This window comes from Agrobacterium sp. LEGMi-208b (assembly GCF_059511785.1).
In genome coordinates this window covers 111,454-166,963 of the sequence record NZ_CM183445.1, presented here as the reverse complement: position 1 = coordinate 166,963, position 55,510 = coordinate 111,454, and the positions used below count along the sequence as shown (strand labels likewise).

Sequence of the window (55,510 nt, the reverse complement as noted above, 5' to 3'; positions counted from 1 at the left end):
ATTTCCAGCGTGTCACCACCTATGGACTTTTCGCCAATCTGGCCGCCATGCCGCTGATGTCGCTCATCGTCATGCCCTTCGGCCTTGTCGCCATGCTGTTGATGCCCTTCGGGCTCGACGCGCCATTCCTGAAGGTCATGGGTTACGGCATGGCCCTCGTCATCGAGGTTGCGCAGGAGGTGGCGTCCTGGGGAGGAAGTGCGGCAACGGGACGACCCCATGACTGGTTTCTGGGTCTCGCTTCGGCTGGTTTTCTGCTGCTGACATTGCTGCGCAGCCGGCTTGCGCTTCTCGGCATGCCGTTTCTGTTCCTCGCCTTTGGCCTGTCGGCCGCCGCGGCCTATCGCAACCCGCCTGATCTGCTCGTTCATGAGGATGGCGAGCTGGTGGCGCTGCTGGCGGACGGCAAAGTCTACACGACAAAAGCTCAGCCGCAGGGTTTCGTTTATGGTCAGTGGCAAAGGGCGCTGCTTTTGCCGGAACAGCCTGTGCCGCCGGTCTTTCTCAAGAGCGAGACCACGACAACCAAAGTGGCTTTGACCACGAAGGCGAAGCTCGATCCGAAAGAGATGAGCGCTGTCGCCCGGCGGATGACGGTGGCCCTTAGAGACGCCGAAGCCGGTGTTTTTACCTGCAGCAAAGGCATATGGTGCGCAGCGCGCGCGGGAAGCGGCGAATGGATCATCGTTCTGGAAGACGGCCGCTTTGCTGGAAAGGCCTGCGATATCGCCGATATCGTTATAGTCTCTCGCAGAACCTCCTTCTCCCAATGCCGCTCGGGCGCGCTCCTGTTGAACCGCGATATTTTGCGGCGGCTCGGTTCGCTGGAGCTGGACTTCGCAGACAGCGATCAGGCAGGGGTGGTCGGCAGGTTGGGCGCCGCAATCGCCCGAATGGACAGGCCCTGGAGCGAACATCGCTATTACGACTGGAAAAGCGGCCGCTTTGAACACGACCTGCCTGATGCCGTGACCCGGTTGCTGGCGGCATCGCAATAAAGTGCCGCCAGCATGGATCGTCAGGCCTTGATGCGCAAATCCGCGGTCATATCGCCGATCCCGCCGATTTCCTCTTCATGCGCCGCGTCGCGCCATGTCTCCTTCAGTCCGGCCTCGTACCATTCGCGCATGGCGGGAAGGGCAAGCAGCCGGTCGCAATAGGCTTTTGCCGCGGGCGAAAGTTCCGCCCCATAGGTCTGGAAACGAAAGGCCACCGGGCAGAAGAAGGCATCGACCGCCGTGAATTTCTGGCCCGCAAGATAAGGCCCGCCAAATTTCGCGAGACCTTCGCTCCACAGCGCATCGATGCGCTTTATATCGGCCGCAAGCCCGGCATCGCCACCCTTCGGTTTTACGCGAATGCCGACCGACATGGGGTAGAGATTGCGCAGCGAGGAAAAACCCGCATGCATTTCGCTCGCCGCCGAACGAGACCAGGCCCTTGCCTGCTTGTCGCTCGCCCAGACGCCCTGGTGTCTTTCCGCCAGATATTCGGCGATCGACAACGATTCCCAAACCGTCACGCCCTCATCGACAAGGCAGGGCACCTTGCCGGTCGGGGAAAAGGTAGAGAAGGAAACGCCTTCGCCGAAGGGAACGAGTTTTTCATCGAAGGCGATGCCGAGCGTGCGCATCAATATCCAGGGCCGCAGCGACCATGAGGAATAGTTCTTGTTGGCGATATAAAGATCGTACATGGCGTGCTCCCCGATATGACGCGCATTTCTATAACGGCGGATGGGCCTTGGAATATCGCAAATAATCCATGGCTCCCATAAGCCGCATTGATAAATGGGAAGGTGAGGGCAGGGAGAAGGACCGACATCCACGTCACCGCCCGGAGACCGACAGCGGAACACTCCGCGAAGAGACTGATAACCTGCATACCTGCTTAACGAAACGAAGGATGCCCATTGTCCATGGTCTCAACCAGCTCCCATTTTGCCGCAGCCTGCACCACAACGAAAACATCTGGCATGAAGCCGGAACCACCCTTCACGACAAAAGACGCGCCGATCCTCTGGATGATCTCTCTTTACCTCTGCAAAGCCGCATCGTTCCAGCGGGCAAACCGCGATGTTTCAAAGGGAGCGTCATCTTTCCGATGACGCTCACAGCGAAAAAAGGCCGCCAATTAATGATAACGGCGGATCAGCCCAACCAGCTTACCCTGGATCTTCACCCGGTCTGGTCCGAAAATACGGGTCTCATAGGCGGGATTGGCCGCTTCCAGAGCGATGGAGGCTCCCTTGCGGCGGAAACGCTTCAGGGTCGCTTCTTCATCATCCACCAGCGCCACGACGATATCGCCCGGATTGGCCGTATTGCCGTTGCGGATGATGACGGTATCGCCATCAAAAATGCCGGCCTCGATCATCGAGTCGCCCTTGACCTCAAGTGCGTAATGCTCGCCTGAACCCAGCATGTCGACCGGCACGGCCACATCATGTGTGTTGTTCTGGATGGCGGAAATCGGCACACCGGCGGCGATGCGGCCCATGACCGGCACGGTGACGGCGCCGCCGAGATCATTGGCTGGCGCCTTGGGGGCGGGGGCCGGTTCCGGCGTCTTCGGCTTGCCGAGGCTGCCCTCGATGACGCTCGGCGAAAAGCCGCGCTGCGGCCTCGCACCCGGCGTGTAGGCCTCCGGCAATTTGATCACTTCCAGCGCCCGCGCCCTGTTAGGTAGCCGGCGAATAAAGCCGCGCTCCTCGAGTGCGGTGATCAGCCGGTGGATGCCGGATTTGGAGGCAAGATCGAGTGCGTCCTTCATTTCATCGAAGGAGGGCGGCACGCCGGACTCTTTCATTCTTTCATGAATGAAGAGAAGCAATTCCTGCTGTTTGCGCGTGAGCATGAGGAAAACACCCTTGAGAATCGTCGTTGAAGTCGCGAAACAAATACAGAACGAACACTATATGTTCCATATGTGTTCCGCAATCCCCTAAAATTTCGTGAAGCCGCTATCTGTTGTTTTGATGATTTGCCTGAAAGCGCACAATTGTGCTTTTCTGCGGTCCGGACTGTTCGGCATGGTCCTGCCGGACTTGACAAGCAGGAAGCACGACAATGACGAAGCCCCACCGTGTCGACCACCTCGTTCTGCCCGTGAAGGTCCTTACGCTTGCCGCAGATCGCCTTGCGAGCCTTGGATTCACGGTCGCGCCCACCGCTCTCCACCCCTTCGGCACCCAGAATGCCTGCGTTTTTTTCTCAGACGGCACCTATCTGGAGCCCCTAGCAATTGCTGAGCCGGATAAGTATATCGCCTCAATCGGCAGGGGAGATGTGTTCACCGCAAGGGACCATGCCTTCCGCAATCATGCCGGAGAGGAGGGGTTTTCCGCTCTTGTCGCCGCGACGGAGGACGCTTTGGCCGATCATGGCAGATTCGTTGCCTCCGGTTTTTCGGCGGGCGAAGTCTTCGAATTTTCACGTCCGGTCAAGATGCCGGACGGTTCGCAAAGCGAGGCGGCCTTTCGGCTCGCCTTTGCGGCAAGTGGGCCGGCGGCGGATTTCTTCCTGTTTAGTTGTGAGCGGCTGCAGGCCCTGCCGGGTGACCGCGTGGCGCTGGAGCGGCATGCCAACGGCACTACCGGGCTATGCGAGATCGTGCTGTCTTACGGCGGTGATGTGGATTCGCCCCGGCTGATCGAAACGGTTTTTGGCTGTGCCGGCACGCTGTCTGCGGATGGTGATGTGGTTTTCGCAACCGGCAATGCACGCATAAGACTAACCGGAAAACCGGCCTTCGGCGATGAACCCGTAAATGCCCCCGTGAACGCCAATAAGTGGAGCGGCGGCGGATTGCACGGCGCGGGCATCGTCTTTTCCGTTGACGATCTTGCCGTGACAGAAGCGGTGCTTACTGCTAATGGCGTCTCCAGCGCAGAAGCGGACGGCCGTCTGGTGGTGTCCGCAGCACCCGGTCAGGGCGTTGCCTTCGCCTTCGAGGAAAAATGATGAGCGTTACGAACAATCTCAAAGTCACCGCCGGCGACGGCGCCAATTCGGTTTCCTTTTCCAATACAGAGCGATTTTCCCTGATCGCCGGCCCCTGCCAGATGGAAAGCCGGGAACATGCCTTCATGATCGCTGGCGTTCTGAAGGAGCTTTGCGACAAGCTGGGGATCGGGCTCGTTTATAAGTCGTCCTTCGACAAGGCGAACCGTACTTCGCTTTCCGGCAAGCGCGGCATCGGCCTTGAGAGCGCCATGCAGGTTTTCGCCGATCTCAAGAAGGAATTCGGCTTTCCTGTTCTGACCGACATTCACACCGAAGAACAGTGCGCCATCGTTTCCGAAGTGGTGGATGTGCTGCAGATCCCGGCCTTTCTCAGCCGCCAGACCGATCTTCTCGTCGCCGCCGCGAAAACCGGCCGCGTCATCAATGTCAAGAAGGGCCAGTTCCTCGCCCCCTGGGACATGAAAAACGTGCTGGCCAAGCTGAATGAGAGCGGCAATCCGAATGTGCTTCTGTGCGAGCGCGGCGCCTCCTTCGGTTACAACACGCTTGTTTCCGACATGCGCTCCTTGCCGATCATGGCTTCGCTCGGTGCGCCTGTTGTCTTTGACGCCACGCATTCGGTTCAGCAGCCGGGCGGGCAGGGCGGCTCAACGGGCGGCCAGCGCGAATTCGTCGAGACTCTGGCGCGGGCGGCGGTTGCTGTCGGCGTCGCAGGCCTCTTCATCGAAACCCATGAGGACCCGGACAATGCACCGTCCGATGGCCCCAACATGGTGCATCTGAAGGACATGCCGAAGCTGCTGGAAAAGCTGCTTGCTTTCGACGCCATCACCAAAGCCTGAGGGGCGGGGGCGCTACGGCGGGCACGGTCCGTGCCAATCGATTTTAATGGCGGGCGGGCCGTTTCTGCCGCCCGCCGTCATTGTAATTTCTTCGCCATCGTCTAAGACAGGCGACGGAAAATATCTGTTCCATTCCCAAGGGAGAGACCATGACTGCCATTACCGATATCATCGCGCGCGAAATCCTCGACAGCCGCGGCAACCCGACCGTTGAAGTCGATGTCTATCTCGAAGACGGCTCCATGGGCCGTGCGGCCGTTCCGTCCGGCGCCTCCACCGGCGCGCATGAAGCGGTTGAGCTGCGCGATGGCGGCAAGCGTTATCTCGGCAAGGGCGTGGAAAAGGCGGTAGAAGCCGTCAATACGGAAATCTTCGACGCCATCGGCGGTTTCGATGCCGAAAACCAGATCCAGATCGACCAGACGATGATCGCGCTTGACGGCACGCCGAACAAGTCGCGCATCGGCGCCAACGCCATCCTTGGCGTCTCGCTTGCCGTCGCCAAGGCTGCGGCTGAAGCGTCCGGCCTGCCGCTTTACCGTTATGTCGGTGGCCCTAACGCGCATCTGCTGCCGGTTCCCATGATGAACATCATCAATGGCGGCGCCCATGCCGATAACCCCATCGACTTCCAGGAATTCATGATCCTGCCGGTTGGCGCGGAAAACATCCGCGAAGCCGTGCGTATGGGTTCGGAAGTGTTCCACACGCTGAAAAAAGAACTGTCCGCTCAGGGTCACAACACCAATGTCGGTGACGAAGGCGGTTTTGCCCCCGGTCTCGAAAGCGCACCGGCAGCACTCGATTTCATCATGAAGTCGATCGAAAAGGCTGGTTATCGTCCGGGCGAAGACATGTATGTCGGCCTCGACTGTGCATCGACGGAATTCTTCAAGAATGGCAAATACGTTCTCGAAGGCGAAGGCCGCACGCTGGAATCCGGCGCGATGGCTGAATATCTGGCCGAACTCGTTGCCAAATATCCGATCATCTCCATCGAAGACGGCATGGCTGAAGACGACTGGGACGGCTGGAAGGCGCTCACCGATCTGATTGGCAACAAGTGCCAGCTGGTCGGCGACGATCTTTTCGTCACCAACTCGGCGCGTCTTCGTGACGGCATCAAGATGGGCGTTGCCAACTCCATCCTCGTCAAGGTCAACCAGATCGGTTCGCTGTCCGAGACGCTGGATGCGGTCGAAACTGCGCACAAGGCCGGTTACACCGCCGTCATGTCGCACCGTTCGGGCGAAACGGAAGATTCCACCATTGCCGATCTCGCCGTTGCCACGAACTGCGGTCAGATCAAGACCGGTTCGCTTGCCCGTTCCGACCGGCTCGCAAAGTACAACCAGCTGATCCGCATCGAGGAAATGCTGGGCCCGCAGGCTGCTTACGCCGGTCGTTCGATCCTGCGCGGGTAATTCGCCCGGATTCCGCGATGTCTTCCGCCAGCTTGGTGGGCTCGTTTGAGGGGCGATGGATACCATCCTCGCTCCGTCACCCCGGACTTGATCCGGGGTCCAGCGCGATCAAGTCCTTGATCGCGAGAGACTCCTCTCACGGCGCAGACGCGCCGTGGCTGGATGCCGGATCAAGTCCGGCATGACGAGATTTATCTGACATCGCCGCCTTTTTCAGCCCGCCCTCCGGCGGGCTTTTTCATGCCCACTTGCCGATTGCAATTTAAGGTCAACGGATAGTTAAACAATCCGGCTTAGTCTTGAGACTCAAAGGTTATGCGTTTTAAGGCTTCTCTCCGGCATGTGGACCAGACATCATAAAAAAAGACGATTCGGCCGTTTGATCGTTCCGGCCATCACGATCGCTTTTCTTTCCTATTTCGGTTATCATTCCATCCATGGCGACTTCGGCCTGCAGGCGACGGAGCGGCTGGAGCGGCAGCGTATTACCCGGACGGCTGAGCTTGCCAAGCTGACGCAGGCGCGCGTGGCGCTGGAGCGGCAGGTGGAATTGCTGAGCGACGGTTCGCTTGAGCGCGACATGATCGACGAGATTTCCCGCTACCAGCTGAATATGTCCCGCACGGATGAAATCGTCATCATGAACACATATTTCTAATTAACCGAAATCAGGTTAATTTAACATTTTTGATTTATTCACAGCATCTTAGCGTGAATATGTGCCATGCGTTTAAAGCATTGCTGCATGGCATTTTCTTGCATATGGTACGCGCCACTCTATCCATTCAAACGGCAACTCAGGGAGGGATGAATGGCGCCGCGAAAACCAGCGACCGTATCCGGCCGCAAGACCACGGCAAAGTCCGCAACCGAATTCACCGGCAAGAACAGCCCGGACTTCTCGAAGGACGAAGAGCTTCACGCTTACCGCGAAATGCTTTTGATCCGCCGTTTCGAAGAAAAGGCAGGCCAGCTTTACGGCATGGGCTTCATCGGTGGTTTCTGTCACCTCTACATCGGCCAGGAAGCCGTCGTTGTCGGCATGCAGATGTCGCAGAAGGAAGGCGATCAGGTTATCACCGCTTACCGCGACCACGGCCACATGCTCGCCTTGGGCATGAGCGCGCGTGGCGTCATGGCCGAGTTGACAGGCCGCAAGGGCGGCCTGTCGAAGGGCAAGGGCGGCTCCATGCACATGTTCTCCAAGGAGAAGCATTTTTACGGCGGCCACGGCATCGTTGGCGCGCAGGTTTCGCTTGGAACCGGTCTCGCCTTCGCCAACAAATATCGCGGCAACGACAATGTCTCCGTGACCTATTTCGGTGACGGCGCGGCCAACCAGGGCCAGGTCTACGAGAGCTTCAACATGGCTGCTCTCTGGAAACTGCCGATCATCTATATCGTCGAGAACAACCGTTACGCCATGGGCACTTCGACCGCCCGCGCCACCGCCCAGTCGAACTATTCGCTGCGCGGCCAGTCCTTCGGCATCCCCGGCGTTCAGGTGGACGGCATGGATGTGCGCGCCGTCAAGGCCGCCGCCGACCAGGCGCTGGAACATTGCCGTTCCGGCAAAGGCCCGATCATCCTGGAAATGCTGACCTACCGTTACCGTGGTCACTCCATGTCGGACCCGGCGAAATACCGCTCCAAGGACGAAGTGCAGAAGATGCGCTCCGAACATGACCCGATCGAGCAGGTCAAGGCACGGCTTCTGGACCATGGCTGGGCAAGCGAAGACGAATTGAAGGCCATCGACAAGGATGTCCGTGATATCGTCGCCGATAGCGCCGACTTCGCCCAGAACGACCCCGAGCCGGATGTCTCCGAGCTCTACACCGACATTCTGCTCTGATCGGGAAAGGGAAACCCATGCCTGTAGAAATTCTTATGCCCGCCCTTTCCCCGACCATGGAGGAAGGCACGCTTTCCAAATGGCTTAAAAAGGAAGGCGACAAGGTCACTTCCGGCGACGTGATTGCCGAGATCGAGACCGACAAGGCGACCATGGAAGTGGAAGCCGTGGACGAAGGCGTGATCGGCAAGCTGCTGATCGATGCCGGCACCGAAGGCGTCAAGGTCAATACGCCGATCGCCGTGCTCATTCAGGAAGGCGAAAGCGCCGACGACATTTCTTCCTCTGCCAAGAAGGAAGAGCCGAAGGCCGAAGCCGCAAATTCCGGTTCGGACGCCGCCGGCGGCAAGACCCGCGAAGCGACTGAGGAGCCGAGCGCTGACAAGGAAGCCGCAAAGGTTCCGGCCGCGCCGAAGATTGATGTCGCAGCCGATCCTGACATTCCTGAAGGCACGGAAATGGTGATGACGACGGTGCGTGAAGCACTGCGCGACGCCATGGCCGAAGAAATGCGCGCCGACGAAAAAGTTTTCGTCATGGGTGAAGAAGTCGCCGAATATCAGGGCGCCTACAAGATCACTCAAGGCCTGCTGCAGGAATTCGGCGAGCGCCGCGTCATCGACACCCCGATCACCGAGCATGGTTTTGCCGGTATCGGCGTCGGCGCTGCGATGACGGGCCTGCGCCCCATCGTCGAATTCATGACCTTCAACTTCGCCATGCAGGCGATCGACCAGATCGTCAACTCGGCGGCCAAGACGCTTTACATGTCGGGCGGCCAGATGGGCGCACCGATGGTGTTCCGTGGTCCGTCCGGTGCTGCTGCCCGCGTCGGCGCGCAGCATTCGCAATGTTATGCCGCATGGTACAGCCATATTCCGGGCCTCAAGGTCGTCATGCCTTACACGGCAGCCGATGCCAAGGGTCTGCTGAAAGCGGCTATCCGCGATCCGAATCCGGTCATTTTCCTGGAAAATGAAATTCTCTACGGTCAGAGCTTCGAAGTGCCGAAGCTCGATGATTTCGTGCTGCCGATCGGCAAGGCACGCATTCACCGCAAGGGCAAGGATGCGACCATCGTTTCCTTTGGCATCGGCATGACCTACGCGATCAAGGCGGTTGCGGAACTCGAAAAGCTCGGTATCGATGTCGAACTGATCGATCTGCGCACCATCCGCCCGATGGATCTGCCCACCGTCATCGAATCGGTCAAGAAGACCGGTCGTCTGGTGACCGTCGAGGAAGGTTTCCCGCAGTCATCGGTCGGTGACTTCATCGCCAACCAGGTCATGCGCGCCGCTTTCGATTATCTCGATGCGCCGATCCTGACGATCGCCGGCAAGGATGTTCCGATGCCTTACGCGGCAAACCTCGAAAAGCTGGCTCTGCCGAATGTTGACGAAGTCGTTCAGGCTGTCAAAACCGTCTGCTACAAATAAGGGGAGGTGATTTTGAGTAAAATAAAACAAATCCTCCCCGCAACTGAAAATTGGTATCGTGTTCTAGGTTCCAAAGGGTCTCCTCAGTTCGAGCGCGTCGTCTTTTGGGCTGTTATCAATGACGGTGAAGGCGATGTGATTGCCGGTGTCCCGCGTGAGTATATCGGCGTCATCGGCGCCGTGAGCGAATGGCTGAACGATGTCGCCGGATATATCGAGGTCTCGCCGTCGCAGCTGGATCGGCTGGCGGAACATCCTGAAGAGCTGGAACAATATAATCTCGTTTGGGGGGACTAGTCATGCCTATCAACATCACCATGCCTGCCCTTTCTCCGACGATGGAAGAGGGCAATCTGGCCAAGTGGCTGGTCAAGGAAGGCGACAAGGTCGCACCCGGTGACGTGATCGCCGAGATCGAGACCGACAAGGCGACCATGGAAGTGGAAGCCGTGGACGAGGGCACCGTTGCCAAGCTGGTCGTTCCTGCTGGTACCGAAGCCGTCAAGGTCAATGCTCTGATCGCAATCCTCGCCGCTGATGGCGAGGATGTCGCCGAAGCGGCAAAGGGCGGTGCTGCCGCCCCGGCCAAGGCCGAGGCGCCGAAGCAGGAAGTCAAGGCAGAAGCACCGAAACAAGAGGCTGCTCCGGCCAAGGCTGAGCAACCGGCTGCTGTGCAGGCTGCTGCTCCCACGCCGGCCCCGGTTGCAAAGTCCGGCGAGCGCATCTTCGCTTCACCGCTTGCCCGCCGTCTTGCCAAGGAAGCCGGTCTCGACCTTTCGTCCGTCTCTGGTTCCGGCCCGCATGGCCGCATCGTCAAGACCGACGTGGAAAAGGCTGTCGCTTCCGGCGGTGCAAAGGCTGCTCCGGCCGCCGCAGCATCGCCAGGTGCACCGGCTCCGGCACTCGCCAAGGGTCAGTCGGACGAAGCGGTTCTCAAGCTGTTCGAACCGGGTTCCTACGAGCTGGTGCCGCATGACGGCATGCGCAAGGTCATCGCCAAGCGCCTGGTCGAATCCAAACAGACGGTTCCGCACTTCTACGTCTCCGTGGATTGCGAACTGGATACGCTTCTGGCGCTGCGCGCCCAGCTCAACGCGGCTGCTCCCGAAAAGGACGGCAAGCCGGTCTACAAGCTGTCGGTCAACGACATGGTCATCAAGGCGCTCGCTCTGGCGCTGCGTGACGTGCCTGACGCCAACGTCTCCTGGACGGAAAGCGCCATGGTCAAGCACAAGCATTCGGATGTCGGCGTTGCCGTTTCCATTCCGGGTGGCCTGATCACGCCGATCATCCGCAAGGCGGAAGAGAAGTCGCTCTCCACCATCTCCAACGAGATGAAGGACTACGGCAAGCGCGCGAAAGAGCGCAAGCTGAAGCCCGAGGAATATCAGGGCGGCACGACCGCCGTGTCCAACATGGGCATGATGGGCGTGAAAAGCTTCTCCGCTGTCATCAACCCGCCGCATGCCACCATCCTGGCTGTCGGTGCGGGCGAACAGCGGGCAGTCGTGAAGAACGGCGAGATCAAGATCGCCAATGTCATGACGGTCACGCTGTCGACCGACCACCGCTGCGTCGATGGCGCGCTCGGAGCCGAACTGATCGGCGCTTTCAAGCGCTACATAGAAAACCCGATGGGCATGCTGGTTTGATCGGAGCGTGAGATGGTGAAGTCGGTCCTCTGCTTTGGCGATTCCCTGACCTGGGGTTCGAATGCGGAAACGGGTGGCCGGCACAGCCATGACGATCTTTGGCCGAGCGTCTTGCAAAAGGCGCTCGGTCCCGACGTGCATGTGATCCACGAAGGTCTTGGCGGCCGCACCACCGCCTATGACGATCTGACGGCCGATTGCGACCGCAATGGCGCGCGGCTTTTGCCGACGCTGCTGCACAGCCACGCGCCGCTTGATCTCGTCATCATCATGCTCGGCACCAATGACATGAAACCGTCGATCCATGGATCGGCCATCGTCGCCATGAAGGGTATCGAGCGGCTGATAAAGCTCACCCGCAACCATGTCTGGCAGGTGCCGGATTGGGAAGCGCCTGACGTGCTGATCGTCGCGCCGCCGCCGCTTTGCGAAACGGCGAACCCCGTGATGGGCGCGATCTATCGCGATGCGATCGATGAATCGGCGATGCTGGCTTCCGTTTACCGGGACCTTGCCGACGACCTCGATTGCGGATTTTTCGATGCCGGGTCCGTCGCCCGCACGACGCCGGTGGACGGCGTCCATCTCGATGCTGAAAACACGCGGGCCATCGGCCGCGGGCTGGAGCCCGTCGTCCGCATGATGCTCGGACTTTGACAATCATTCTCGTTTCGGGGCGGTTTACCGTCATCCGAACAAGACAAGGCAGGATTTCCAATGGCTCAATCTTATGACGTCATCATCATCGGTTCGGGACCGGGCGGTTATATTGCCGCGATCCGCGCAGCCCAGCTCGGCATGAAGGTTGCCGTCGTGGAGCGCGAGCATCTGGCCGGCATCTGCTCCAACTGGGGCTGCATTCCGACCAAAGCCCTGCTGCGCACCGCCGATGTCATGCACACCGCCACCCACGCCAAGGATTATGGCCTGACGCTGGAAGGTTCGATCAAGCCTGATGTCAAGGCAATCGTGGCGCGCTCGCGCGGCATTGCCGCTCGCATGAACAATGGCGTCGGTTTCCTGTTCAAGAAGAACAAGGTCGATATCATCTGGGGTGAAGCCAAGATCACCAAGCCGGGCGAAATCGTTGTCGGCAAGTCCACCAAGCCGGTGGTTCAGCCGCAGGGTCCCGTGCCGAAGAACACGCTGGGCGAGGGGACTTACACTGCCAAGCACATCATCGTTGCCACCGGCGCCCGCCCGCGCGCGCTGCCCGGCATCGAGCCCGATGGCAAGCTGATCTGGACCTATTTCGAGGCGATGAAGCCGGAAGAACTGCCGAAGTCGCTGCTCGTCATGGGTTCGGGCGCGATTGGCATCGAATTCGCCAGCTTCTACCGCACCATGGGCGTCGATGTCACCGTCGTCGAGATCATGAGCCAGGTCATGCCGGTTGAAGATGCGGAAATCTCCGCCTTCGCCAAGAAGCAGCTTGAAAAGCAGGGCATGAAAATTCATCTGGAGACCAAGGTTTCCAAGGTCGAGAAGGGCGCGAACTCCATCACCGCGACGCTCGAGAAGAAGGACGGTTCTTCCGAGAAGATCACGGCCGACCGGATGATTTCCGCCGTTGGCGTCGTCGCCAATATCGAAGGCATCGGCCTTGAGGCTGCCGGCGTGAAGACCGATCGCGGCTTCATCGTCATCGACGGTTACGGCAAGACCAATGTGCCCGGCATTTATGCCATCGGCGATGTCGCCGGCCCGCCGCTACTCGCCCACAAGGCCGAGCATGAGGCCGTCATCTGCGTCGAAAAGATCGCCGGCCTGCCGAATGTTCACCCGATGGACAAGCTCAAGATTCCGGGCTGCACCTATTGCAACCCGCAGGTCGCCTCGGTCGGCCTCACCGAAGCCAAGGCGAAGGAACAGGGCCGCGACATCCGCGTCGGCCGATTCTCCTTTGCGGCGAACGGCAAGGCCGTTGCGCTCGGTGAAGACCAGGGCATGGTCAAGACCATCTTCGACAAGAAGACCGGTGAGCTGCTTGGCGCCCACATGGTCGGTGCGGAAGTAACCGAACTCATTCAGGGCTTCGTTGTCGCCATGAATCTGGAGACGACGGAAGAAGACCTGATGCACACGATCTTCCCGCATCCGACTATTTCGGAATCGATGAAGGAAAGCGTGCTCGACGCCTATGGGCGTGTGCTGAACGCATAAGTGCCGCGTGATGCCCGGCATTGTCTAACCTTGCCGGGTGTCCCATATGTCTCGATACCGGCCACTTAAGGGACCGGTTCTTTCAGGGAGCGTGGGAATGGAAAGTGTAGGCTGGATTGCAGCAATCATCATCGGCGGTCTCGCCGGCTGGCTTGCGGGCAAGCTCATGGACATGCGCTTCGGCATCTTCATGAACATCATTCTGGGGATTGTCGGTTCGGTTGTCGCCGTCGCCGTCCTTCGCACCCTCGATGTCTTCGTGCAGGACAGCAGGCTCGGTTACTTCGTCACGTCTTTCCTTGGCGCTAGCCTGTTGCTGTTTGTGGCAAAGCTGGTGCGGCGCTAACGGGCCGCATGACCGGAAGGGGCTTACGCTTTTTCTGGAATTGTTCTAAAGCATCCGGCCAACAGGTGTTTAGATCGCTACAGGCGATGGAAGCAGGTTTTTAATGGTCACTATTCTCGACAGGACATCGTCCGACGAAAAACGCATCCGCCATCCGGAAAAGGCGCATCGGCCCGATACCGAGGTCATGCGCAAGCCGGAATGGATCCGCGTCAAGGCGCCGACCTCCAAGGGCTATCACGAGACGCGCGAACTGGTGCGTTCACACAAGCTGGTAACGGTGTGCGAGGAAGCCGGCTGTCCGAATATCGGCGAATGCTGGGACAAGAAACACGCGACCTTCATGATCATGGGTGAAATCTGCACCCGTGCCTGCGCCTTCTGCAACGTCGCGACCGGCAAGCCCAATGCGCTTGACATGGACGAGCCCGAAAACGTCGCCAAGGCCGTCAAGCAGATGGGCCTTAGCCACGTCGTCATCACCTCGGTCGACCGCGACGATCTCGCCGATGGCGGCGCTGAACATTTCGAAAAAGTCATCTGGGCGATCCGTGCCGCGTCTCCGACGACGACCATCGAAATCCTCACGCCCGACTTCCTGAAAAAGCCCGGTGCGCTGGAGCGTGTCGTGGCCGCCAAGCCCGACGTCTTCAACCACAATATGGAAACCGTTCCGGGCAATTACCTCACGGTTCGCCCCGGCGCGCGTTATTTCCACTCCGTGCGCCTCCTGCAGCGCGTCAAGGAGCTGGACCCCACCATGTTCACCAAATCGGGCATCATGGTTGGCCTCGGTGAAGAGCGCAACGAAGTGCTGCAGCTGATGGACGACCTGCGCAGCGCCGACGTGGACTTCCTGACCATCGGCCAGTATCTGCAGCCGACCCGCAAGCATCACAAGGTCGAGGCCTTCGTGACGCCGGAAGAGTTCAAGTCCTACGAGACGGTTGCCTATACCAAGGGCTTTCTGATGGTCTCCTCCAGCCCGCTGACACGGTCTTCCCACCATGCCGGCGACGATTTCGAGCGGCTGCGTGCGGCCCGCGAAAAGAAGCTGCTGGCGGCTGCTGAGTAAGCAGGCGTTAGGACGATTGGATTGCGCCCACGTGGTGCAATCTACCTACTCCGTCATTCCGGCCTTGAGCCGGAATCCAGCCGTCGCGCGTCTGCGCGGCTGGGAGAGTCTTTTCAGCCCAAGGACTTGGGCTGGCTGGATACCGGCTCAGGGCCGGTATGACGGAAGAAGAATCTCCAGAATGCCCCACCATCCCATTTAGGCCGCAACCTTCTCAGGCCGGTGCGCCCGCATGCACAGCACGACGCTCAGTACCACGGAACATATTGCCACGACCTCGATAAGTGTTGGGCCGCGACCTTCCCACAAAAACCCGTAAAGCAGCGCAAACAGCGTTTCGAACAGGATCATCTGCCCGACCATGGTGAGCGGCAGCATGCGGCTCATACGGTTCCAGAAGGCATTGCCGAGAATGGAGGCGGTGAACCCGAGTCCGGCGGCAATGGCGGCGAAATGCAGCCAGTCTCCTGAACTGTGGCTTTCTCCGCCGAAGGCGAAGGCCGGAATGGCGAGCGCCAGCGCAAGGCCGCCGGTCACGACACCTGTCATCATGTTCCAGTCATCGGCGCTGACATCGTGAAGGCGCGACAGCCAGCGGGCATTGCCGACCGCAAAGGCTGTCCATGAGGCCAGCGCCCCCAGCGCACAGGCAAGACCGATGATACGGGACACATCCAGCCCCGTATCGTTTTCCGTCAGCGACTGCCAGGAAATGCCGACAATGCCGATGGCGCCGAAGGCCAGCGATGGCCAGAGCCGCTTCAGCGACACCGCGCCATGATCGCGGCTGCCGATGATGGTGACGGCGACGGGCAGGAAACCGATGATGATCGAGGTAAAGGCAACACCGCTCAGCTTCACCGCCGTCGATATGAAGACGTAATAGGCGATATTGCCGATCATGCTGAGCCAGCCGAGCGCGAACCATTCCCGCGCGCCGAAATGGGCCGATACCCGTTTCAGGCGCGGTCCGACGATGATGAGGGAAATCAGCCCATAGGTGAGATAACGCGCCGTCGAGAGTTGCAGGGCGGAAAAATCCGGCACGAGTTTGGGCGCGAGAAAGATGCCACCCCAGAGCGCACCCGCCAGCACGCCGTAAAAAACACCGAGACCTGTTCTGTTGTTCATGTCATGTCACATCCGCATTCGCATTTGCCCGCGATGTGCCACAGTCCTTTGCGGCTGTCTTGACAAAAACTCCTGAGGACTTGTCCGCCGCTCCAATTGTTGGTTTTCAGGAGGTTGCCCGTTTATAGCGGATCGAGGTGTGTGTGGTTTACCCCCCTCTGCCCTGCCGGGCATCTCCCCCTCAAGGGGGGAGATCGGCAGGAGGCGCTACCGCCACTACATTCTCGAGCTTGAGATGGGCGAGGCTTTGCCGCAGATCGATCTCCCCCCTTGAGGGGGAGATGCCCGGCAGGGCAGAGGGGGGTAAACCACACACACCCACGCCCCACTATAAACGGACAACCTTCTACAAGCTCACATCTAGTGAATGCCGCGGTTCCGGCGATAGGCGGCAGGCGTTTCACCCACGGCATTGCGCATGGCGCGCGTCAGCGCCGTCTGGTCGGAAAAACCGGCCTTGAGGGCGATTTCCGCAATCGGCAGGCTGGTTTCGCTGAGGAGCGTGCAGACCTTGTCCATGCGCAGCCCCGCAAGCCAGCGGTGAGGCGGGAAACCGAATTCTTCGAGAAACAACGCGTGCAGGCGGCTGTCGCTGATCGTCACGCAGGCCGCCAGCATGTCGATGGTCCAGGGAAAGAACGGCTCCGCCCGGACGACCGCACTGAGTTTGCGCAGGCGCTCCCGGATATCGGTTCTTTCATCGGTGAGGCTGTCCACCAGCAGCGAGGCCCAAAGTCCGGCAATATCGTCACGCCGCCCATCCGTTCCGATGAGGCCACGCATATAAGCGATCAATCGCCGTGTGTCCGGGGCGATATCGAGAAAAGGCATGTGTGCGAATTTCTCGAGCATCCGCTCGGGAACGGCGCTTTCATCGATATCGACCACCAGCGAATGGTTGATCGCGGTGGCTTCCTGCGTATGCGGCGCATCGCGATGAATGAAGACACCACGGCCGGTGGAGAGTTCATCCTGCCGCCCGGCGACATCGATCCGCAGACAGCCGGAGACGGGAAGAACGATCTGCACGAATCCGTGCCGTTCCCTGGGTCTCTCCTGCCTGTAGGTTCTGATATCGGCCGATGCGGATGTCATGACGCTGTCATTTCCATTGTTCAAAGAAATGGCCGCCTCGAAAAAAGCGGCCGGTTTCATTGCGTGATTATGACATCGTCTTGAAGATTGGACCAGCCGGCTTTATCGGTCGGCTATACGAAACGGCAATTAACAGTCTTCCTTGGCGGTCGATTCGCCGCGTTTGCGCTTGCGCAGAACCGGCTTGTTCTCCCTCGCTTCGCATTTCGCGACGTCGATGAGATAGGCAAGCACCGGCATGCCGTTCATCGATGCGAGTTGCTTGGCGGATTCGAGAAGGTTGATGATGTTGGAAAAATCGTCCATCGGCTCACTCAGTGGCTCAAAGCGGTTATGTGTCGGGTCTGAACCCAAGGATGAATAGGCGCGGGGAAATCGGGAGGGCCCGGCGCGTTTGCATCCAATGGGTGTAATATTAGTCGCAAATAAATAGCAATCCCTTCAACAGAGTTGCAATAGTCAATTTTCCGTAACTGCCATGCGCGACGACGATATCCGCTCTGTTGCGGATATCCCTGCCGCAGGCAATCTCCCCCGGTCATGACGAGGTTATGCGATGCCGAACTATCTTGAGACAGTGGAAGATGCCGCGACGATCATCGCCGGGGCGCAACGCATCATGGTCGTTGGCTGTTCCGGCGGCGGCAAGTCGACGCTCTCCCAGAAGCTCGCAAGCAGATTTGGGCTTCGCTACATCTCCATGGACCGTGAAATTTTCTGGCTGCCCGGCTGGCAGGCGCGCCCGCGCGAGGAACAGCGGCAGAGGATAGCCGCGATCATCACCGAAGAGCGCTGGCTGATGGATGGCAGCAATCCATCCTCGTTCGACATGCGGTTGCCGCGCTCCCACATCGTTCTCTGGGTGCGCATGCCGCGCTGGCTCTGCCTGTGGGGTGCCGTCAGCCGGGCGATCAAGGGGTATGGCAAGGCGAGGCCGGAAATGGCGGAGGGATGCCCCGAACGGATAGACGTCGATTTCCTGCGCTATATCTGGAATTTCGAACGGCGCCACGCGCCGATCTTCGAGCAGAATTTCGCGCTTTATGGTGCCGATGTGCCTGTATTCCAGCTGAAAAGCCGAAAACAGTTTAGCCGCCTTCTTGATCTTCTTGTTATCGGCGATTAACTGCCGCTTATGCCCCAGTTCGAAACGCATCGCCTCGTCAAACACTCGCCAGACCGCATGTACGACCTCGTCGCCGATGTGGAAAAATATCCGCAGTTTCTGCCGCTTTGCGAGGCACTTACCGTGCGCTCGCGCAAGGAGCGGGATGGCAAGGTGCTTTTGGTGGCGGATATGACGGTGGGCTACAAGGCCATTCGCGAGACCTTCACCACGCAGGTGCTGCTGAACCCGGCCGAGCGCGCCATCGATGTGAAATATATCGACGGGCCGTTCAAATATCTCGACAATCGCTGGCGTTTCGAATCGGCCGAAAATGGTGGCGCGGCCATTCATTTTTTCATCGATTACGAATTCAAGAGCCGGCTGCTCGGCGCGGTCATGGGCTCGATGTTCGACCGGGCTTTCCGCATGTTCGCGGAAGCCTTTGAGACCCGCGCCGACAAAATTTACGCAGACCCGGCCTGATTGAGGGCAATCAGCATCTCAAGCGCGGTTCTGACAGTCGCAAGCCGGATTTCGGTGCGGCCAATCTCGCCGTAATGCATCTCCTTGTGCAGGCTGCGGCCGTCACGCGCCTTGGCCGCCAGATGCACCAGTCCCACCGGTTTTTCGGCGGAGCCGCCGCCCGGGCCGGCAATGCCGGTCACCGCCACGGCAAAATCCGCGCGCGAGCGGAAGAGGGCGCCATGCGCCATCTGCAGCGCCGTCTGGCGGGATACCGCCCCGAATGTTGCCAGCGTCCCGGCGCCAACCCCCAGCATGTCCATCTTGGCTTCGTTCGTATAGGTGACGAAACCGCGGTCGACCACGGCGGAGGAGCCGGCAATCTCCGTCAGCGCGCCGACGATCAGTCCGCCTGTGCAGCTTTCGGCGGTCGAGACCATGAAGCCGCGAGCGGTGAAATCGGCGATGATCTGCCGTGCCGGTTCTTCTATGTCAGCGGGAAAGAGGCTCATAACGGTCGGCCCCTGTAAACGACGGTAGCGGTGGCGATCGCAGCGATGCCCTCCCGGCGGCCGACAAAACCGATCGTCTCATTGGTCGTCGCTTTCACCGAGCAGCGCTCCAGCGCGATGCCGAGCATGTTCGAGAGCGCTTCGCGCATGGCCTGGCGGTGCGGACCGATGCGCGGCGCTTCGGCGATCAGTGAGACATCGGCATTCATGATCGTGCCGCCATTGTCGCGCACCACCTTGGCCGCATGTTCGAGGAAGATGCGCGAGGCCGCACCCTTCCATTGCGGATCGGAAGGCGGGAAGTGATCGCCGATATCGCCGGCACCGCAAGTGGCCAGCAGGGCATCCGTCAGCGCATGCAGCGCCACATCGGCATCCGAATGGCCTTTGAGTTTCTGGTCGTGTTCGATGAAGACACCGCAGAGTGTCACGCCGTCGCCGGCCTCCAGCTGGTGCACGTCGTAACCATTGCCGGTGCGCACGTCAGGCAATGCATGGGAGAGCTTTTCATCGGCCATGGCGATATCCCGCTTGAGAGTGAGTTTCACATTGTCGACCGAGCCTTCGGTCAGCGTCACCGGCAATCCCGCCCATTCGGCAATCGATGCGTCATCGGTGAAATCCGTCTTGCCGGAAGCCGCAGCGGCGCGATGCGCGGCGACAATATCGCTGTAATTGAAGCTTTGCGGTGTCTGCGCCGCATAAAGGCCCTGTCTAGAAACCGTCTCCACGACACGCTCGTCCGCGCCGCGCTTCAGCGTGTCTGTGACGGGCAGGGCAGGCAAAACGCCCGCTGCCCCCGACTGGTGCAGCGCCACGATGCGCTCCAGCATGTCGGCGGCGACGAAAGGCCGCACGGCGTCATGGACCATCACATGGGTCAGGTCATGGGAGGAGAGCGCCTCCAGCCCGGCCAGGACCGATTGTTGACGTGTGGCGCCGCCGGTGACCGTGGTGATCCGTTCGCCGGCATCGAGCCGCCCAAGGATTGGCGACAGCAACGCCGCATCGTCGGCATGGCCGACGACCACGATCGGGCAGGCGTTGTTCCAGTTAAGGAAGGTCGCCAATGTATGCTCGATCACGGCCCTGCCGCCGATCGGGCGATATTGCTTCGGCCCTTCCTCGGGTGAGCCTGCCCTTTCGCCGCGTCCGGCGGCGACGATGACGATGCCGAATTTCATAGTACTTTCCTGCATTGGTCATATGCTTTGCGCGCAACCCTTAGCGGTTGACAGTCCTGCTCTAGCGTTTCAAAACCCGAATGGCCAGCCCGATAAGACGCGCATTCACCCCTGCATGTCGCAGGATCGAGCGTCATTGCACCTTGGAACCTGCACAAATTGCTGCCGACAGCAAAACAGGCAGGCAGCCGCCCAGCAAATAAAAGGTGCAACCCTCTAAAAGTGCTTGGCAACCGCGCAAACACTGTCTAAAAATAATGCAAATAACCCTTCTGCATGAAAGATCATCAATTGCATCTTCCGGAGTTGTCAGAACCGTTCAGCATCGGCTCAGTCACGATCCGTAATCGTGCGGTGCTGGCGCCCATGTCGGGCGTGACGGATTTGCCATTCCGGCAGCTGGCCTGGCGTTATGGCGCGGGTCTGGTCGTGACGGAAATGGTCGCAAGCCGCGAACTCGTCGCTAACAGGGGCGAATCCTGGGCGCGGCTGAAAAATGCCGGCATGGTTCCGCATATGGTGCAGCTCGCCGGGCGCGAGGCGCATTTCATGGCCGAGGCCGCGAAGATCGCCGCTGATAACGGCGCTGGCATCATCGATATCAATATGGGCTGTCCAGCCAAGAAGGTGACGGGCGGTTATTCCGGTTCGGCTTTGATGCGTGATCCCGATCATGCGCTCTCGCTGATCGAGGCGACGGTTGGCGCGGTCGATGTGCCGGTGACGCTGAAGATGCGGCTCGGCTGGGACGAAAACACTATCAATGCGCCGCAGATCGCCCGCCGCGCCGAAGCGGCAGGCGTGCAGCTCATCACCATTCACGGCCGCACCCGCATGCAGTTTTATGAGGGGCGGGCGGATTGGGATGCCATCCGCGCCGTGCGTGAGGTGATTTCCGTGCCGCTGATCGCCAATGGCGATGTGGAAACGCCCGAGGATGCGCGTGAAATCCTGCGTCGTTCCGGTGCGGATGCCGTCATGGTCGGCCGCGGCGCGCAGGGGCAACCCTGGCTGCCGGCGGTGCTCGCCGGACATGCGCCGCCGCCCCGCGCCGATATTCCTGCCATTGCCATCGAACATTACGAGATGATGCTGGAATTTTACGGAAGGGAAGCCGGTCTCCGGCATGCCCGCAAACATCTGGGCTGGTATCTCGACCGTTTCGCGACAGAGATCGCCACGCCCGACAAGGCTCAAATCATGACATCGCGTGACACGGGGGAGGTGGCGGATCTGCTGCGCTCCGCCCTTGGCGCAAATGCGGGCGAAGACGCCGCAAGGAAGGCCGCATGAGCGCTGACAAACACAGCCCGGCAGATGCAAACCCGCTCGCCATGGCGGTTCTGAACGCGGTGCAGAACCCCGTCATTCTGGTGGATGGCGAGGGTTTTATCGCATTCGCCAATTGGGAGGCCGAAGCCTTTTTCGGGGCGAGCGCTTCCCATCTTGCCCGCTACCGCGTCTCCACCTTCATTCCCTTCGGCAGCCCGTTGCTGGCGCTGATCGATCAGGTGCGGGAACGCCGCGCGCCGGTCAACGAATATCGCGTCGATCTGAGTTCGCCGCGCCTCGGTCAGGACAAGCTGGTCGATCTTTACGTCGCCCCCGTTGTCAGCGAACCGGGATCGGTGGTCGTCGTCTTTCAGGAACGGTCAATGGCCGACAAGATTGACCGGCAACTGACGCACCGCGCCGCCGCCCGTTCCGTCACCGGCCTTGCCTCGATGCTCGCGCATGAGATCAAGAACCCGCTGTCCGGCATTCGCGGCGCCGCCCAGCTGCTGGAGACATCAGTTGCCGACGAAGACCGGGCGCTGACTCGGCTGATCTGCGACGAGACCGACCGTATCGTCTCGCTGGTCGACCGCATGGAGGTGTTTTCCGACGAGCGGCCGGTGGACCGTCTGCCGGTCAATATCCACTCGGTACTCGATCATGTGAAGGCCATCGCCAAGGCCGGTTTTGCCCGCAATATCAAGATTTCCGAAAACTACGACCCGTCGCTGCCGCCGGTCTATGCCAATCGCGATCAACTGGTGCAGGTCTTTCTCAATCTGGTGAAGAATGCGGCCGAGGCCGTGGGCAACCAGCCGGATGGCGAGATCATTTTGACCACGGCCTATCGCCCCGGCATGCGGCTTTCGGTTGCCGGCAGCCGCGAGCGCATCTCGCTGCCGCTTGAATTCTGCGTGCATGATAATGGACCGGGGGTTCCCTCCGATCTGCTGCCGCATCTTTTCGATCCCTTCATCACCACCAAGACGAATGGTTCGGGCCTCGGCCTGGCGCTTGTCGCCAAGCTGATCGGCGCCCATGGCGGCATTGTCGAATGCGACAGCCAGAACCACCGCACGACTTTCCGCGTATTGATGCCCGTCTCGCCGGAAGTGGCGCTTGACGACAGCTCTTTGCCGAACACGACAGGAAATGACAGATGACAGCTACGATCCTCGTCGCCGATGATGATGCCGCAATCCGCACCGTTCTGAACCAGGCGCTGAGCCGCGCCGGTTACGACGTGCGCATCACCTCCAATGCCGCAACGCTCTGGCGCTGGGTTTCGGCGGGTGAGGGCGATCTTGTCGTGACCGATGTCGTGATGCCGGATGAAAACGCCTTCGACCTTCTGCCGCGCATCAAGAAGGCCCGCCCGGACCTGCCGGTTCTGGTCATGAGCGCACAGAACACCTTCATGACCGCCATCAAGGCCTCTGAAAAAGGCGCTTACGACTATCTGCCCAAGCCCTTCGACCTGACAGAACTGATCGCCATCATCGGCCGCGCGCTCTCCGAACCGAAGCGCAAGCCGGCCAAGCTCGATGACGACATGCAGGACGGCATGCCGCTCGTTGGCCGCTCGGCGGCGATGCAGGAAATCTACCGCGTTCTCGCCCGCCTGATGCAGACTGACCTGACCCTGATGATCACCGGCGAATCCGGTACGGGTAAGGAACTGGTGGCCCGCGCGCTGCATGATTACGGCAAGCGCCGCAACGGTCCCTTCGTCGCCATCAACATGGCGGCCATCCCGCGCGACCTGATCGAATCCGAACTGTTCGGCCATGAGAAGGGCGCCTTTACCGGCGCGCAGAACCGCTCCACCGGCCGTTTCGAACAGGCCGAAGGCGGTACGCTGTTCCTCGATGAAATCGGCGATATGCCGATGGACGCCCAGACGCGCCTGCTGCGTGTGTTGCAGCAGGGCGAATATACGACGGTGGGCGGCCGCACGCCGATCCGTACCGATGTCCGCATCGTCGCTGCCACCAACAAGGACCTGAAACAGTCGATCAATCAGGGTCTCTTCCGCGAGGACCTTTATTATCGCCTCAACGTCGTGCCGCTGCGCCTGCCGCCGCTGCGCGATCGCGCCGAGGATATTCCCGATCTGGTGCGCCATTTCATCCAGCAGGGGGAGAAGGAAGGTCTTGAGGGCAAGCGTTTCGAGAGCGAAGCGCTGGAAGTCATGAAGGCCTATGCCTGGCCCGGCAACGTGCGCGAACTGGAAAACCTGATCCGCCGCCTCATGGCACTTTACCCGCAGGAAGTCATCACCCGCGAGATCATCGAGCAGGAACTGCAATCGGATGTTCCCGACAGTCCGCTCGACAAGATGGCGGTCCGCACCGGTTCGCTCACCATCTCGCAGGCGGTTGAGGAAAACATGCGGGATTATTTCGCCAGTTTCGGCGATGGCCTGCCGCCGCCCGGTCTCTATGATCGCGTGCTGCGCGAACTCGAATATCCGCTGATTCTCGCAGCCCTGACGGCGACACGCGGCAATCAGATCAAGGCCGCCGATCTTCTTGGCCTCAACCGCAATACGCTGCGCAAGAAAATCCGCGAGCTCGGCGTTTCCGTTTATCGCAGCTCCCGCCCAACCTGAGAATGTTGACAAGGCCGCATTTGTCGTTGCACTTTCGCCACATTGTGTTGCTTGAAAAACACTAGGAAGGAAAGAGATTCGCCAGTCTGAGGTGTATCTCGCCTGACTTCAGAAATGTGGTGCTGGTTGGCCAGCAATTGGGAGTAGTGCATGCGGAAACCCGCCGCCGAACACGACGTTGCCGATGAAGCAGCGGGCATGGTGGTTGCCGATCGCAGGATGTCTTTCGCCTTGCCGGGGCTGGTGCTCGCCGGCGTCGCTCTCGTTTGCGCCATCATCACCCTCTTCGTGCTTATGGGCGTGACGCCGATTGCGCCGACGACCAATGTCGTTATCGCCTCGGTGGTGATCAATTCGATCTTCGTGATCGGCCTGATCGTTCTCATCGGCCGCGAAATCAACCGGCTGCTGAAAGCGCGGAAAAAGGGCAGGGCGGCGGCGCGACTGCACGTCCGCATCGTCGTGCTTTTCTCCATCGTGGCGATCACGCCGGCCGTTCTCGTGGCGATTTTCGCCAGCCTGACCCTGAATGTCGGTCTCGACCGCTGGTTTTCGATCCGCACCCAGTCGATCGTCGAATCGTCTGGCAACGTCGCCCAGGCCTATTTGATGGAAAATGCCGGTTATCTTCGGGGCCAAACCCTGTCGATGGCCACCGACCTCGACCGCAACCGCGCTCTTTTTTATCTCGACCGCACCGGCTTCGTCGATCTCATGACCCGGCAGGCCAAGGGCCGTGGCCTGCTTGGCGCGTTTCTGGTGCAGGAGGACGGCGACGCCGTCGCTCAGGCCGACATCAAGACGGAAAAACCGCTTCCCGCCATCCCGCATGATGCGCTGGAAAAGGCCGCCGCCGGCCAGCCGAGCTTGATCCCGCCCGGTATCACCAACCTCGTCGGCGCCATCATCAAGCTCGAGGGCATCAGCGGCACCTTCCTTTATACTGTACATGCCGTCGATCCCAAGGTGATGACCGCAATGCGGCTGATGGAGGAGAACCGCGCGGAATACAAGAATATGGAGGCGGGCCGCGCGCCGCTGCAGATCGCCTTTGCGATCCTCTATCTCGGTTTTGCGCTGATCGTGCTTCTGGTCGCCATCTGGACGGCCATCGCGGTCGCCGACCGGATCGTGCGGCCGATCCGTCTTCTCATCAGCGCCGCCGACAGTGTCGCCACCGGCAACATGCATGTGCTGGTTCCCGTTCGCGCTGTCGATGGCGACGTCGGGCGCCTGTCGCGCACCTTCAACAAGATGGTTTCGGAACTGCGCAGCCAGCAGGAGCAGATCATCGAGGCCAAGGACGATATTGACGACCGCCGCCGCTTCATCGAAGCCGTGCTGTCGGGTGTGACCGCCGCTGTCATCGGCATTGATGAGAACCGCAGGATCACCATCGTCAACCCGTCCGGCGAAGAATTCCTGGCGCTGAATTTCGACCAGTGGATGGGCGCGCAGCTTTCCGAGATCGCGCCTGAGATCGATCAGGTCGTAACCGAGGCAAACACCTGGGCGCGCGGCAACTTCCGCAAGCAGATCAATATCATGCGACGCGGCAAGGAACGGACGCTGAATGTGCAGGTAACCCGTGAGGATGCCCGCGACAGCCGCGACAGCTACGTCATTACCCTTGATGACATCACCGATCTCGTCATCGCCCAGCGTTCCACCGCGTGGTCGGATGTGGCACGGCGCATCGCGCATGAAATCAAGAACCCGCTGACGCCGATCCAGCTTTCCGCCGAGCGTATCAAGCGCCGTTTCGGCAAACAGATCGACGAAAACGACCGCGCCATCTTCGACCAGTGTACGGACACCATCGTCCGGCAGGTAGGCGATATCGGCCGGATGGTGGATGAATTCTCGGCCTTTGCGCGCATGCCGAAGCCGACGAAGGAAAAGTCGGACCTGCGGGCGATCCTGAAGGACGCGGCCTTCCTTCGCGAAATCAGCGCCGCCGATACGAAGTTCATGACGGAGCTGGGCGATATCCCGCTGGAGGGCATGTTCGATGCCCGCATGCTGGGACAGGCCTTCGGCAATCTCATCAAGAATGCGACGGAAGCAATCGAAGCGGTGGAAGGCGAAAAGCGGCCGGGGAAAATCCTGGTGCGCGCCTCTTTTGACGAGTCCAATTCGCGTTTCGTGGCTGACATCATCGACAATGGCCGCGGCCTTCCCGTCGAGAACCGTCACCGCATTCTCGAACCCTATATGACGATGCGGGACAAGGGCACGGGCCTTGGGCTCGCCATCGTCAAGAAGATCATTGAGGAACATGGGGGGTATCTGGAACTCCACGATGCCCCTGCCGAATTCGACCATGGCCATGGCGCCATGATCCGAGTGCTGCTGCCCTATATCGAGGCGGTTGGCGGCGAAAATAACAAGGAAGCAGCATATGGCGTCTGATATTCTGGTCGTGGATGACGAGGCGGACATTCGCGAAATCGTAGCGGGCATTCTTTCCGATGAGGGCCACGAGACCCGCATGGCCTTCGACAGCGACAGCGCGCTGGCCGCCATTTCGGAACGCGTGCCGCGCCTGATCTTTCTCGACATCTGGATGCAGGGTTCGAAGCTCGACGGTCTGGCGCTGCTGGATGAGATTAAGAGCAGGCACCCCGAAATTCCTGTCGTCATGATTTCCGGTCACGGCAATATCGAAACCGCCGTCAACGCCATCAAGCGCGGGGCCTTCGATTTCATCGAAAAGCCGTTCAAGGCCGATCGTCTGATCCTGATCGCCGAGCGGGCGCTGGAAAACTCCAAGCTGAAGCGCGAGGTTCAGGAACTGAAGAAGCGCACGGGTGACGCGGTTGAACTCGTCGGCGCCTCGCTTGCAGTTTCGCAGCTTCGCCAGACCATCGACAGGGTTGCGCCCACCAACAGCCGTATCATGATCCTCGGCCCCTCCGGTTCCGGCAAGGAACTGGTGGCACGCATGGTGCACAAGAAATCCTCGCGCGCCACGGGACCTTTCGTGGCGCTGAATGCCGCGACAATCACCCCGGACCGCATGGAAATTGCGCTATTCGGCACCGAAGGACTGCCCGGGCAACCCCGCAAGGTGGGCGCTCTGGAAGAAGCCCATCGTGGTGTTCTTTATCTCGATGAAGTCGGCGAAATGCCGCGCGAAACGCAGAACAAGATCCTGCGCGTGCTGGTCGATCAGCAGTTCGAGCGTGTCGGCGGCGGCAAGCGGGTGAAGGTGGATGTGCGCATCATTTCCTCCACCGCCCATCACCTCGAAAGCCTGATCGCCGAAGGCCAGTTCCGCGAGGACCTCTATCATCGCCTCGCCGTGGTGCCGGTGAAGGTGCCGGCGCTCTCCGAACGGCGCGAGGATATTCCTTTCCTCGTCGACATGTTCATGCGGCAGATTTCCGAGCAGGCCGGTATTCGCCCGCGCAAGATCGGCGATGACGCCATGGCCGTTCTCCAGACCCATGACTGGCCGGGCAATATCCGCCAGCTGCGCAACAATATCGAGCGGCTGATGATTCTCGCCCGTCCGGAAGGCGGCGAAGCGCCGATCTCGGCCGATATGCTGCCTTCGGATATTGGCGACATGCTGCCGAAGATTTCAGCCCAGGGCGACCAGCACATCATGACTTTGCCGCTGCGTGAAGCCCGTGAAATGTTCGAGCGCGATTATCTGATGGCCCAGATCAACCGTTTCGGCGGCAATATTTCGCGAACGGCGGAATTTGTCGGCATGGAACGGTCGGCACTGCATCGCAAACTGAAATCTCTCGGCGTATAAGGGACCAAGGCGCTTTGCCGCAACCGATTATTCCGTCAGAGAGACAGCATGAAAGTCATCATTTGCGGCGCAGGGCAGGTGGGTTACGGCATTGCCGAACAATTGTCGCGGGAGGACAATGAGGTATCGGTGATCGATACGGCCGCGCCGCTCATCACCGCCATTACTGAGACGCTGGATGTGCGCGGTTATGTCGGCCACGGCGCGCATCCCGACATGCTCGCTAAGGCGGGTGCGGATCAGGCCGACATGATCATCGCGGTGACCCTGCATGACGAGATCAATATCGTCGCCTGCGAGGTGGCGCATGCGCTCTTCAGCGTGCCGACCAAGATCGCCCGCATTCGCGACCAGAGCTATCTGAAGCCGGAATATGCCGATCTCTTCAGCCGCGAGAACATGTCCATCGATGTGACGATTTCTCCGGAGGTCGAAGTCGGCAAGATGGTGCTGCGGCGCATCGCCTTTCCGGGCGCAACCGATGTCGTGCGTTTCGCCGATGATACGATCTACATGCTGGCCATCGAATGCATGGAAGATTGCCCTGTCATCAACACGCCGCTGCAGCAGCTTTCCAGCCTGTTTCCGGACCTCATCGCCACCGTGGTCGGTGTTTATCGCGATGGCATTCTCAAGGTGGCGCATTCTTCGGAACAGTTGCGGGTGGGTGACCTCGCTTATGTCATCTGCCAGCGCCAGCACGCCCGCCGCACGTTGAGTCTCTTCGGTCATGAGGAGCAGGAGGCGCAGCGCATCGTCATTGCCGGCGCCGGCAATATCGGCCATTTCGTCGCCCGCAAGATCGAGGAGATGCAGCCGAAAACCCGGGTGAAGATCATCGAGGCGGATCGTGACCGGGCGGTTGCCGCTTCCGAACAGCTCAGCCACACCATCGTCATGCACGGCTCGGCGCTCGACCAGAAAATCCTGATGCAGGCCGATATTCAGGACGCCGATCTGATCGTCACGCTCACCAATAACGACCAGACCAATATTCTGGCCGCCGTGATCGCCAAGCAGCTCGGCTGCAAATCGAATCTGGCGCTCTTGAACAGCACGTCGTTCCACGACGTCGCCCGCTCTCTGGGACTCGATGCCTATATCAACCCTCGGGCCGTGACGATCTCCCGCGTGCTTCAGCACGTTCGCAAGGGTCGTATCCGTTCGGTCTATGCCGTTCAGCGCGGCTCGGCGGAGGTGATCGAGGCGGAAGCGCTGGAGACCTCGCCGCTGGTCGGCCAGTCCTTCCGCGACATCGATATGCCCGACGGCGTGCGCATTGGCGCGATCTATCGCGACGGCGTGGTGATCCGCCCGGATGGCAGCACGAAAATCAAGGCGAAGGACCGGGTGGTGCTGTTTGCATCCGCCGATGCGGTGCGCGACGTGGAACAACTTTTCCGTGTTTCGATACAATATTTTTGACTGTCCCGAATTGAAAATGCGGGTCAATACTCGTACCTGTCAGACTGTTTTCGCCGTTGCGGAACGGAACATGATTTGATACCAGAGTTTGAGGTCGGCCAAGCGGGGGACAAGACTCGGCCGGCTTATTATTGATTGATTATTTTCCGGTATCCCTGCCGGCAAAAAAGAAAGAAGCGGCGCCATGGCGGAACGTTCTCAAAACCTTCAGGATCTCTTCCTCAATACCGTTCGTAAGCAAAAGATTTCGCTAACGATCTTCCTGATCAACGGCGTCAAGCTGACGGGCGTTGTCACCTCCTTCGACAATTTCTGCGTGCTTCTGCGCCGCGATGGTCATTCGCAGCTGGTCTACAAGCATGCGATTTCCACCATCATGCCCGGCCAGCCGATGCAGATGTTCGAAAGCGAAGAAGGCGCGGCCTGATCAGGCTTCCTCGACGGATATTCGACATAGACTGATGAGGATCGGGAACATTTCCCGTTCCCTCAGGTTAACTCCCATGGCCGCCCGCGCGGATGCGGTCGGCCGCAATCTTCTTTCTGGATAAGGCTGAGCCCCATTTCGACGCGCGACACCTCGAACGAATCGATCATTCCGGAGCAGGAAAAACACCGCGACGACATGCGCGCGGTCGTTCTTGTGCCCGTCCTCAAGCAGCAGCGCGAAAATCGGGATGCCTCGGCAGCCCCGGCTTCGCCCGGCCGCTCCGTCGAAGCCAAGCTCGAGGAAGCAAAAGGGCTGGCGCTTGCCATCGATCTTGAGGTAACCCAGGGGCTCATCGTCGCCGTCAACCAGCCACGCCCGGCCACGCTGTTCGGAACCGGCAAGATCGAGGAAATCGGCCATCTTCTCGATGAGACCAATTCCGGTCTGGTGATTGTCGATCATCCGCTGACCCCGGTGCAGCAGCGCAATCTCGAAAAGCAGTGGAACGCCAAGGTCATCGATCGCACGGGCTTGATCCTTGAAATTTTCGGCCGCCGCGCCTCCACCAAGGAAGGCACCCTGCAGGTCGATCTTGCGCATCTGAACTACCAGAAGGGCCGCCTTGTCAGAAGCTGGACCCACCTTGAACGCCAGCGCGGTGGTGCAGGCTTCATGGGCGGTCCGGGTGAAACCCAGATCGAGGCCGACAGACGGTTGCTGCAGGATCGCATCGTAAAGCTCGAAAAGGAACTGGAGCAGGTGGTGCGTACCCGCCAGCTTCACCGCGCCAAGCGCCGCAAGGTACCGCATCCGATCGTGGCGCTGGTCGGTTACACCAACGCCGGCAAATCCACGCTGTTCAACCGCATCACCGGCGCGGGCGTTCTGGCGGAGGACATGCTGTTCGCCACGCTCGACCCGACCCTGCGCCGCATGAAGCTGCCACATGGCCGCACCGTCATCCTGTCCGATACGGTTGGTTTCATTTCCGACCTGCCGACGCATCTCGTCGCCGCTTTCCGCGCGACTCTGGAAGAGGTGCTGGAAGCCGATCTCGTTCTGCATGTGCGCGATATGTCCGATCCGGACAACGCCGCCCAGTCCGCGGATGTGCTGCGTATTCTCGGCGACCTCGGCATTGACGAGAAGGAAGCGGAAAAGCGCATCATCGAGGTTTGGAACAAGGTCGACCGTCTGGAGCCGGAAGCGCATGACGCCATCATGCAGCGCGCCGAGGGCCGTTCGGATATCCGCGCCGTTTCAGCCATGACGGGCGAGGGCGTCGATGCCCTGATGGACGAGATTTCCAGGCGCCTGTCCGGTGTGCTGACGGAGACGACCGTGTTGCTTTCCGTCGAGCAATTGCCGTTGATCTCGTGGGTCTATAGCAATTCCATTGTCGACGGTCGTGAAGACCATGAGGATGGATCGGTTGCGCTCGATGTGCGCCTGTCGGAAGCACAGGCCGCCGAACTGGAACGGAAGCTTGGTAAAGCGACTGTCCGCGAACGCGAGGACTGGGAGCGCTAAGCGCTCCGAAAAGGGTGACAAACTCCGAAAATCTCTCTTTCGTCGGACTTGATCCGGCATCCAGCCACGACGCGTCTGCGCCGTGAAGGGAGTTATCGCGATCAAGAACTTGATCGCACTGGACTTCGGAATAAATCCGGAGTGACTGTGGACTAGGACGAAACCGTATCAAGCGAACGTTCGATGCGTTTCGCCGCCTGCCAGAGATCTTCCATTCTCTCAAGGCTCGCTTCTTCCAGCGTCTCGCCATTTTGGCTGAGCGACGTTTCGATGTGATTGAAACGCCTGCGGAATTTCGTGTTCGTACCACGCAGCGCATCTTCCGGATCGGCTTTGACATGCCGGCCGATATTGACGAGGGCGAAAATCAGATCGCCGAGTTCGTCCGAGACCTTTTCCGGTTTTCCTTCCGCCAGCGCCTCACGCAATTCGGCGATTTCCTCCTCGATCTTGTCGAGAATGGGAGCGGGGTTAGACCAGTCGAAACCGGCGCGCGCCGCCTGTTCCTGCAGCTTCAGGGCCTCTGTCAACGCCGGCTGGCTGCGCTGTACCCCGCCCAGAAAGCCTGCCTTGAAATCCTCGGTGATGCCGCGTCGCGCGCGGCGTTCGGCACGCTCGCGTTTTTCCTCGGCCTTGATACGGTCCCATTGCAGTTTGACGCCATCAGGCGTGTCGGCATCGGAGACGGCGAAGACATGCGGATGGCGGCGGATCATCTTCGAGGTGACGGCATGCACCACGTCACCGAAAGCGAATTCACCCCGTTCCTCGGCAATGCGGGCATGGAAAACCACCTGCAGCAGAAGGTCGCCCAGTTCCTCGCAAAGATCGTCCATATCCTTGCGCTCGATGGCGTCGGCAACCTCATAGGCCTCTTCGATCGTATAGGGCTTGATCGTCTCGAAGGTCTGCACGACATCCCACGGGCAGCCGGTCTCCGGCTGGCGCAGCGCTTCCATGATCTCGATCAGGCGGGAAATATCCTTCGAGGCTTCCATCGTGTCTAAACCTTCATTTTCAGTTTTACGCAGTGTCCGAACGGAAAACTGCTACGCAGCTTTCCCGGAAATGCTCTAGTTCAGCGGAATATCGTTGTCGCTCTTGGATGATTGGTAGGTGGTGGAGAGATCGTCATAAGCAGCCTTGATGCGGGCTGTCTGGGCCTTCAGCGCGCTTTTCAGCGGATCGTCCTCGCCCTCCACCAGATCGGCAATGAAGAAAGAATTCCAGAAGGCATTGTTGCGACGATAACCGCCCGGTTCCAGCCCAAAGACTTCCTTGAGGATTTTCAGATCGTGAGGGATCGCAAAAGCGTCACGCGAATCCTCGTGGCTGAAGAAGGAATAGAAATTATCGAATCCGGCCCAGGTGATGGCGGACATGCACATGGTGCAGGGTTCGTGGGTGGAGAGGAAAATCAGTTCCCTGGTGTTCGGCTTTTCACCCAATTCGTAAAACCGCTTCAACGTATGAACTTCGCCGTGCCAGAGTGGATTTTCCAGCTCGTTATTGGTCTCGGCAACCACCAGCGACAGGTCGGATTTACGCAGGATCGCCGCACCGAAGACCTTGTTGCCAAGGCCGACGCCGCGGGCCGTCAAGGGCAGGATATCGTGTTCGATGACATCGAGGAGGCGGGCTGCAAGCGTCTGGCTGGTCAAGGGTCTGATCCTTCGTGCCGCTTCAGTCAAAAGCGGTCTTCACATGGAGAAATCGACAGGTGATTGTCGTTCCTTGTTCGGCGCGGGCACCCGCTTTGTCAAGGGATTGCGAGGGGATTCTAAAGCCCTGCCAAGGCTCTAAAAATCATTGCCGGTTTGTTTTCCTCCAAAACCGGGGTCTTCGAGAAATAAAAATCCAGGTGCCGGAAAGGCTTGAATTTCTGTTTCTTCAATCTTGCACCGCAATGCGGGATATATGTCCAATGCGCAACGAACATGATTTTTCCACGGCTGGCGACCGCCTTTCAACCTTCCCCGCTTTCTTCCGGGTCGAGGGACGGCAGGTGGCTGTCTTCGGCAATGGTGACGAGGCTTTCGCGAAGGTAAGGCTTCTCGCCAACACCAACGCGCATATCATTGCCTATGCCGACAGGCCGGAAGCGGATTTTTCGCGTTATATCAGCGAAAACGGTATCGATCACCGGGCTTTGGCTTTCGCCATCCCGTTGATCGACGGGGCCACGCTGGTCTTTGCCGCGACCGGCGATGAGGCTCTGGACCGCGAGATCGTCACCGCCGCGCGCGCCAGGAAAATTCCCGCCAATGCGGTGGATCAGCCGGCATTTTGCGATTTCTTCACCCCGGCTCTCGTGACCCGCGCGCCCGTCGCCGTGGCTATCGGCACGGAAGGGGCAGGGCCGGTTCTCGCTCAGATGATCCGTGCCCGCATCGACCAGATGTTGTCGCCGTCACTTGGCAAGCTCGCGCGGCTTGCCGTGCAATATCGCGACGCGGCCGAGGAGAACGTGCCAAAGGGCGCCTTGCGGCGCAATTTCTGGCGGCGGTTCTTTTCAGGCGCCGTGGCGGATGCGGTCGCCGTTGGGGACACGCTCTCCGCCCGCCAGGCCGTCGACCGGTTGCTGCAATCGCCGGAACGCAGTGAAGGCCGTGTCTGGCTTGTTGGCGCGGGGCCCGGCGCTGAAGATTTGCTGACGCTGCGCGCCCAGCGTGTGCTGATGGAGGCCGATGTTATCGTTTACGACGCATTGGTGCCGCAGGCGATTGTCGATATGGGCCGCCGCGATGCCGAAAGGCTCTCCGTTGGCAAGCGCAAGGGTTGCCACAGCAAGTCGCAGGAAGAGATCAACCGCCTGCTGGTTCGTCTGGGAAAAGACGGAAAGCGCGTCGTGCGCCTCAAATCCGGTGATCCGCTGGTCTATGGCCGGGCGGGCGAGGAAATGGCGGCGCTGCGCGAGGCTGGTATCGCTTACGAAATCGTGCCCGGCATCACCTCGGCCTTTGCTGCCGCTGCGGATTTCGAATTGCCGCTGACGCTGCGTGGCGTCGCCTCGTCGCTGATTTTCACCACCGGCCACGATCTGACTGGCGATGTTCTACCCGATTGGGCGCGTCTTGCCGTCTCCGGTGCGACGATTGCCGTCTATATGGGCCGCAGCGTTGCCGCTTCGGTGGCCAAGCGGTTGATCGATGCGGGACTTGGCGTTGAAACCACCGTCGCCGTCATTGAAAATGCCAGCCGCGCGGATCGTCGCCTGCTGCATGGCACATTGAACGATCTGCCCGACCTCGAACATCGCGATGAGCTGACCGGTCCGGTCATGGTCATTATTGGCGATGCCGTTGCGGGCGCCAATTTCGACAGATCCGAGGCGCTTGCGCTTGCAGTCAAGCCGACGGGCCTCAAACGGGAGTATGTGAATGGTTGACAAGGTTTTGACCGCCAATCGCCTGAGCGACGGCATCGCCGTCTGGCTCGACGCCAATGGCGAATGGACCGAGGCATTGCAGGACGCGATTGTGGCGCGCCATGCGGAGGCCATCGCCTCGCTGGAGGAAATTGGCAAGCGGGATTTCTCCGCCAACAAGGTCGTGGACGTTGCCATCGTCGATGTGGTCGAGCAGGATGGCAAGCTCTGGCCGACGCGTCTTCGCGAACGCATTCGCGCCGCCGGCCCCACCATGCACTATGCCGCCGGTTACAAGCCGGCCGATGCAGCATTCATCGCAGTCTGAGGAAGAATATGTACCGTTACGACGAGTTCGATCACGCATTTGTTGAAGGCCGCGTGGCACAGTTTCGCGATCAGGTCGAGCGCCGTTTGTCCGGCGAGCTGGCCGAGGATGCGTTCAAGCCGCTGCGCCTGATGAACGGTGTCTATCTCCAGCTGCATGCCTATATGCTGCGCGTCGCCATTCCCTATGGTACGCTGAATTCCAAGCAGATGCGGATGCTGGCCCACATCGCCCGCAAATATGACCGGGGTTACGGCCACTTTACCACCCGCCAGAACATCCAGTACAACTGGCCGCGCCTTTCCGATACGCCGGATATCTTGTCCGAACTGGCGAGCGTGGAAATGCATGCGCTGCAGACCTCCGGCAACTGCATTCGCAACGTCACCGCCGATCATTTCGCCGGTGCGGCCGCCGATGAGGTCGCCGATCCGCGTCCCTATGCGGAAATCCTGCGTCAATGGTCTTCGGTGCACCCGGAATTCTCTTTCCTGCCACGCAAGTTCAAGATCGCCGTCACGGGTGCCGAGCGCGACCGCGCCGCCATTCAGGTTCACGATATCGGTCTGCATCTGAAAAAGAACGACCAAGGCGAGATCGGGTTCGCCGTCTATGTCGGCGGCGGGCAGGGCCGCACGCCGATGATCGCCAAGAAAATCCGCGACTTCCTGCCGGAAGAGGATCTCTTGTCCTATACCACGGCGATCATGCGTGTTTATAACCTGCACGGCCGCCGCGACAACAAATACAAGGCGCGCATCAAGATCCTCGTGCATGAGACCGGTGCGGAAGAACTGGCTCGTCAGGTCGAGGTCGAATTCGCGGAACTCAAGAACACTGAGTTGAAGCTTCCGGATGCCGATATCGCGGCAATCACCCATTACTTCGCGCCGCCGGCGCTGAAGGACCGGCCGGAAGGCTGGGAAAGCCTGGCGCGCTGGAAGCGGGCGGATGAAGGTTTTGCCCGTTTTGTCGAGCAGAATGTCGCCCCGCACAAGCATCCCGATTACGGCATGGTGACGATTTCGCTGAAGCCGATCGGCGGCATTCCGGGCGATGCGACCGACGAGCAGATGGAACTCGTCGCCGATATTGCCGCGGAATATGCCTTCGACGAAATCCGCATCAGCCATGAGCAGAACATCATCCTGCCGCATGTGGCGCTGGCCGATCTCGAGCCGGTCTATCGTGCACTGGTGGGTGCGGGCCTTGCGACCGCCAATGCCGGGCTGATCACCGATATCATTGCCTGTCCCGGGCTGGACTATTGCGCGCTCGCCAATGCGCGCTCCATTCCGGTGGCGCAGGAAATTTCCACCCGCTTCGGCGCGCCCGAACGTCAGGCGGAAATCGGCGAACTGAAGATCAAGATTTCCGGCTGCATCAATGCCTGCGGCCACCACCATGTCGGCCATATCGGCCTGCTGGGCGTGGAGAAGAAGGGCGCGGAACTCTACCAGATCACACTCGGCGGATCGGGCGACGAGAACACCTCGATCGGTGAAATCATCGGCCGTGGTTTCGAGCCGGAAAAGGTGACCGACGCCATTGAAACCATCGTCGATACCTATCTCGGGCTTCGCCTTTCGAAGGAAGAAAACTTCCTCGAAGCCTATCGCCGCGTTGGACCGCAGCCCTTCAAGGATGCGCTCTACGGTTCCGCTGCAGAAGCCGCCTGAGGAGAATGCCATGACGAAAATCTGGAACCGCGACGGCTTCGTGGAAAACGATCCCTGGGTGATCGAAACGGAAGAATTGAAGGCGACAGCCGAGCAGAAGCCCCTGCTGCCGCTCACCGATTTTCTGGTTCGCGCTGCCGAAAGCAACGATATCGGTCTCGGTGTCCTGATTGCACCGGCCGATGATGTCATCCAGCTCGGCCCCTACCTTGATCGTATCGATCTTGTCGCCGTAAGCTTCCCGGCCTTCAATGACGGCCGTGGTTTCAGCCACGCCTCCTTGCTGCGCAGCCGCCTCGGTTTTGCAGGCGAGGTGAGGGCGGTCGGCGATGTTCTGATCGATCAGGTGCCGCTGATGCTGCGCACCGGTTTTACCAGCTTTGCGGTAACGAACGGTACGGCGATCCGCCGCCTGTCCGAAAATCGCCTGCCGGAAATCCCAGTTTATTATCAGCCGACAGCCAAGCCTGCGAGCGGCGGTGAGGCCTATAGCTGGCGTCGCCGTGCGTCTCTATGACACGTTGCGTGGAAATATGAGTTTTTGATACATATTTCCTACGCACATGGCAGTATTGATATTCTCATGTCTTCAAACCTCGGCAAGAATGGTATAATTGCCCGGTTGGAGAATGTCGCCTATCGAATAAGAATGGACGGAACCTGAAATGAACGCGCCAGCCAAGACGGAAGATTTCGCGATCAAGATACCTGACGGTGTTTACGCCGAGACGGTTTTGTCGGTGGAGCACTATACGGATCACCTGTTCCGTTTCCGCATGACGCGTCCGGCCGGTTTCCGTTTCCGTTCCGGCGAGTTTGCCATGATCGGCCTGATGGTTGGCGACAAGCCGATCTACCGCGCCTATTCCATCGCCAGCCCCGCCTGGGACGAGGAACTGGAATTCTTCTCGATCAAGGTTCCGGACGGTCCGCTGACATCGCATCTTCAGGCGATCAAGCCCGGCGATACCGTGCTGATGCGCAAGAAGCCGACAGGCACGCTGGTTCTGGACGCGTTGACCCCCGGCAGACGGCTTTACATGTTCTCCACCGGTACCGGCATCGCGCCTTTCGCGAGCCTGATCCGCGATCCGGAGACCTACGAGAAGTTCGAAGAGGTGATCCTCACCCACACCTGCCGCGACGTGGCCGAGCTGAAATACGGCTTCGATCTGGTCGAGGAAATCAGGAACCACGAATTCCTCAACGAGATCGTTGGTGACAAGCTCAAGCATTATGCGACGGTCACCCGCGAAGATTATCCCTTCCAGGGCCGCATCACCACGCTGATCGAAAACGGTAAGCTGTTTGCGGATCTCGGCGTTCCCGCACTCGACCCCGCCATCGATCGCGGCATGATCTGCGGTTCTTCGGCCATGCTGAAGGACACCAAGGAACTGCTTGAAAAGGCCGGCCTTAATGAAGGCGCCAACAACAAGCCCGCCGAGTTCGTCATCGAGCGCGCTTTCGTCGGTTGATCACATAACCAACAACGAGAGTTCAGGAGGCCGTCAGGCCTCCTTTTTGTTTGCGCTTTCAGTGCCGGTGGTGAGAGGCGGTGTCATCATTCCGGTTCGGCGCTATCTCGTTGCGATAGAGAAGAAAAAGCCCGATGGCGATAGCGGCAATGCCGCCGCCGACGAGATGCGACAGCGAATAACCGCCCTTCGTCACCAGCCAGCCTGCGACGACATTGCTGAATGATGCGCCGATACCCTGAACCATCATGACGCTGGCAAGGCCGACATTAAAACGACCGGTGCCCTTCAAAATCCTCTCCACCGCAACCGGGGTGACGATGCCGAGCAGGCCGGCGCCAACGCCATCGAGAAATTGCACAGGGAAGATCACCCAGAAATCCGTAAAGGCTGAGGCGAGAAGACCGCGTATCGGCAGGGCGACCAGCGCGATGATGAAAACGGTCGAGAGGCCGAAACGGCGTATCAGCCATGGGGCCATTGCGGCGACGAAGATCATCGCGAACTGTGCGACACCGGTGATGATGGCGGTGGTGCGGAAGGGCGTCTGCAGTTCGATGGCGAAATCCTGCGCGATCAACCGGCTCATCGGCGCGTTGCCGAAGTGGAAGACAAGCAGAATGATGGCGAGAAAGATCAGCCCGCGCTCCTGCAGCAGCACCTTGATGCCGGATGGGCCGGGTTCTCCCTTGTCTTCGGCAAGGCCGCGGGCGACCTTGTGGTCGATCCGATCGGGGTCGATCGCCGCCGTCGCGACCAATGCGCCTGCAGCGGTCAGCGGCATGAGGCCGATGATGCCGTTCATGCCGAAGAAGGTAACCACCACATAGGTTGCGAAAAGCGAGGCGAAATTGCCGCCGTGGTTCCAGAACTCGTTGCGTGAGATCTGATGGGAGAACAGACGTTCGCCGACAAGCCCGAGTGTGAGGCCGGCAAGTGCCGGCCCGACCACGGCGCCGACGACGGCCGTCATGATCTGACCGGTCCAGACGATCCATGCATCCGGAAAGATAAGCGTGATCAGCGCGCCGATGGTCACGAGGATGACGGGAATGGCGATTAGCGTTCTTTTCCACGTCGTGCCATCCACCAGCGCGCCACAGAGGGGGGTGGCAAGCAGACCGACGAGGCCGCCCACCGTGGCGATCATGCCCAGCGAAAGGGAAGACCAGCCCTTTGTCGCTAAAAAGGCATCCAGAAACGGCCCAAGGCCGTCGCGGGCATCGGCGAGGAAAAAGTTCAGCGCTGCAAGGGCAAAAAGCGTGCGGTCTGAAATGCCACCGCTGCGGGGCAGGCCACCGGAAGGAAGGCTGCCGCGCGCTGCCGAAACGCCGATCGTCGTCATGAAATATGCTCCGAAAATATGCGCGAGAAGATGGGGAATTGATTGAGGCTGGCGAGAAACAACCGTGCCCGCATTTGGTTGCACTGGCCCAACAGAAATATTGGTCCACCGCTATTTTTGATGGTTGCAGAATAGTCCGAAGGAACGTTTACCGACGCAAGCGAGTTAGCCTTCGTGGAAAAAACGGATACTCGCCATGAAGACCAAGGCTTTTGCGATTTTATTTTCTGCCGGACTGCTCGGCGCACAGCCCGCACATGCGGATGAACGCGAATTCCTCTCGTCGCTGAAAGGCACCTGGGCGGGCAAGGGAACCGTGATTACCCGCATTGGCACGCCGCCGATCAGCGTGAACTGTACGCTCAACTCCAATACCGGAGCGTCTTCGCTCAACATGTCCGGTACTTGCCGGGGACTGCTTGTGGTAAAGCGCGCAATCGCCGCCGATCTCTCGACGAAGGGCGGGCGCTATAGCGGCGCCTATACCGGCCCTTCCGGCCGCCCGTCTGCCCTTTCCGGCACGAGACAGGGAAATGCGATCAACCTGACCGTCCGCTGGAATCGCGATATCAACGGTGACCGTGTCGCCGCCATGACCATTGAAAAGGTTGGGGAGAATGGCCTGCGGTTGCGCACCACCGATAAGGACGGACGGACCGGCAAGACGGTGGTGACGAGCGATATCCGGCTTGTACGCTAAGACAGCCGCGGGAAAATGACAGGTGGAGACGTTCGAATCTTAGCGGAACTCAAGCAACAGGGGGCAATGGTCCGAGACCTCAGGCTGTCTCACCACATCGAAGTGATCGACCTCTACAGCCGGGTTGACCAGCATGTAATCCGCATAACGGCTCGGTTTGGCATAATGCGAGGTCCGGGTGCCGGTAAAGCCGCGTGTCGTGACGAGTTCGGTGAGATCCAGTTCCTTCAATACGGCGAAGGTTTCGCTATCAGGCAGAACATTAAAATCGCCGCAGACGACGATCCTGTCGCCATCCTCCGCAATGTTTTTGACGAGTTGCACAAGACGTTTTGCCTGTTCCAGCCGGGCAGGGATATCATGCTTGCCCTCGAGGTCGCGCAGCCCATGCATATGGGCGATGACGGCGGGCTGACCGGTCGTGAAGTCGAAAACCCTGATGGCGTGGCCCGTGCGTGATCGTGGATGATCGCCATATCCGTCAGCCGAAAAGACGCCGTGTACGAAACCCTGCGCCTGCGCAATGATGGCGAGGGATTTGCGAACGAAGGTCGCTAGCCCAAATTGGGAAGGATATCGAGTGTCGCCCAACCAGAGATCCCCCTGCGCTGCGGGGCAGAATATCGCCACATGATCCGGCAAGGCCTCAGCGACATCCCGCAGAAAATTCGCCCGCTGCGGCAGCTCTATGCCGTGATCGCGATAGCTCAGCCAGTCCTGCGTGGCGGCTGGTGTGTGCACCACTTCCTGCAGACATAAGATATCGGGGTCAGACGAGGCAATATAGGGAAGGAGCTCGTCATGAAGCTTTCCGCCCCAACCATTCAGGCAAATCAGACGCATTCCCACTCCATCCCCACGTCGCGGCGTCATCTGTTTACCACGGGATATGCCACGATCAACCATTCGGAAGCGTGATGGTCAGATAGCGAAGGCCCTGCCATAACGAAAAAGGCCCGGATCGCTCCGGGCCTTCGTATGTCGGTTGCAGCGCTGCCTTATTCCGCCGCTTCGGCATAGGCCTCCATCGGCGGGCAGGTGCAGATGAGGTTGCGGTCGCCATAGACATTGTCGATGCGGTTGACCGGCGACCAGTATTTGTCGATGCGGAAGGCACCGGGCGGGAAGCAGCCTTTTTCGCGGCTATAGGGACGATCCCACTCGCCGACCAGGTCTTCCACCGTGTGCGGCGCGTTCTTCAGCGGATTGTTGAGCTTGTCCGCACGGCCTTCCTCGATGTCGCGGGCTTCCTCGCGGATCGCCAGCATGGCATCGCAGAAACGGTCGATTTCCGCCTTGGTCTCGGATTCCGTCGGCTCGATCATCAGCGTGCCGGCAACCGGCCAGCTCATGGTCGGCGCATGGAAACCGCAATCGATGAGGCGCTTCGCCACATCGTCCACCGTCACACCGCAGCTGTCCGCAAGCGGGCGGGTGTCGATGATGCATTCATGCGCCACGCGACCGGTCTCGGACTTGTAGAGCACGTCGTAAGCGCCCTTCAGCCGTTCGGCGATATAGTTGGCGTTGAGGATCGCCACCTTGGTCGCCTGTGTCAGCCCTTCACCGCCCATCATCAGGCAATAGCTCCAGGAGATCGGCAGGATCGACGGCGAACCGAAAGGAGCTGCAGACACCGCACCCTCACGACCGTCCGTCGCCGGATGGCCAGGCAGGTAAGGCGCCAGATGCGCCTTGACGCCGATCGGCCCCATGCCCGGACCGCCGCCGCCATGCGGAATGCAGAAGGTCTTGTGCAGGTTGAGGTGCGAAACATCCGAACCGATATCGCCGGGACGGGCAAGGCCGACCATGGCGTTCATATTGGCACCGTCGAGATAGACCTGGCCACCATGCTTGTGGGTGATCTCGCAGATCTCGCGAACCGTCTCCTCAAACACGCCATGGGTGGACGGATAGGTGATCATGCAGCACGAGAGGTTTTCCGCATACTGCTCTGCTTTTGCACGGAAATCATCGATATCGATGTCACCGTTATCCCGCACCTTCACCGGCACCACCTTCATGCCGACCATCTGCGCCGAGGCAGGGTTGGTGCCATGCGCCGAGGTTGGAATGAGGCAGACGTCGCGATGGGTACCGCCATTGGCGAGGTGGTAGTTGCGGATCGTCAGAAGCCCCGCATATTCCCCCTGCGCGCCGGAATTCGGCTGCATGGAGAAGGCGTCGTAACCGGTAACCGAGCACAGTTTTTCCGAGAGATCGTCAATCATCTCCTTGTAACCGAGCACCTGATTGGCTGGCACGAAGGGATGAATGTCGGAAAATTCCGGCCAGGTAATCGGCAGCATTTCCGCCGTGGCGTTCAGTTTCATGGTGCAGGAACCGAGCGGGATCATCGAGCGGTCGAGCGCCAGATCGCGGTCCGAAAGACGGCGGATGTAGCGGGTCATCTCGCTTTCGGCACGGTTCATATGGAAGATCGGATGCGTCATGTACTGGCTGGTACGCAGCAGATCCTTCGGCAGACGATAGTCCGGCTCGAAATCCGAAATCGAGAAATTGCCGCCGAACGCACGCCAGACGGCTTCCAGCGTTGCCGGGCGCGTACGCTCATCAAGGCTCATGCCGATCTTGGTCGCGCCGACCTTGCGCAGGTTCACACCTTCCGCCACGGCCGAGCGCAGGATGACGCCCTGCATATGGCCGACTTCAACGGTGATCGTGTCGAAGAAGGTTTCCGGTTCGATGGTGTAGCCGAGCTTTTCCAGTCCCTTGGCCATCAGCACGGCCTTCTGGTGGGTCTGCTGGGCAATCGCCTTGATGCCCTGCGGGCCGTGGAAGACGCCATACATCGAAGCCATGACGGCAAGCAGCACCTGCGCGGTGCAGATGTTCGACGTGGCCTTTTCACGGCGGATATGCTGTTCGCGGGTCTGCAGCGACAGGCGATAGGCGCGGTTGCCGCGCGCATCGACGGAAACGCCGACAAGACGGCCGGGCATGGAGCGCTTATGCGCGTCCTTGACGGACATATAGGCCGCATGCGGGCCGCCGTAACCGACGGGAACGCCGAAACGCTGCGAGGTGCCGATGGCGATGTCAGCGCCCATTTCGCCCGGAGACTTCAGAAGCGTCAGCGCCAGAAGATCGGCGGCGACGGCGGCAATCGCGCCCGTCTGGTGCAGGCGGGAAATCAGGCCGGAGAAATCGCTGACATGGCCGTGGGTGCCGGGATACTGGAAGATCGCGCCGAACACGTCGACCGGATCGAGATCGGTGAAGGGATTGCCGACAATCACCTTCCAGCCGAGCGGGGCCGCACGGGTCTCGATCAGCGCGATCGTCTGCGGATGGCAATTGGCGTCGACGAAGAAGGCGGTTGCCTTGGATTTCGCGACGCGCTGGCACATGGCCATGGCTTCGGCGGCGGCAGTCGCTTCATCGAGCAGCGATGCATTGGCGACATCGAGACCGGTGAGATCGCAGACCATGGTCTGGTAATTCAGCAGCGCCTCAAGGCGGCCCTGGGAAATTTCCGGCTGATAGGGGGTGTAAGCCGTGTACCAGGCGGGGTTTTCCAGAATATTGCGCTGGATGACCGGCGGCGTGATGGTGCCGTAATAGCCCTGGCCGATCAGCGAGGTCAGGACCTGGTTCTTGTTGGCCGTCTCGCGCAGACGATCCAGCGCCTCGCGTTCGGTCAGTGCCGCACCCCAGGTGAGCGGCACCTTCTGGCGGATCGAGGTGGGAACGGTGGCGTCGATGAGGGCGTCGAGGCTCTTATAGCCGACGACCTTCAGCATCTCTGCCATTTCCGACGGCGACGGCCCAATGTGACGCCGGTTGGCGAAATCATAGGGCTGATAGTCGGTGAAATGGAATTCGGTGGGCGTCGTCATTACGCGATCAGCTCCTTGTAAGCTGCTTCATCGAGCAGCGTATCGGCATCCGCCACGTTGGAAAGCTTCAGCTTGAAGAACCAACCGGCACCCTGCGGATCAGAGTTGACCAGAGAGGGGTCATCGACGATGGCCTGGTTGATCTCGACCACTTCGCCATCCAGCGGACAATAGACGTCGGACGCCGCCTTGACGGATTCCACGGTCGCAGCCTCGCCATCCTTGGCGAAGGTGGCGCCCACTTCCGGCAGCTCGACAAAAACGAGATCGCCAAGCTGTTCGGCGGCGTGGCTGGTGATGCCGACCGTGGCGACATCGCCTTCGAACTTCAGCCATTCGTGTTCTGCGGTAAATTTCAGCATAGGGACGTCCTCTCTTGGAAGGTCATTTGATTTTTTGATTGGGCGGCGGCGGGGATACCCCCCTCTGCCCTGCCGGGCATCTCCCCCTCAAGGGGGGAGATCGACTTGCGGTGAGGTCTCGCCCATCTCAAAGGCTGAGAATGAAGTGACGAAAAAGCGTCTTGCCGATCTCCCCCCTTGAGGGGGAGATGCCCGGCAGGGCAGAGGGGGGTGGCGGCTCGCTCGACCATTATCGATTACCGCTTGTAGGTGGGCTTGATGAAGGGCAGGGCGGCGACGGTGACGGGCAGATATTTGCCGCGCACTTCCGCAAAGATCGCCGTGCCGGGAGCGGCATAAGAAACAGGCACGTAACCCATGGCGACCGGTCCTTCGATCGAAGGGCCGAAACCGCCGGAGGTGACTTCGCCGATTTCCGTCTTGCCTTCAGCATCCGCGAAAAGCTTCGAATGGCCGCGCACTGGCGCCTTGCCCTCGGGCTTCAGACCGACGCGGCGGCGTGATGTGCCGTCCTTCAGTTCACCAAGAACGCGTTCCGCACCCGGAAAACCGCCTTCGCGATTACCACCGGCGCGGCGCGCCTTCTGGATCGCCCATTCCAGCGAGGCTTCGATGGGGGAGGTCGTTGTGTCGATGTCGTTGCCGTAGAGACAAAGGCCGGCCTCCAGACGCAGGCTGTCGCGCGCGCCCAGTCCGATGGCTTCGCAATCGGGGTGCTCAAGCAGGGCCTTGGCGATCTCTTCCGCCTTGTCCGCCGGCACGGAAATTTCAAAACCGTCTTCACCGGAGTAACCGGAACGGGAAACGATGCAGGGCACGTCATGCAACGGCACTTCCTGCACATCCATGAATTTCATCTCGGAAACGCCCGTCCACAGTTCGGCCAGCACCTCTTCGGCGCGCGGCCCCTGCAGCGCGATCAGGGCACGGTCATCGAGAAGGGTGATCTCGCAGGCGTCGGAGAGATGCGCCTTCATATGGGCGACATCGGCATCCTTGCAGGCGGCGTTGACGACGACGAAAAGATGGTCGCCGCGATTGGTGATCATCAGATCATCGAGGATGTTGCCGTTTTCGTCGGTGAAGAAACCGTAACGCTGGCGGCCTTCCTTGAGACCGAGAATATCGACCGGCACCAGCTTTTCGAGCGCAAGCGCGGCGTCCTCATTGTTGCCGGACTTCGCTTTCAGGATCACCTGACCCATGTGGGACACGTCGAACAGACCGGCGGAGGTACGGGTCTGAAGATGTTCCTTCAGCACGCCGGCCGGATATTGCACGGGCATGTCGTAACCGGCGAAAGGCACCATGCGGGCGCCAAGCGATATGTGCAGGGAATGCAGCGGCGTGGTTTTCAGCGCGGCGGTATCGTCCAAGGACGCCTCCAGGGTTGCGCGAGATATCGCGCGGGCTCAGGTCATGGCGCAAACACGCCGGTTCAAGAGCCCCCTCTGTCCTTGTCGCCTGAGATTGTTATCCCTTCGGCGAGCCGTCCTTTGAAAAGGTGGCTTCTCTCCAGAGTTCCGTCGTCACCGCTGGTCCTTTTGCCTGAGAGTTTCCGGGGCGGTTGCTCCTTCGGCACCGCATTGAAGCGGTTTCTCCCAACGATGATGCGACGCTCATTATCTTCGAAGCCCCGCTATTGGCAAGGACCAAATGACGCATCTGAACAGATTCTTGCTCCATCTGCGCCATCGTCGTTCACCCCACACCACATAACCTTGCCGATACCGCCTTTCCACCTTCATTCCTGTGACAAACAGAGGAATGAGGATGAGAGGAGCCGTCAGTCGGATTTTTTCTCCGGCAGACCCTTGCGTTTCGTCGAGGCGAAATCCTCAAGTTCCTTTTCTGTCATGGACTTCTCCATGCTTTTTGAAGCACCCTTTAAACTGGATTTCTTCATTTCACCACGTTTGGCGGCCAGTGCGGCCCCCGCCGCTTTCTGCTGGGCCTTTGATTTGGCTGGCATGTCGGACCTCCTTTAAATGATGGTTCCGGCAGGAAAATGCCGCCTTGCATCGATTGTTCCTTGCAACTGTTAAGCCTGCGGCAAAATTCCCCTTTGAAATCGGCCGGAAAGCGGGATATCGCATGGGATCATGGATGCAAATCGGACACGACGGCTGACAGGGATGGAGAAAATGCTTCGCATTTTCTGCGCGACCCTGATGTTGTCCCTCGGTTTTGCCCACAAGCCAGCCCTTGCCGCGGCCCCCGCCGTTTCTCTGGACGAGAGCTACCGGCTGCCGGACGGCACCTTCGCGGAAATCTGCCTTGGCCACGGCAATGGTGTGAACGCTTCCCATACCAAGGACGACCCAAACCATTCCGGTGATGCCATCCTGTTTTGCGAGGCCTGCCTGCTGGCCTCCTCCATTCTTCTGCCGATGCCCGATACGGCTGGCTGGCTGAAGACCGAATTCGCCTGGCTCGACAATCGCCTGCCTGCGGAATGGAGCTTCCGCTCTGTCCTGACAATCCAGAAGCCTGCCGCGCGCGGCCCGCCATCCCTTTTCGCCTGATTTTTCGTTTTACGGGATCATCGCCGCCTTGGGCGGCACGGAGCGGCTGCACGGACCCATAGGGATCGCAGTCGCAGGGACAAACAAATGAAAACCACCAAGATCATCACCTGCAGCCTTTTCGTCGTCTCGGTTTCGGCCGCGCAGGCTTTCGCTCACGCCACATTCGTTGACGGTTCGGCCGAACAGGAAAGCACCGTCGTCGCGGCCCTTCAGGTGCCGCATGGCTGCGAAGGCGGGCTCGCCACCACCGAAGTTCAGATCAAGCTGCCGGAAGGCTTCATTTCCGCCAAGCCGCAGCCCAAGGCCGGCTGGGAACTGGAGGTCATCAAGGGAGACTACCAGAAGGCTTACAACAACCACGGCAAGGAGATCAAAAGCGGACCGGTCGAAATCCGCTGGAAGGGCGGCAACCTGCCGGACGAGTTCTATGATACCTTCGCCGTGCAGGGTAAGATCTCTGGCGTCGAAGCAGGGCAGGATCTGCCATTCGAGGTAACGCAGCTCTGCGGCGACAAGGGCAAGGTTTCCTGGGACGAAGTGGCAGCGGCCGGCGTCGATCCGCATTCCCTGAAAAGTCCCGCTCCGACCATTCGCGTCGCCGCAAAGGCTGCGCATGCCGGTGGCCATGATCACTCCGCCATGGATATGGATGTCGTGAAGGCCGGCAGCCTCGAGGTGTCGGGCGGTACGACCAAGGCCATGCTGCCGGGCCAGCCCGTGGGCGGTGGTTACGTGACGGTCAAGAACACCGGCGACAGCGACGACAAGTTGATCGGTGTCGAATCCTCCGCCGCCGGCCGGGCTGAAATCCACGAGATGGCCATGGTCAACGACGTCATGAAAATGCGCAAGCTGGATGACGGCATCGTCATTCCCGCAGGTCAGACGGTGGAGTTGAAGCCCGGCGGCCTGCACATGATGTTCTTTGACGTGAAGAAGCCATTTGCCGAAGGCGACAAGGTGCCGGTGACACTGATCTTCGAAAAGGCCGGCAAGGTCGAGATCGTGCTGTCGGCGGGCGCAGCCAAGGGCGGCGGCGACCACCAGCATAATTGACCAATGAAAAACGGCTACCGGAACGCGTGACAGGTCCGGTAGCCGCAAATTTTCATCTATCGTGTTTGTTCTTCAGCGCCGTGGCGGAAAAGGCAGGATGGCATTTGCCCATATGGTTTTCCGGAACTCGGTCATAAACATCTAGAAGACCAGTCTGACACCAGGCTGAATGCGCGGATCCACCCATATGGCGTAAAACTGAACAAACGACATTAAAATCTCTACATATAAGACTGATTTATAAATTACTTTCCGATTTTGAGGTGAAGCTGTTCTCCTCGTAGGCCTCCACGGCCTGCTCCAGTGTCGCCTGCGGTTCCTGGCGCTGGCTGCTTGCGATCAGGAAATAGAGGGTGAGGGCTGGCGGCTTGATCGTTGTCATCAGGCCCCGCAGCTGGAAGTCGTCCCCGTGTTCGGCCTTGCGCGCCAGTTCGTGAATAGCCTCTTCAACCTCGCTTTTGCGCGGCACGCGTTGCGGCGGCTTCATCGCCTCCAGCGCATAGGCCGCTGTATTCGCGGAAACGGAAAGAACCTGTGTCATCGAACCTCCGGCCATCTTCGCCGACCCTGAAAACCCGGAGAATAACACCTGCCCATTGTTGGAAGGCTAAATCGCGGAGCTGCAATTTAATCGTATTTTAATGGTCGAAAGCGCCGCGCAAAGGGGTTTCTCTAGCGGTTCCCATGGTCTAGAAATGCCTCGGACTGCCCGATCAGGCATTTCCCCGGAGATACATCCCCATGCTCAATATCGCTCTTGTCGCTACAGGCGGCGCAATCGGTTCCGTTTTCCGTTATCTGGTCGGCGTGTGGAGCGTGCGACTGGCGGGGCTGAATTTCCCCTGGGGGACACTGGCAGTCAATGTGGTCGGATCTTTCCTGATCGGCCTGCTGGTCGAGCTTGTGGCGCGGCGGCTGAACGCCTCGATGGAAATGCGTCTCTTCCTCGTCACCGGCGTGCTCGGCGGGTTTACCACCTTTTCGTCCTTCTCGCTCGATGCGGTGGCGCTTTTCGAACGTGGCGCGCTCGGGCTTTCGGCCGTTTACGTGCTTGCCAGCCTTGTGGTTTCCATCGCGGCGGTTTTCGCCGGGCTGGCCTTGGGCCGCAGTTTGTTCTAAAGGCTTGGTCCAAGCGGCGCGCTGGCGAATAGGGCGCGCGATCAGGACAGAAAGACTGGAAATTTCATGGCAGGTATCGAGCACATCAAGGTCGGGGCCGACGAGGCCGGTATGCGCCTCGATCGCTGGTTCAAGGTTCATTATCCCGGACTTGGTTTTGGACAGTTGCAGAAGCTTCTGCGCTCCGGCCAGGTGCGTGTGGATGGCGGCCGGGTAAAGACGGATGCGCGCGTCCAGCCGGGACAGATGGTGCGCGTGCCGCCGGTCGATTCCGATCTCAAGGTCAAAACCGGACCGATCGGATCGAAGGACCTCAAACACTCCGAAGATGGCGAACTCCTGGCGCGCATGCTCCTGCATGAGGATGACAAGGTTTTCGTCTTCAACAAGCCGGCTGGCATCGCCGTGCAGGGCGGTTCGGGCGTCACCCGCCATATTGACGGGCTGCTGGAAGCCTGGACCAACCAGAAGGGCGAAAAGCCGCGTCTGGTGCACCGCCTTGACCGCGATACGTCGGGCGTGCTGGTGGTTGCCCGCACCCGCGGTGCCGCGCAGAAGCTGACAGCCGCCTTCCGCGAACGCGATACCAAGAAGACCTATTGGGCGCTGGTCAAGGGCGTGCCGCGCAAGCATCAGGACAAGATTTCCACCTGGCTGGTCAAGGAACAGACGATGGACGGCGATCGCATGCGCATCGCCAAGCATGGCGAGGAGGGGGCCGATCACGCCGTTTCCTATTACCGGGTCATCGATACCGCCGCGCAAAACCTCGCCTGGCTGGAAATGGAACCCTATACGGGCCGCACCCATCAGCTTCGCGTGCACGCGCTGCACATGGGCCACCCGATCATCGGCGATCCGAAATATTATATCGACGATCCGAACTGGGATTTCCCGGGCGGCATCCAGAAGCGCCTGCATCTCCACGCGCGCCATATCGACATACCGCATCCGAATGGCGGCCGGCTTCGGGTCAGCGCACCCTTGCCGCCGCATATGGTGCAGACCTGGAACCTGCTCGGCCTCGACGTGGCCGATGGCGATAGGGAAGACTGAAAGCGATGAAGCTCGTTCTTTTCGATTGCGACGGCACGCTGGTGGATAGCGCCGGCCTGATCCATGCCGTCATGGCCGATACTTTTGCTGATTTTGGCAAACCGCGCCCCGATATCTCCGAAACCAAGGCGATCATCGGTCTGACGCTGGATATCGCCATCGCCCGCATGCTCGGCAAGGCGCATGTGGATGATGAAGCGAGGGCGATGACGGAACGCTACAGGGAAATCTATCATCCCCTGCGGGAGCGGCCGGAGATGACCGTGCCGCTTTTCGACGGTATCGCCACTCTGATCGATACGCTTTCGAAACGCGATGATGTGCTGATCGGCGCGGTGACCGGCAAAGGCCGGCGCGGTCTTACCCATATTCTTCAGACCCACGGCTTTGCCGATCACTTCATCGTTTCGCGCACGGCGGATGATTGCCCCTCCAAGCCGCACCCGGCCATGGTGATGGAATGCTGCCATGAAACCGGCATGGTTCCGGCCGATACTGTCGTGATCGGCGATGCGATCTATGACATGCAGATGGCCAAGGCTGCGGGTGCAAAAGCCATCGGTGTCGCCTGGGGCTATGCCTCGGTCGACGATCTCTGGAAGGCGGGCGCTGATGCGGTCGTCAGCCATCCGCGAGAAATCCCGGCCTATGTTCCGGCCGATAATCCCTAATAACCCGACTGATGAGGACGTGCCATGCGTGATCTCCTGAACGACCTTTCGGAGGGCCTCAGCCATCCCGACCCGATCCTGCGCGCGCAAATCCAGATGCAGAAACCTTTGCCCAAGCGGTTCTACAAGGATGTCACCGTCGGCGAAGCGGAGGAGGGTAGCTTTGCCATTCTTCTCGATGGCAAGCCGCTGCGCACCCCCGCCAAGAAGCCGCTGACCGTCCCGACGCGCGCGCTGGCGGAACTGCTTCGCGATGAATGGGATGCCCAGAAAGATGTGGTCAATCCGGTGGTCATGCCCGTCTCGCGGCATGTGAACACGGCCATTGATGGCGTCGCCAACGATACCCAGGCGGTTTTCGAAGACATACTCCGTTTTTCCTCTTCCGATCTCCTCTGCTATCGCGCCGGCGATCCGGAAGCGTTGGTTGCGCGCCAGACGGACCATTGGGATCCGGTTCTGGACTGGGCGGCCAATGTGCTTGGAGCGCGCTTCATTCTCGTCGAAGGCGTCATGCATCAAGACCAGCCGCGCGAAGCCATCGCGGCTTTTGCGGTAACGCTGAAAAAATACGATACACCGATTGCGCTTGCCGCCCTGCACACCATGACCTCGCTGACCGGTTCCGCCATTCTGGCCCTTGCACTGGCGGAGGGAGAGTTAACGCTGGAAGAAGCATGGGCGCTCGCCCATCTCGATGAAGACTGGACCGCCGAGCAATGGGGGGAGGACGAGGAGGCGCTGGAACGCCGCACCGTCAGGCTCATCGACATGCGCGCCGCACTCCATGTTCTGGAGTCGCTGAAGAGCGCTGCTTAACGCTTTTCTAACCCTGATAGCCGAATATGCGGTTACCTCACGTTAGGGGAGCCGTTGATCATGATCACCACGATGAAACGCCTTGGCATTGTTGTGCTGGCGTGTTTCACGCTCATGTCTTTCAGGCTGGAACCGGAAGCGACCAATGCCGACCGGCTGCTTTACGATGTGCGCGGTGCATTCGTTGCCGCACGCCCGGATGTCGCTCCGGCGCTGATGCAGTCCATTCATGCGCAGGTGCAGAACGCCATCAAGACCACGGCGCGCGGAGAAACCCGGCCGCGGGTGGTGCTGACCATCCGTCTCGCTTCCGTTACACGCGGCCCCTTCCTGTTCGGGGAAAGAGCATCGGCCAAGGTCATCGTGCGCGCTGCCGCCGTGGCGACGGGAGAGGTGATCGCGGAAGCCAAATTCACCGCCACCGTCGTCAGCTTCGACAATCAGTCGATCGAGCAGGAACTCGCTTATGGCGTCGCCGAACGCGTGATCCGCGAATTCAGGCTGAACCGGCCCGGCCCGACGACACTTGCGACGGCTCTGTTTCCATAAGCAGGGCGCAAGACGAAGGCTGAGGGCTGTTCGTCTATATCAGCTTTTAAATACCCCGGACTCCGACAAGGTGCATCTCGCGCCCTTAAGTTCACATACGTTCCGTATATATAATTGACATCCGACGCGTATGTCACTATCTCGCATACGCAACGTATGTGAAGAGCGATACTTCACGCATCCTTTGCCACTCAGCCAACAAGAGAGATGCATAATGACCGTACGCGAAGCAATTTTCCCCGCTAACAGGCATGCGCTTTACGAAGAGCATGGCTATTCCGCAGCCATCCGATCCGGTGATCTTCTTTTCGTTTCCGGCCAGGTCGGCAGCCGTGCCGATGGAACGCCTGAACCTGATTTTGAACGTCAGGTCCGGCTGGCCTTTGAGAATCTCAAGGCAACGCTTGCGGCAGCAGGCTGCACCTTCGACGATCTCGTGGATGTGACGACGTTCCACACGGACCCGGAAAACCAGTTCGGAACGATCATGACCGTCAAGCAGGAGATTTTCAGCAAACCGCCTTACCCGAACTGGACCGCCGTCGGCGTCAACTGGCTCGCCGGCTTCGATTTCGAGATCAAGGTCATTGCCCGCATCCCGTAATATCCGGTTGAATACGAAACGGTGGCGCTCACGCAGCGCCGCCGGCCCGCTTCTCCATCCTTATCCCAACCGCTCCGCATGCCACTTCAAATGGTCGTCCATGAAGGTGGAAATGAAATAATAGGAGTGGTCGTAGCGATCGTGCATGCGCAATGTCAGGCCGATATCCGTGCCCTTGATCGCCTCTTCGAACAGCCAGGGGCGCAGGCCCTTTTCGAGGAAACTATCGGCCTTGCCCTGATCGATCAGGAATTCGGGGAAACGCGCGCCATCCTCGACAAGCGAGCAGGCATCATATTGACGCCATGCGGCCCGGTTCGCACCGAGATACTTTTCCAGCGCCGGTTCGGACCAGTCGGCCGAAGAGGGAGCCACGATCGGCGCAAAGGCGGAGCAGCTCTTGAAACGGTCGGGATTCCTCAGCGCAATGGTCATCGCGCCATGGCCGCCCATAGAATGGCCGAAAATGCCCTGGCGGCTCATATCCGCACGGAAATGCTGGCCGATGAGGGCAGGCAGTTCTTCCGTCACGTAGCTGTACATCCGGTAGTGCTCGGACCACGGTTCCTCCGTGGCGTCGAGATAAAATCCGGCGCCCTTGCCCATCTGCCAGTTGGTCAGCTCATCCGGCACGTCATTGCCGCGCGGGCTGGTGTCCGGGCAGACGATGATCAGCCCGAGTTCGGACGCCATGCGGCGATATTCGCCTTTTTCCATGACATTGGCGTGGGTGCAGGTGAGGCCGGAAAGATACCACAGGACAGGGCAGGGCTCGTGGATAGCCTTCGGCGGCACATAAACCGCAAAGGTCATCTCAGATTTGAGCGTTTCGGATTGATGCGAAAATACGCCCTGCATGCCGCCAAAGGCCGTATTTTGCGAAATGATGTTCATGAAGCCATTCCTTGTGAAAATTTCCCGGTTCAGCCTGCAAGCGAGACGGCCGCATTGACCGCAGCCGCCACCAGAACCGTGTTGAAGAAAAAAGAAACGATCGAGTGCAGCAGCGTGACCTTGCGCATGGCAGTCGTGGTTATCCCCACATCCGATGTCTGCGCCGTCATGCCGATCACCACGGCGAAATAGAGAAAGTCATAACCGCAGGGTTCCTTCGTCCCCGGAAAATCCATGCCGCCGCGATGCTGGGGCTTGCCGTCCACCATGGCCGGCCGCCAGTAAAGATGGGCGTAATGCAGGGCGGTCATGGTGTGAATGGTCAGCCAGCCGAAGATCACCGAGGCGAAGGCGATGAGCAGCGCCCAGACCGTTTCGCCGGTATGGTTGAGGGCCTGAAACAACGATACAACCGCGACAGCAACGGCAAGCAGCGTGACGGCGATGATGGCGACTGCCGGCAGATCGTCGCTATCGGCATGGGCCTTCAGATGCTGCGCCGTCAGGCCCGACAGGCGAAAGCCAATCAAGGTGAGATAAGTCAGGAAGAACAGGACGGCTGCGATCTCAATTGCCAGTGATGGCGCAAAAACCACCGCCAGGCCAAGGCTTATGGCACCGACCAAAAAAGCAATGACGAAGGGTTGATGGCGACGATAGCTGTTGCTTTTCATATTGGCCGGGCTCATGGGCGGCACCTTTCTGTTGGCGCCGTCATTTTTTGACACGGCGGCAGAAACGGTCAAGCGTCTCCAGAAAAGCCGAGCGGTCGCGCGGTGAAAAAGCCGCGTTATATCCCTTGCTTTCGCCGGTTTCGCGCAGATGCGCGCCAAGATCGCGCATCGCCGTCGCCATCCCGATATTCGACGGGTCAAAAACGCGACCCGTTGGTCCCGTGACCAGCGCACCCTTGGCGACACAGCGGCCGGCGAGCGGCACATCGGCGGTGATGACGATATCGTTCTCACCGGCATGATCGGCGATCCAGTCGTCCGCCGCATCGAAACCGGCGGATACGATGACGTTTTTCACCATGGGATCGCGCGACGGGCGCAGACCGGAATTGGCAACGAAGGTCACTTCCAGCCCATGCCGCTCCGCCACCTTGAGAATCTCCGGCTTCACGGGGCAGGCATCGGCATCGACATAGATTTGCGGGTTTTGCGGCATGGACACTCTTTTCGGATAATTCCTGCCACGCTTCTAAGCGCAAACGCCGCGATTACCAAGCCCGCCATTGCTGAAATGAAGGTTCGATGCCGGCCAGGGGGCGCACTTGCGACCATCCTGAAAATCGCCTATGTTCTCTTTATGTTCTTATCCCAAAAGGTTTCCCATGTTGGAAGAGTTCATCGTGCAGGCCAAGTCCGCCACCTATGTCGGCGGCGGCAACAAATCCGCGACGCCCACGCGTAAGGGATCGCACGACCTCGGCTATCAGAGCGGCGACTGGCACTATATCGACAGCTATTTCGGGGGAACCGATTTCATCGGCCAGGAGGTTGTCTGGCACGAAGGAACGGCGGTGTGGGCGATGAGTTATTACGGCCGCATCCTCCGGCCCGATATGCTCGATGCCACGATCGCCGGCATGGTCATTCAGCGGTCGCTTTCCACGCTCTATCGGGAGGGCCGGTTCCTTGGCGGCTTCACCCACCCGGTGGAAAATCTGGTCTATGTCGATACGAATGAGGGTGAGTTCCGGTCCTTCACCGGTGTCGAGCGCATTTATCGGGGGCATACCGAGACATACCGGCTTGACTATCATGGCGGGATCATAAAGCCGTGAGAGAGGCGAGGGA

Annotated in this window: 57 protein-coding genes and 1 riboswitch (1 of these 58 cut by a window edge); of the genes, 38 read left to right on the top strand and 19 right to left on the bottom strand. The window is 59.7% G+C overall.

Features of this window, described 5'->3' with window-relative positions; translation table 11 throughout:
* Positions 1–998, top strand: the final stretch of a protein-coding gene (locus AC5YUO_RS00845) for a ComEC/Rec2 family competence protein (RefSeq protein ID WP_496154878.1). The gene continues 1,432 nt to the left of window position 1, outside the view; 998 of the gene's 2,430 nt are visible here — the last part of the coding sequence; its start codon lies off the left edge, out of view; the stop codon is at positions 996–998.
* Between the two features lie 20 nt (positions 999–1,018).
* Here AC5YUO_RS00845 and AC5YUO_RS00840 read toward each other — a convergent pair whose 3' ends face one another.
* Together AC5YUO_RS00840 and lexA are read right to left on the bottom strand one after the other, a co-directional pair.
* Complete coding sequence (locus AC5YUO_RS00840) at positions 1,019–1,696, bottom strand: glutathione S-transferase family protein (protein WP_496153938.1); 678 nt, start codon at positions 1,694–1,696, stop codon at positions 1,019–1,021.
* Between the two features lie 437 nt (positions 1,697–2,133).
* The gene (gene lexA, locus AC5YUO_RS00835; RefSeq protein WP_003521385.1) at positions 2,134–2,856 is read right to left on the bottom strand and encodes a transcriptional repressor LexA; all 723 of its coding nucleotides are present in this window, start codon (positions 2,854–2,856) and stop codon (positions 2,134–2,136) included.
* Positions 2,857–3,068: 212 nt separating this feature from the next.
* Here lexA and AC5YUO_RS00830 point away from each other — a divergent pair, with 212 nt between their 5' ends.
* The 12 genes from AC5YUO_RS00830 (at position 3,069) to lipA (ending at position 14,761) form a co-directional block, all read left to right on the top strand.
* Positions 3,069–3,962, top strand: a complete 894-nt coding sequence (locus tag AC5YUO_RS00830) for a VOC family protein (RefSeq protein WP_496153937.1) — start codon at positions 3,069–3,071, stop codon at positions 3,960–3,962.
* Positions 3,962–4,807, top strand: coding sequence for a 3-deoxy-8-phosphooctulonate synthase (kdsA, locus tag AC5YUO_RS00825; RefSeq protein WP_059762556.1), 846 nt, complete (start codon positions 3,962–3,964; stop codon positions 4,805–4,807). The genes AC5YUO_RS00830 and kdsA overlap by 1 nt, the downstream gene beginning before the upstream one ends.
* Before the next feature lie 149 nt (positions 4,808–4,956).
* Positions 4,957–6,231 (top strand): phosphopyruvate hydratase, encoded by a 1,275-nt coding sequence (gene eno, locus AC5YUO_RS00820; protein WP_065115527.1) that lies wholly within the window; start codon positions 4,957–4,959, stop codon positions 6,229–6,231.
* Between the two features lie 340 nt (positions 6,232–6,571).
* Positions 6,572–6,889: an FtsB family cell division protein gene (locus AC5YUO_RS00815; protein WP_004441601.1), complete on the top strand. Its 318-nt coding sequence runs from the start codon at positions 6,572–6,574 to the stop codon at positions 6,887–6,889.
* Between the two features lie 153 nt (positions 6,890–7,042).
* Positions 7,043–8,086: a pyruvate dehydrogenase (acetyl-transferring) E1 component subunit alpha gene (pdhA, locus tag AC5YUO_RS00810; protein WP_174008359.1), complete on the top strand. Its 1,044-nt coding sequence runs from the start codon at positions 7,043–7,045 to the stop codon at positions 8,084–8,086.
* 17 nt (positions 8,087–8,103) lie between these two features.
* Positions 8,104–9,525, top strand: coding sequence for a pyruvate dehydrogenase complex E1 component subunit beta (locus AC5YUO_RS00805; protein ID WP_496153936.1), 1,422 nt, complete (start codon positions 8,104–8,106; stop codon positions 9,523–9,525).
* 12 nt (positions 9,526–9,537) lie between these two features.
* Positions 9,538–9,822 carry a hypothetical protein gene (locus AC5YUO_RS00800; RefSeq protein ID WP_496153935.1) on the top strand — a complete coding sequence of 95 codons (285 nt, stop codon included), beginning with the start codon at positions 9,538–9,540 and terminating at the stop codon, positions 9,820–9,822.
* A 2-nt stretch (positions 9,823–9,824) separates the two neighbouring features.
* Complete coding sequence (locus tag AC5YUO_RS00795; protein ID WP_496153934.1) at positions 9,825–11,177, top strand: pyruvate dehydrogenase complex dihydrolipoamide acetyltransferase; 1,353 nt, start codon at positions 9,825–9,827, stop codon at positions 11,175–11,177.
* Between the two features lie 12 nt (positions 11,178–11,189).
* Positions 11,190–11,834, top strand: a complete 645-nt coding sequence (locus AC5YUO_RS00790) for an SGNH/GDSL hydrolase family protein (protein ID WP_496153933.1) — start codon at positions 11,190–11,192, stop codon at positions 11,832–11,834.
* 60 nt (positions 11,835–11,894) lie between these two features.
* Positions 11,895–13,340 carry a dihydrolipoyl dehydrogenase gene (gene lpdA, locus AC5YUO_RS00785; protein WP_496153932.1) on the top strand — a complete coding sequence of 482 codons (1,446 nt, stop codon included), beginning with the start codon at positions 11,895–11,897 and terminating at the stop codon, positions 13,338–13,340.
* A gap of 97 nt (positions 13,341–13,437) precedes the next feature.
* The gene (locus AC5YUO_RS00780) at positions 13,438–13,686 is read left to right on the top strand and encodes a GlsB/YeaQ/YmgE family stress response membrane protein (RefSeq protein ID WP_006312479.1); all 249 of its coding nucleotides are present in this window, start codon (positions 13,438–13,440) and stop codon (positions 13,684–13,686) included.
* 103 nt (positions 13,687–13,789) lie between these two features.
* The gene (lipA, locus tag AC5YUO_RS00775) at positions 13,790–14,761 is read left to right on the top strand and encodes a lipoyl synthase (protein ID WP_046800214.1); all 972 of its coding nucleotides are present in this window, start codon (positions 13,790–13,792) and stop codon (positions 14,759–14,761) included.
* 198 nt (positions 14,762–14,959) lie between these two features.
* On the opposite strand, the gene AC5YUO_RS00770 is transcribed toward lipA, so the two are convergent.
* The 3 genes from AC5YUO_RS00770 to AC5YUO_RS00760 form a co-directional block, all read right to left on the bottom strand.
* A complete protein-coding gene (locus AC5YUO_RS00770) occupies positions 14,960–15,892 on the bottom strand; it encodes a DMT family transporter (RefSeq protein WP_496153931.1) in 933 nt (310 codons plus the stop codon).
* Positions 15,893–16,252: 360 nt separating this feature from the next.
* A complete protein-coding gene (locus tag AC5YUO_RS00765) occupies positions 16,253–16,987 on the bottom strand; it encodes a helix-turn-helix transcriptional regulator (protein ID WP_496153930.1) in 735 nt (244 codons plus the stop codon).
* A gap of 129 nt (positions 16,988–17,116) precedes the next feature.
* Positions 17,117–17,293: a hypothetical protein gene (locus tag AC5YUO_RS00760; protein WP_003496171.1), complete on the bottom strand. Its 177-nt coding sequence runs from the start codon at positions 17,291–17,293 to the stop codon at positions 17,117–17,119.
* Between the two features lie 250 nt (positions 17,294–17,543).
* On the opposite strand from AC5YUO_RS00760, the gene AC5YUO_RS00755 reads away from it, so the two are divergent.
* The gene (locus AC5YUO_RS00755) at positions 17,544–18,113 is read left to right on the top strand and encodes a P-loop NTPase family protein (RefSeq protein ID WP_496153929.1); all 570 of its coding nucleotides are present in this window, start codon (positions 17,544–17,546) and stop codon (positions 18,111–18,113) included.
* Positions 18,114–18,122: 9 nt separating this feature from the next.
* Positions 18,123–18,578, top strand: a complete 456-nt coding sequence (locus tag AC5YUO_RS00750) for a type II toxin-antitoxin system RatA family toxin (protein WP_496153928.1) — start codon at positions 18,123–18,125, stop codon at positions 18,576–18,578.
* On the opposite strand, the gene AC5YUO_RS00745 is transcribed toward AC5YUO_RS00750, so the two are convergent.
* Together AC5YUO_RS00745 and AC5YUO_RS00740 are read right to left on the bottom strand one after the other, a co-directional pair.
* Positions 18,560–19,069: a CinA family protein gene (locus AC5YUO_RS00745; protein ID WP_496153927.1), complete on the bottom strand. Its 510-nt coding sequence runs from the start codon at positions 19,067–19,069 to the stop codon at positions 18,560–18,562. The two genes, AC5YUO_RS00750 and AC5YUO_RS00745, sit on opposite strands and share 19 nt — an antisense overlap.
* A complete protein-coding gene (locus tag AC5YUO_RS00740; protein ID WP_496153926.1) occupies positions 19,066–20,253 on the bottom strand; it encodes a bifunctional 2-C-methyl-D-erythritol 4-phosphate cytidylyltransferase/2-C-methyl-D-erythritol 2,4-cyclodiphosphate synthase in 1,188 nt (395 codons plus the stop codon). Before AC5YUO_RS00740 ends, AC5YUO_RS00745 begins: the two co-directional genes overlap by 4 nt.
* Positions 20,254–20,529: 276 nt before the next feature.
* On the opposite strand from AC5YUO_RS00740, the gene dusB reads away from it, so the two are divergent.
* The 8 genes from dusB (at position 20,530) to hflX (ending at position 31,290) form a co-directional block, all read left to right on the top strand.
* Positions 20,530–21,546: a tRNA dihydrouridine synthase DusB gene (gene dusB / locus AC5YUO_RS00735; RefSeq protein WP_496153925.1), complete on the top strand. Its 1,017-nt coding sequence runs from the start codon at positions 20,530–20,532 to the stop codon at positions 21,544–21,546.
* The gene (locus tag AC5YUO_RS00730; RefSeq protein WP_496153924.1) at positions 21,543–22,691 is read left to right on the top strand and encodes a two-component system sensor histidine kinase NtrB; all 1,149 of its coding nucleotides are present in this window, start codon (positions 21,543–21,545) and stop codon (positions 22,689–22,691) included. Before dusB ends, AC5YUO_RS00730 begins: the two co-directional genes overlap by 4 nt.
* Entirely contained in the window at positions 22,688–24,139 is a 1,452-nt protein-coding gene (gene ntrC / locus AC5YUO_RS00725; protein WP_003521350.1) for a nitrogen regulation protein NR(I), read from the top strand. Before AC5YUO_RS00730 ends, ntrC begins: the two co-directional genes overlap by 4 nt.
* Positions 24,140–24,289: 150 nt before the next feature.
* A complete protein-coding gene (locus AC5YUO_RS00720) occupies positions 24,290–26,551 on the top strand; it encodes a sensor histidine kinase NtrY-like (RefSeq protein WP_496153923.1) in 2,262 nt (753 codons plus the stop codon).
* A complete protein-coding gene (gene ntrX / locus AC5YUO_RS00715; protein ID WP_006315356.1) occupies positions 26,541–27,905 on the top strand; it encodes a nitrogen assimilation response regulator NtrX in 1,365 nt (454 codons plus the stop codon). The genes AC5YUO_RS00720 and ntrX overlap by 11 nt, the downstream gene beginning before the upstream one ends.
* Before the next feature lie 48 nt (positions 27,906–27,953).
* Positions 27,954–29,330 (top strand): Trk system potassium transporter TrkA, encoded by a 1,377-nt coding sequence (trkA, locus tag AC5YUO_RS00710; RefSeq protein ID WP_065655394.1) that lies wholly within the window; start codon positions 27,954–27,956, stop codon positions 29,328–29,330.
* Between the two features lie 184 nt (positions 29,331–29,514).
* On the top strand, positions 29,515–29,757 hold the full coding sequence (gene hfq / locus AC5YUO_RS00705) for an RNA chaperone Hfq (RefSeq protein WP_003496145.1): 243 nt from the start codon (positions 29,515–29,517) through the stop codon (positions 29,755–29,757).
* A gap of 126 nt (positions 29,758–29,883) precedes the next feature.
* Positions 29,884–31,290: a GTPase HflX gene (gene hflX, locus AC5YUO_RS00700; RefSeq protein ID WP_496154877.1), complete on the top strand. Its 1,407-nt coding sequence runs from the start codon at positions 29,884–29,886 to the stop codon at positions 31,288–31,290.
* Between the two features lie 152 nt (positions 31,291–31,442).
* On the opposite strand, the gene mazG is transcribed toward hflX, so the two are convergent.
* Together mazG and AC5YUO_RS00690 are read right to left on the bottom strand one after the other, a co-directional pair.
* On the bottom strand, positions 31,443–32,288 hold the full coding sequence (gene mazG, locus AC5YUO_RS00695) for a nucleoside triphosphate pyrophosphohydrolase (protein WP_496153922.1): 846 nt from the start codon (positions 32,286–32,288) through the stop codon (positions 31,443–31,445).
* Positions 32,289–32,363: 75 nt separating this feature from the next.
* The gene (locus AC5YUO_RS00690; RefSeq protein WP_496153921.1) at positions 32,364–32,951 is read right to left on the bottom strand and encodes a tRNA-specific adenosine deaminase; all 588 of its coding nucleotides are present in this window, start codon (positions 32,949–32,951) and stop codon (positions 32,364–32,366) included.
* Between the two features lie 263 nt (positions 32,952–33,214).
* Here AC5YUO_RS00690 and cysG point away from each other — a divergent pair, with 263 nt between their 5' ends.
* The 5 genes from cysG (at position 33,215) to AC5YUO_RS00665 (ending at position 38,142) form a co-directional block, all read left to right on the top strand.
* Positions 33,215–34,678 carry a siroheme synthase CysG gene (cysG, locus tag AC5YUO_RS00685; protein ID WP_496153920.1) on the top strand — a complete coding sequence of 488 codons (1,464 nt, stop codon included), beginning with the start codon at positions 33,215–33,217 and terminating at the stop codon, positions 34,676–34,678.
* The gene (locus AC5YUO_RS00680; protein WP_400812416.1) at positions 34,671–34,985 is read left to right on the top strand and encodes a DUF2849 domain-containing protein; all 315 of its coding nucleotides are present in this window, start codon (positions 34,671–34,673) and stop codon (positions 34,983–34,985) included. The genes cysG and AC5YUO_RS00680 overlap by 8 nt, the downstream gene beginning before the upstream one ends.
* A gap of 8 nt (positions 34,986–34,993) precedes the next feature.
* Positions 34,994–36,664, top strand: a complete 1,671-nt coding sequence (locus tag AC5YUO_RS00675; protein WP_496153919.1) for a nitrite/sulfite reductase — start codon at positions 34,994–34,996, stop codon at positions 36,662–36,664.
* 10 nt (positions 36,665–36,674) lie between these two features.
* Entirely contained in the window at positions 36,675–37,181 is a 507-nt protein-coding gene (locus AC5YUO_RS00670; RefSeq protein ID WP_496153918.1) for a DUF934 domain-containing protein, read from the top strand.
* Positions 37,182–37,329: 148 nt separating this feature from the next.
* Positions 37,330–38,142 (top strand): ferredoxin--NADP reductase, encoded by an 813-nt coding sequence (locus AC5YUO_RS00665; RefSeq protein ID WP_400812421.1) that lies wholly within the window; start codon positions 37,330–37,332, stop codon positions 38,140–38,142.
* Between the two features lie 58 nt (positions 38,143–38,200).
* On the opposite strand, the gene AC5YUO_RS00660 is transcribed toward AC5YUO_RS00665, so the two are convergent.
* On the bottom strand, positions 38,201–39,487 hold the full coding sequence (locus AC5YUO_RS00660; protein ID WP_496153917.1) for an MFS transporter: 1,287 nt from the start codon (positions 39,485–39,487) through the stop codon (positions 38,201–38,203).
* A gap of 196 nt (positions 39,488–39,683) precedes the next feature.
* On the opposite strand from AC5YUO_RS00660, the gene AC5YUO_RS00655 reads away from it, so the two are divergent.
* The gene (locus AC5YUO_RS00655) at positions 39,684–40,187 is read left to right on the top strand and encodes a hypothetical protein (protein WP_400812425.1); all 504 of its coding nucleotides are present in this window, start codon (positions 39,684–39,686) and stop codon (positions 40,185–40,187) included.
* 39 nt (positions 40,188–40,226) lie between these two features.
* On the opposite strand, the gene AC5YUO_RS00650 is transcribed toward AC5YUO_RS00655, so the two are convergent.
* From AC5YUO_RS00650 to AC5YUO_RS00630, 5 genes are all read right to left on the bottom strand, one after another.
* Positions 40,227–41,030 carry an endonuclease/exonuclease/phosphatase family protein gene (locus tag AC5YUO_RS00650; protein ID WP_496153916.1) on the bottom strand — a complete coding sequence of 268 codons (804 nt, stop codon included), beginning with the start codon at positions 41,028–41,030 and terminating at the stop codon, positions 40,227–40,229.
* A 155-nt stretch (positions 41,031–41,185) separates the two neighbouring features.
* The gene (gene gcvP / locus AC5YUO_RS00645) at positions 41,186–44,050 is read right to left on the bottom strand and encodes an aminomethyl-transferring glycine dehydrogenase (protein ID WP_496153915.1); all 2,865 of its coding nucleotides are present in this window, start codon (positions 44,048–44,050) and stop codon (positions 41,186–41,188) included.
* Positions 44,050–44,412: a glycine cleavage system protein GcvH gene (gcvH, locus tag AC5YUO_RS00640; RefSeq protein ID WP_142855703.1), complete on the bottom strand. Its 363-nt coding sequence runs from the start codon at positions 44,410–44,412 to the stop codon at positions 44,050–44,052. Before gcvH ends, gcvP begins: the two co-directional genes overlap by 1 nt.
* A gap of 236 nt (positions 44,413–44,648) precedes the next feature.
* Positions 44,649–45,788, bottom strand: coding sequence for a glycine cleavage system aminomethyltransferase GcvT (gene gcvT, locus AC5YUO_RS00635; RefSeq protein WP_496153914.1), 1,140 nt, complete (start codon positions 45,786–45,788; stop codon positions 44,649–44,651).
* Between the two features lie 150 nt (positions 45,789–45,938).
* A riboswitch (glycine riboswitch) is annotated at positions 45,939–46,026 on the bottom strand.
* A 172-nt stretch (positions 46,027–46,198) separates the two neighbouring features.
* The gene (locus AC5YUO_RS00630; protein WP_003523602.1) at positions 46,199–46,384 is read right to left on the bottom strand and encodes a DUF3008 family protein; all 186 of its coding nucleotides are present in this window, start codon (positions 46,382–46,384) and stop codon (positions 46,199–46,201) included.
* A 172-nt stretch (positions 46,385–46,556) separates the two neighbouring features.
* Between AC5YUO_RS00630 and AC5YUO_RS00625 the strand changes: the two genes are divergently transcribed.
* Both AC5YUO_RS00625 and AC5YUO_RS00620 read left to right on the top strand, forming a co-directional pair.
* Positions 46,557–46,937 (top strand): hypothetical protein, encoded by a 381-nt coding sequence (locus tag AC5YUO_RS00625; protein ID WP_496153913.1) that lies wholly within the window; start codon positions 46,557–46,559, stop codon positions 46,935–46,937.
* 87 nt (positions 46,938–47,024) lie between these two features.
* Positions 47,025–47,996 (top strand): copper chaperone PCu(A)C domain-containing protein, encoded by a 972-nt coding sequence (locus tag AC5YUO_RS00620; protein WP_496153912.1) that lies wholly within the window; start codon positions 47,025–47,027, stop codon positions 47,994–47,996.
* A gap of 238 nt (positions 47,997–48,234) precedes the next feature.
* Here AC5YUO_RS00620 and AC5YUO_RS00615 read toward each other — a convergent pair whose 3' ends face one another.
* Positions 48,235–48,537 carry a hypothetical protein gene (locus AC5YUO_RS00615; RefSeq protein WP_035239747.1) on the bottom strand — a complete coding sequence of 101 codons (303 nt, stop codon included), beginning with the start codon at positions 48,535–48,537 and terminating at the stop codon, positions 48,235–48,237.
* A 200-nt stretch (positions 48,538–48,737) separates the two neighbouring features.
* On the opposite strand from AC5YUO_RS00615, the gene crcB reads away from it, so the two are divergent.
* From crcB to AC5YUO_RS00585, 6 genes are all read left to right on the top strand, one after another.
* Complete coding sequence (gene crcB, locus AC5YUO_RS00610; RefSeq protein ID WP_496153911.1) at positions 48,738–49,115, top strand: fluoride efflux transporter CrcB; 378 nt, start codon at positions 48,738–48,740, stop codon at positions 49,113–49,115.
* 66 nt (positions 49,116–49,181) lie between these two features.
* A complete protein-coding gene (locus tag AC5YUO_RS00605; protein WP_496153910.1) occupies positions 49,182–50,171 on the top strand; it encodes an RluA family pseudouridine synthase in 990 nt (329 codons plus the stop codon).
* A gap of 5 nt (positions 50,172–50,176) precedes the next feature.
* Positions 50,177–50,842 (top strand): HAD family hydrolase, encoded by a 666-nt coding sequence (locus AC5YUO_RS00600; protein ID WP_496153909.1) that lies wholly within the window; start codon positions 50,177–50,179, stop codon positions 50,840–50,842.
* 24 nt (positions 50,843–50,866) lie between these two features.
* A complete protein-coding gene (locus AC5YUO_RS00595; protein WP_496153908.1) occupies positions 50,867–51,661 on the top strand; it encodes an ATP12 family chaperone protein in 795 nt (264 codons plus the stop codon).
* A gap of 60 nt (positions 51,662–51,721) precedes the next feature.
* Entirely contained in the window at positions 51,722–52,210 is a 489-nt protein-coding gene (locus AC5YUO_RS00590; protein ID WP_496153907.1) for a hypothetical protein, read from the top strand.
* A gap of 214 nt (positions 52,211–52,424) precedes the next feature.
* Positions 52,425–52,814: a RidA family protein gene (locus AC5YUO_RS00585; RefSeq protein WP_496153906.1), complete on the top strand. Its 390-nt coding sequence runs from the start codon at positions 52,425–52,427 to the stop codon at positions 52,812–52,814.
* Positions 52,815–52,874: 60 nt separating this feature from the next.
* On the opposite strand, the gene fghA is transcribed toward AC5YUO_RS00585, so the two are convergent.
* The 3 genes from fghA to AC5YUO_RS00570 are packed head-to-tail and all read right to left on the bottom strand — an operon-like array spanning position 52,875 to position 54,878.
* On the bottom strand, positions 52,875–53,708 hold the full coding sequence (fghA, locus tag AC5YUO_RS00580; RefSeq protein WP_496153905.1) for an S-formylglutathione hydrolase: 834 nt from the start codon (positions 53,706–53,708) through the stop codon (positions 52,875–52,877).
* A 29-nt stretch (positions 53,709–53,737) separates the two neighbouring features.
* On the bottom strand, positions 53,738–54,397 hold the full coding sequence (locus AC5YUO_RS00575) for a DUF1345 domain-containing protein (protein WP_496153904.1): 660 nt from the start codon (positions 54,395–54,397) through the stop codon (positions 53,738–53,740).
* A 25-nt stretch (positions 54,398–54,422) separates the two neighbouring features.
* The gene (locus tag AC5YUO_RS00570) at positions 54,423–54,878 is read right to left on the bottom strand and encodes a YaiI/YqxD family protein (RefSeq protein WP_400812452.1); all 456 of its coding nucleotides are present in this window, start codon (positions 54,876–54,878) and stop codon (positions 54,423–54,425) included.
* Between the two features lie 166 nt (positions 54,879–55,044).
* Here AC5YUO_RS00570 and AC5YUO_RS00565 point away from each other — a divergent pair, with 166 nt between their 5' ends.
* Complete coding sequence (locus AC5YUO_RS00565; protein ID WP_496153903.1) at positions 55,045–55,497, top strand: DUF5680 domain-containing protein; 453 nt, start codon at positions 55,045–55,047, stop codon at positions 55,495–55,497.
* Positions 55,498–55,510 lie beyond the last annotated feature (13 nt).

Excerpts from the sequence above, each read along its gene's own strand:
- AC5YUO_RS00585 (WP_496153906.1), top strand. The coding sequence starts at position 52,425 with ATGACCGTACGCGAAGCAATTTTCCCCGCTAACAGGCATGCGCTTTAC.
- AC5YUO_RS00660 (WP_496153917.1), bottom strand. The coding sequence starts at position 39,487 with ATGACGACGATCGGCGTTTCGGCAGCGCGCGGCAGCCTTCCTTCCGGT.
- AC5YUO_RS00665 (WP_400812421.1), top strand. The coding sequence starts at position 37,330 with ATGAACGCGCCAGCCAAGACGGAAGATTTCGCGATCAAGATACCTGAC.
- AC5YUO_RS00750 (WP_496153928.1), top strand. The coding sequence starts at position 18,123 with ATGCCCCAGTTCGAAACGCATCGCCTCGTCAAACACTCGCCAGACCGC.
- mazG (WP_496153922.1), bottom strand. The coding sequence starts at position 32,288 with ATGGAAGCCTCGAAGGATATTTCCCGCCTGATCGAGATCATGGAAGCG.
- AC5YUO_RS00590 (WP_496153907.1), top strand. The coding sequence starts at position 51,722 with ATGATCACCACGATGAAACGCCTTGGCATTGTTGTGCTGGCGTGTTTC.
- AC5YUO_RS00600 (WP_496153909.1), top strand. The coding sequence starts at position 50,177 with ATGAAGCTCGTTCTTTTCGATTGCGACGGCACGCTGGTGGATAGCGCC.
- kdsA (WP_059762556.1), top strand. The coding sequence starts at position 3,962 with ATGAGCGTTACGAACAATCTCAAAGTCACCGCCGGCGACGGCGCCAAT.
- AC5YUO_RS00620 (WP_496153912.1), top strand. The coding sequence starts at position 47,025 with ATGAAAACCACCAAGATCATCACCTGCAGCCTTTTCGTCGTCTCGGTT.
- AC5YUO_RS00830 (WP_496153937.1), top strand. The coding sequence starts at position 3,069 with ATGACGAAGCCCCACCGTGTCGACCACCTCGTTCTGCCCGTGAAGGTC.
- trkA (WP_065655394.1), top strand. The coding sequence starts at position 27,954 with ATGAAAGTCATCATTTGCGGCGCAGGGCAGGTGGGTTACGGCATTGCC.
- AC5YUO_RS00575 (WP_496153904.1), bottom strand. The coding sequence starts at position 54,397 with ATGAGCCCGGCCAATATGAAAAGCAACAGCTATCGTCGCCATCAACCC.
- AC5YUO_RS00595 (WP_496153908.1), top strand. The coding sequence starts at position 50,867 with ATGCGTGATCTCCTGAACGACCTTTCGGAGGGCCTCAGCCATCCCGAC.
- pdhA (WP_174008359.1), top strand. The coding sequence starts at position 7,043 with ATGGCGCCGCGAAAACCAGCGACCGTATCCGGCCGCAAGACCACGGCA.
- crcB (WP_496153911.1), top strand. The coding sequence starts at position 48,738 with ATGCTCAATATCGCTCTTGTCGCTACAGGCGGCGCAATCGGTTCCGTT.
- AC5YUO_RS00745 (WP_496153927.1), bottom strand. The coding sequence starts at position 19,069 with ATGAGCCTCTTTCCCGCTGACATAGAAGAACCGGCACGGCAGATCATC.
- cysG (WP_496153920.1), top strand. The coding sequence starts at position 33,215 with ATGCGCAACGAACATGATTTTTCCACGGCTGGCGACCGCCTTTCAACC.
- AC5YUO_RS00770 (WP_496153931.1), bottom strand. The coding sequence starts at position 15,892 with ATGAACAACAGAACAGGTCTCGGTGTTTTTTACGGCGTGCTGGCGGGT.
- hfq (WP_003496145.1), top strand. The coding sequence starts at position 29,515 with ATGGCGGAACGTTCTCAAAACCTTCAGGATCTCTTCCTCAATACCGTT.
- lexA (WP_003521385.1), bottom strand. The coding sequence starts at position 2,856 with ATGCTCACGCGCAAACAGCAGGAATTGCTTCTCTTCATTCATGAAAGA.
- AC5YUO_RS00625 (WP_496153913.1), top strand. The coding sequence starts at position 46,557 with ATGCTTCGCATTTTCTGCGCGACCCTGATGTTGTCCCTCGGTTTTGCC.
- AC5YUO_RS00655 (WP_400812425.1), top strand. The coding sequence starts at position 39,684 with ATGAAGACCAAGGCTTTTGCGATTTTATTTTCTGCCGGACTGCTCGGC.
- AC5YUO_RS00790 (WP_496153933.1), top strand. The coding sequence starts at position 11,190 with ATGGTGAAGTCGGTCCTCTGCTTTGGCGATTCCCTGACCTGGGGTTCG.
- fghA (WP_496153905.1), bottom strand. The coding sequence starts at position 53,708 with ATGAACATCATTTCGCAAAATACGGCCTTTGGCGGCATGCAGGGCGTA.
- AC5YUO_RS00670 (WP_496153918.1), top strand. The coding sequence starts at position 36,675 with ATGACGAAAATCTGGAACCGCGACGGCTTCGTGGAAAACGATCCCTGG.
- AC5YUO_RS00675 (WP_496153919.1), top strand. The coding sequence starts at position 34,994 with ATGTACCGTTACGACGAGTTCGATCACGCATTTGTTGAAGGCCGCGTG.
- dusB (WP_496153925.1), top strand. The coding sequence starts at position 20,530 with ATGAAAGATCATCAATTGCATCTTCCGGAGTTGTCAGAACCGTTCAGC.
- gcvP (WP_496153915.1), bottom strand. The coding sequence starts at position 44,050 with ATGACGACGCCCACCGAATTCCATTTCACCGACTATCAGCCCTATGAT.
- ntrX (WP_006315356.1), top strand. The coding sequence starts at position 26,541 with ATGGCGTCTGATATTCTGGTCGTGGATGACGAGGCGGACATTCGCGAA.
- ntrC (WP_003521350.1), top strand. The coding sequence starts at position 22,688 with ATGACAGCTACGATCCTCGTCGCCGATGATGATGCCGCAATCCGCACC.
- AC5YUO_RS00805 (WP_496153936.1), top strand. The coding sequence starts at position 8,104 with ATGCCTGTAGAAATTCTTATGCCCGCCCTTTCCCCGACCATGGAGGAA.
- AC5YUO_RS00840 (WP_496153938.1), bottom strand. The coding sequence starts at position 1,696 with ATGTACGATCTTTATATCGCCAACAAGAACTATTCCTCATGGTCGCTG.
- AC5YUO_RS00605 (WP_496153910.1), top strand. The coding sequence starts at position 49,182 with ATGGCAGGTATCGAGCACATCAAGGTCGGGGCCGACGAGGCCGGTATG.
- AC5YUO_RS00740 (WP_496153926.1), bottom strand. The coding sequence starts at position 20,253 with ATGAAATTCGGCATCGTCATCGTCGCCGCCGGACGCGGCGAAAGGGCA.
- AC5YUO_RS00730 (WP_496153924.1), top strand. The coding sequence starts at position 21,543 with ATGAGCGCTGACAAACACAGCCCGGCAGATGCAAACCCGCTCGCCATG.
- lipA (WP_046800214.1), top strand. The coding sequence starts at position 13,790 with ATGGTCACTATTCTCGACAGGACATCGTCCGACGAAAAACGCATCCGC.
- AC5YUO_RS00755 (WP_496153929.1), top strand. The coding sequence starts at position 17,544 with ATGCCGAACTATCTTGAGACAGTGGAAGATGCCGCGACGATCATCGCC.
- AC5YUO_RS00570 (WP_400812452.1), bottom strand. The coding sequence starts at position 54,878 with ATGCCGCAAAACCCGCAAATCTATGTCGATGCCGATGCCTGCCCCGTG.
- AC5YUO_RS00815 (WP_004441601.1), top strand. The coding sequence starts at position 6,572 with ATGTGGACCAGACATCATAAAAAAAGACGATTCGGCCGTTTGATCGTT.
- AC5YUO_RS00680 (WP_400812416.1), top strand. The coding sequence starts at position 34,671 with ATGGTTGACAAGGTTTTGACCGCCAATCGCCTGAGCGACGGCATCGCC.
- AC5YUO_RS00615 (WP_035239747.1), bottom strand. The coding sequence starts at position 48,537 with ATGACACAGGTTCTTTCCGTTTCCGCGAATACAGCGGCCTATGCGCTG.
- AC5YUO_RS00780 (WP_006312479.1), top strand. The coding sequence starts at position 13,438 with ATGGAAAGTGTAGGCTGGATTGCAGCAATCATCATCGGCGGTCTCGCC.
- AC5YUO_RS00760 (WP_003496171.1), bottom strand. The coding sequence starts at position 17,293 with ATGGACGATTTTTCCAACATCATCAACCTTCTCGAATCCGCCAAGCAA.
- eno (WP_065115527.1), top strand. The coding sequence starts at position 4,957 with ATGACTGCCATTACCGATATCATCGCGCGCGAAATCCTCGACAGCCGC.
- gcvH (WP_142855703.1), bottom strand. The coding sequence starts at position 44,412 with ATGCTGAAATTTACCGCAGAACACGAATGGCTGAAGTTCGAAGGCGAT.
- AC5YUO_RS00720 (WP_496153923.1), top strand. The coding sequence starts at position 24,290 with ATGCGGAAACCCGCCGCCGAACACGACGTTGCCGATGAAGCAGCGGGC.
- AC5YUO_RS00765 (WP_496153930.1), bottom strand. The coding sequence starts at position 16,987 with ATGACATCCGCATCGGCCGATATCAGAACCTACAGGCAGGAGAGACCC.
- AC5YUO_RS00795 (WP_496153934.1), top strand. The coding sequence starts at position 9,825 with ATGCCTATCAACATCACCATGCCTGCCCTTTCTCCGACGATGGAAGAG.
- AC5YUO_RS00630 (WP_003523602.1), bottom strand. The coding sequence starts at position 46,384 with ATGCCAGCCAAATCAAAGGCCCAGCAGAAAGCGGCGGGGGCCGCACTG.
- AC5YUO_RS00650 (WP_496153916.1), bottom strand. The coding sequence starts at position 41,030 with ATGCGTCTGATTTGCCTGAATGGTTGGGGCGGAAAGCTTCATGACGAG.
- AC5YUO_RS00565 (WP_496153903.1), top strand. The coding sequence starts at position 55,045 with ATGTTGGAAGAGTTCATCGTGCAGGCCAAGTCCGCCACCTATGTCGGC.
- lpdA (WP_496153932.1), top strand. The coding sequence starts at position 11,895 with ATGGCTCAATCTTATGACGTCATCATCATCGGTTCGGGACCGGGCGGT.